General features: G+C 70.6%; 50 protein-coding genes, 1 tRNA gene and 1 pseudogene (2 of these 52 running past the window's edge). 34 read left to right on the top strand and 18 right to left on the bottom strand.

The window, feature by feature from the left end; all coding sequences use genetic code 11:
* Positions 1–1,379 carry the 3' portion of a malto-oligosyltrehalose synthase gene (gene treY / locus LN042_RS18345; protein ID WP_230052325.1) on the top strand. The gene continues 850 nt to the left of window position 1, outside the view, so only the last 1,379 of its 2,229 coding nucleotides appear in the window; its start codon lies beyond the left edge, outside the window; the stop codon is at positions 1,377–1,379.
* 2 nt (positions 1,380–1,381) lie between these two features.
* Positions 1,382–3,085, top strand: coding sequence for a malto-oligosyltrehalose trehalohydrolase (treZ, locus tag LN042_RS18340; RefSeq protein WP_230052324.1), 1,704 nt, complete (start codon positions 1,382–1,384; stop codon positions 3,083–3,085).
* Here treZ and LN042_RS18335 read toward each other — a convergent pair.
* Positions 3,069–3,962, bottom strand: coding sequence for a transketolase family protein (locus LN042_RS18335; protein WP_230052323.1), 894 nt, complete (start codon positions 3,960–3,962; stop codon positions 3,069–3,071). The genes treZ and LN042_RS18335 overlap by 17 nt on opposite strands.
* Positions 3,963–3,983: 21 nt before the next feature.
* Entirely contained in the window at positions 3,984–4,652 is a 669-nt protein-coding gene (locus LN042_RS18330) for a thiamine pyrophosphate-binding protein (RefSeq protein ID WP_230052322.1), read from the bottom strand.
* 55 nt (positions 4,653–4,707) lie between these two features.
* Between LN042_RS18330 and soxR the strand changes: the two genes are divergently transcribed.
* On the top strand, positions 4,708–5,172 hold the full coding sequence (gene soxR / locus LN042_RS18325; RefSeq protein WP_230052321.1) for a redox-sensitive transcriptional activator SoxR: 465 nt from the start codon (positions 4,708–4,710) through the stop codon (positions 5,170–5,172).
* On the opposite strand, the gene LN042_RS18320 is transcribed toward soxR, so the two are convergent.
* The gene (locus LN042_RS18320; RefSeq protein WP_230052320.1) at positions 5,165–5,587 is read right to left on the bottom strand and encodes an ATP-binding protein; all 423 of its coding nucleotides are present in this window, start codon (positions 5,585–5,587) and stop codon (positions 5,165–5,167) included. The genes soxR and LN042_RS18320 overlap by 8 nt on opposite strands.
* A gap of 62 nt (positions 5,588–5,649) precedes the next feature.
* Here LN042_RS18320 and LN042_RS18315 point away from each other — a divergent pair, with 62 nt between their 5' ends.
* From LN042_RS18315 to LN042_RS18255, 13 genes and pseudogenes are all read left to right on the top strand, one after another.
* Positions 5,650–6,690, top strand: coding sequence for a helix-turn-helix domain-containing protein (locus LN042_RS18315; protein WP_308191824.1), 1,041 nt, complete (start codon positions 5,650–5,652; stop codon positions 6,688–6,690).
* A gap of 29 nt (positions 6,691–6,719) precedes the next feature.
* Positions 6,720–6,923, top strand: coding sequence for a DUF397 domain-containing protein (locus tag LN042_RS18310; protein ID WP_230052318.1), 204 nt, complete (start codon positions 6,720–6,722; stop codon positions 6,921–6,923).
* A gap of 181 nt (positions 6,924–7,104) precedes the next feature.
* On the top strand, positions 7,105–8,160 hold the full coding sequence (locus tag LN042_RS18305; RefSeq protein WP_230052356.1) for a fatty acid desaturase family protein: 1,056 nt from the start codon (positions 7,105–7,107) through the stop codon (positions 8,158–8,160).
* Positions 8,161–8,218: 58 nt separating this feature from the next.
* On the top strand, positions 8,219–8,884 hold the full coding sequence (locus LN042_RS18300) for an MOSC domain-containing protein (protein WP_230052317.1): 666 nt from the start codon (positions 8,219–8,221) through the stop codon (positions 8,882–8,884).
* Between the two features lie 238 nt (positions 8,885–9,122).
* A complete protein-coding gene (locus LN042_RS18295) occupies positions 9,123–9,482 on the top strand; it encodes an SAV_915 family protein (protein ID WP_230052316.1) in 360 nt (119 codons plus the stop codon).
* Positions 9,479–9,769: a DUF6317 family protein gene (locus tag LN042_RS18290; RefSeq protein ID WP_230052315.1), complete on the top strand. Its 291-nt coding sequence runs from the start codon at positions 9,479–9,481 to the stop codon at positions 9,767–9,769. The genes LN042_RS18295 and LN042_RS18290 overlap by 4 nt, the downstream gene beginning before the upstream one ends.
* Positions 9,770–9,842: 73 nt before the next feature.
* Complete coding sequence (locus LN042_RS18285) at positions 9,843–11,138, top strand: WXG100 family type VII secretion target (RefSeq protein ID WP_230052314.1); 1,296 nt, start codon at positions 9,843–9,845, stop codon at positions 11,136–11,138.
* Positions 11,139–11,214: 76 nt separating this feature from the next.
* Complete coding sequence (locus LN042_RS18280) at positions 11,215–11,619, top strand: hypothetical protein (RefSeq protein WP_230052313.1); 405 nt, start codon at positions 11,215–11,217, stop codon at positions 11,617–11,619.
* Between the two features lie 451 nt (positions 11,620–12,070).
* Positions 12,071–13,726 (top strand): annotated as a pseudogene (locus tag LN042_RS18275) (alpha amylase C-terminal domain-containing protein); the annotation flags it as partial.
* A 220-nt stretch (positions 13,727–13,946) separates the two neighbouring features.
* A complete protein-coding gene (locus LN042_RS18270; protein ID WP_230052355.1) occupies positions 13,947–14,519 on the top strand; it encodes a maltokinase N-terminal cap-like domain-containing protein in 573 nt (190 codons plus the stop codon).
* A gap of 186 nt (positions 14,520–14,705) precedes the next feature.
* Positions 14,706–15,521, top strand: a complete 816-nt coding sequence (locus tag LN042_RS18265; RefSeq protein ID WP_230052354.1) for an SAM-dependent methyltransferase — start codon at positions 14,706–14,708, stop codon at positions 15,519–15,521.
* A gap of 59 nt (positions 15,522–15,580) precedes the next feature.
* Positions 15,581–15,811 carry a VOC family protein gene (locus LN042_RS18260; protein WP_230052312.1) on the top strand — a complete coding sequence of 77 codons (231 nt, stop codon included), beginning with the start codon at positions 15,581–15,583 and terminating at the stop codon, positions 15,809–15,811.
* A 57-nt stretch (positions 15,812–15,868) separates the two neighbouring features.
* A complete protein-coding gene (locus LN042_RS18255) occupies positions 15,869–16,249 on the top strand; it encodes a VOC family protein (RefSeq protein WP_230052311.1) in 381 nt (126 codons plus the stop codon).
* Here the strand turns inward: LN042_RS18255 and coaE are convergent.
* The gene (gene coaE / locus LN042_RS18250) at positions 16,234–16,836 is read right to left on the bottom strand and encodes a dephospho-CoA kinase (protein ID WP_230052353.1); all 603 of its coding nucleotides are present in this window, start codon (positions 16,834–16,836) and stop codon (positions 16,234–16,236) included. The two genes, LN042_RS18255 and coaE, sit on opposite strands and share 16 nt — an antisense overlap.
* 81 nt (positions 16,837–16,917) lie before the next feature.
* Here coaE and LN042_RS37320 point away from each other — a divergent pair, with 81 nt between their 5' ends.
* On the top strand, positions 16,918–17,364 hold the full coding sequence (locus LN042_RS37320; RefSeq protein ID WP_283843800.1) for a MarR family winged helix-turn-helix transcriptional regulator: 447 nt from the start codon (positions 16,918–16,920) through the stop codon (positions 17,362–17,364).
* 16 nt (positions 17,365–17,380) lie between these two features.
* Here the strand turns inward: LN042_RS37320 and LN042_RS18235 are convergent, their stop codons facing one another.
* Positions 17,381–19,660: an MMPL family transporter gene (locus tag LN042_RS18235; RefSeq protein ID WP_283843799.1), complete on the bottom strand. Its 2,280-nt coding sequence runs from the start codon at positions 19,658–19,660 to the stop codon at positions 17,381–17,383.
* A 318-nt stretch (positions 19,661–19,978) separates the two neighbouring features.
* Complete coding sequence (rpsA, locus tag LN042_RS18230) at positions 19,979–21,469, bottom strand: 30S ribosomal protein S1 (RefSeq protein WP_230052310.1); 1,491 nt, start codon at positions 21,467–21,469, stop codon at positions 19,979–19,981.
* 378 nt (positions 21,470–21,847) lie between these two features.
* On the opposite strand from rpsA, the gene LN042_RS18225 reads away from it, so the two are divergent.
* The 3 genes from LN042_RS18225 to LN042_RS18215 are packed head-to-tail and all read left to right on the top strand — an operon-like array spanning position 21,848 to position 25,858.
* Entirely contained in the window at positions 21,848–22,687 is an 840-nt protein-coding gene (locus LN042_RS18225) for a class I SAM-dependent methyltransferase (RefSeq protein WP_230052309.1), read from the top strand.
* A gap of 11 nt (positions 22,688–22,698) precedes the next feature.
* On the top strand, positions 22,699–25,260 hold the full coding sequence (hrpB, locus tag LN042_RS18220; protein ID WP_230052308.1) for an ATP-dependent helicase HrpB: 2,562 nt from the start codon (positions 22,699–22,701) through the stop codon (positions 25,258–25,260).
* Between the two features lie 52 nt (positions 25,261–25,312).
* Positions 25,313–25,858, top strand: coding sequence for a Uma2 family endonuclease (locus LN042_RS18215; protein ID WP_230052307.1), 546 nt, complete (start codon positions 25,313–25,315; stop codon positions 25,856–25,858).
* Positions 25,859–25,920: 62 nt separating this feature from the next.
* Here LN042_RS18215 and polA read toward each other — a convergent pair whose 3' ends face one another.
* Positions 25,921–28,602 (bottom strand): DNA polymerase I, encoded by a 2,682-nt coding sequence (polA, locus tag LN042_RS18210; RefSeq protein WP_230052352.1) that lies wholly within the window; start codon positions 28,600–28,602, stop codon positions 25,921–25,923.
* Between the two features lie 248 nt (positions 28,603–28,850).
* Between polA and LN042_RS18205 the strand changes: the two genes are divergently transcribed.
* From LN042_RS18205 to LN042_RS18180, 6 genes are all read left to right on the top strand, one after another.
* Positions 28,851–29,342 (top strand): PaaI family thioesterase, encoded by a 492-nt coding sequence (locus tag LN042_RS18205; protein ID WP_230052306.1) that lies wholly within the window; start codon positions 28,851–28,853, stop codon positions 29,340–29,342.
* Between the two features lie 549 nt (positions 29,343–29,891).
* Positions 29,892–31,124 carry a branched-chain amino acid ABC transporter substrate-binding protein gene (locus tag LN042_RS18200; protein WP_230052305.1) on the top strand — a complete coding sequence of 411 codons (1,233 nt, stop codon included), beginning with the start codon at positions 29,892–29,894 and terminating at the stop codon, positions 31,122–31,124.
* A 100-nt stretch (positions 31,125–31,224) separates the two neighbouring features.
* Positions 31,225–32,154: a branched-chain amino acid ABC transporter permease gene (locus LN042_RS18195; protein ID WP_230052351.1), complete on the top strand. Its 930-nt coding sequence runs from the start codon at positions 31,225–31,227 to the stop codon at positions 32,152–32,154.
* 19 nt (positions 32,155–32,173) lie between these two features.
* Positions 32,174–33,952 (top strand): branched-chain amino acid ABC transporter permease, encoded by a 1,779-nt coding sequence (locus LN042_RS18190; protein ID WP_230052304.1) that lies wholly within the window; start codon positions 32,174–32,176, stop codon positions 33,950–33,952.
* Positions 33,953–33,955: 3 nt separating this feature from the next.
* Positions 33,956–34,813, top strand: a complete 858-nt coding sequence (locus LN042_RS18185) for an ABC transporter ATP-binding protein (RefSeq protein ID WP_230052303.1) — start codon at positions 33,956–33,958, stop codon at positions 34,811–34,813.
* Positions 34,810–35,529 carry an ABC transporter ATP-binding protein gene (locus LN042_RS18180; protein WP_230052302.1) on the top strand — a complete coding sequence of 240 codons (720 nt, stop codon included), beginning with the start codon at positions 34,810–34,812 and terminating at the stop codon, positions 35,527–35,529. The genes LN042_RS18185 and LN042_RS18180 overlap by 4 nt, the downstream gene beginning before the upstream one ends.
* A 64-nt stretch (positions 35,530–35,593) precedes the next feature.
* Here LN042_RS18180 and LN042_RS18175 read toward each other — a convergent pair whose 3' ends face one another.
* Positions 35,594–36,244: an ANTAR domain-containing response regulator gene (locus LN042_RS18175; RefSeq protein ID WP_230052301.1), complete on the bottom strand. Its 651-nt coding sequence runs from the start codon at positions 36,242–36,244 to the stop codon at positions 35,594–35,596.
* 99 nt (positions 36,245–36,343) lie between these two features.
* On the opposite strand from LN042_RS18175, the gene LN042_RS18170 reads away from it, so the two are divergent.
* The 3 genes from LN042_RS18170 (at position 36,344) to LN042_RS37315 (ending at position 38,489) form a co-directional block, all read left to right on the top strand.
* Positions 36,344–36,416 (top strand) — tRNA-Leu (locus tag LN042_RS18170).
* A 108-nt stretch (positions 36,417–36,524) separates the two neighbouring features.
* Entirely contained in the window at positions 36,525–37,307 is a 783-nt protein-coding gene (locus LN042_RS18165) for a helix-turn-helix domain-containing protein (RefSeq protein ID WP_230052300.1), read from the top strand.
* Between the two features lie 174 nt (positions 37,308–37,481).
* Complete coding sequence (locus LN042_RS37315; RefSeq protein ID WP_283843798.1) at positions 37,482–38,489, top strand: glycosyltransferase family A protein; 1,008 nt, start codon at positions 37,482–37,484, stop codon at positions 38,487–38,489.
* Between the two features lie 86 nt (positions 38,490–38,575).
* On the opposite strand, the gene pyk is transcribed toward LN042_RS37315, so the two are convergent.
* Positions 38,576–40,003, bottom strand: coding sequence for a pyruvate kinase (pyk, locus tag LN042_RS18155; protein WP_230052299.1), 1,428 nt, complete (start codon positions 40,001–40,003; stop codon positions 38,576–38,578).
* 271 nt (positions 40,004–40,274) lie between these two features.
* On the opposite strand from pyk, the gene LN042_RS18150 reads away from it, so the two are divergent.
* From LN042_RS18150 to LN042_RS18135, 4 genes are all read left to right on the top strand, one after another.
* Positions 40,275–41,381 (top strand): type 2 periplasmic-binding domain-containing protein, encoded by a 1,107-nt coding sequence (locus tag LN042_RS18150; protein ID WP_230052298.1) that lies wholly within the window; start codon positions 40,275–40,277, stop codon positions 41,379–41,381.
* Between the two features lie 14 nt (positions 41,382–41,395).
* Positions 41,396–43,048: a VWA domain-containing protein gene (locus tag LN042_RS18145; protein WP_230052297.1), complete on the top strand. Its 1,653-nt coding sequence runs from the start codon at positions 41,396–41,398 to the stop codon at positions 43,046–43,048.
* On the top strand, positions 43,035–43,541 hold the full coding sequence (locus LN042_RS18140; RefSeq protein WP_230052296.1) for a hypothetical protein: 507 nt from the start codon (positions 43,035–43,037) through the stop codon (positions 43,539–43,541). Before LN042_RS18145 ends, LN042_RS18140 begins: the two co-directional genes overlap by 14 nt.
* 198 nt (positions 43,542–43,739) lie before the next feature.
* The gene (locus LN042_RS18135; protein WP_230052295.1) at positions 43,740–45,563 is read left to right on the top strand and encodes a bifunctional metallophosphatase/5'-nucleotidase; all 1,824 of its coding nucleotides are present in this window, start codon (positions 43,740–43,742) and stop codon (positions 45,561–45,563) included.
* 66 nt (positions 45,564–45,629) lie between these two features.
* On the opposite strand, the gene LN042_RS18130 is transcribed toward LN042_RS18135, so the two are convergent.
* The 6 genes from LN042_RS18130 to LN042_RS18105 all read right to left on the bottom strand — a co-directional run bounded on the left by LN042_RS18130 (position 45,630) and on the right by LN042_RS18105 (position 50,958).
* A complete protein-coding gene (locus LN042_RS18130) occupies positions 45,630–45,926 on the bottom strand; it encodes a hypothetical protein (RefSeq protein ID WP_230052294.1) in 297 nt (98 codons plus the stop codon).
* A gap of 115 nt (positions 45,927–46,041) precedes the next feature.
* Positions 46,042–47,499 carry an aldehyde dehydrogenase family protein gene (locus LN042_RS18125; RefSeq protein WP_230052293.1) on the bottom strand — a complete coding sequence of 486 codons (1,458 nt, stop codon included), beginning with the start codon at positions 47,497–47,499 and terminating at the stop codon, positions 46,042–46,044.
* Positions 47,500–47,556: 57 nt separating this feature from the next.
* Positions 47,557–48,435: a Sco1979 family transcriptional regulator gene (locus LN042_RS18120; protein WP_372495764.1), complete on the bottom strand. Its 879-nt coding sequence runs from the start codon at positions 48,433–48,435 to the stop codon at positions 47,557–47,559.
* A gap of 241 nt (positions 48,436–48,676) precedes the next feature.
* A complete protein-coding gene (locus LN042_RS18115) occupies positions 48,677–49,771 on the bottom strand; it encodes a radical SAM protein (RefSeq protein WP_230052291.1) in 1,095 nt (364 codons plus the stop codon).
* Positions 49,772–49,784: 13 nt separating this feature from the next.
* Positions 49,785–50,318, bottom strand: a complete 534-nt coding sequence (locus tag LN042_RS18110) for a class IV adenylate cyclase (RefSeq protein ID WP_230052290.1) — start codon at positions 50,316–50,318, stop codon at positions 49,785–49,787.
* 151 nt (positions 50,319–50,469) lie between these two features.
* Positions 50,470–50,958: an ATP-binding protein gene (locus LN042_RS18105; protein WP_230052289.1), complete on the bottom strand. Its 489-nt coding sequence runs from the start codon at positions 50,956–50,958 to the stop codon at positions 50,470–50,472.
* Between the two features lie 190 nt (positions 50,959–51,148).
* On the opposite strand from LN042_RS18105, the gene LN042_RS18100 reads away from it, so the two are divergent.
* Complete coding sequence (locus LN042_RS18100; protein WP_504871027.1) at positions 51,149–52,411, top strand: NsdA family TPR-like regulatory protein; 1,263 nt, start codon at positions 51,149–51,151, stop codon at positions 52,409–52,411.
* Here LN042_RS18100 and cutA read toward each other — a convergent pair.
* From cutA to gltB, 3 genes are all read right to left on the bottom strand, one after another.
* Entirely contained in the window at positions 52,404–52,727 is a 324-nt protein-coding gene (cutA, locus tag LN042_RS18095) for a divalent-cation tolerance protein CutA (protein WP_230052287.1), read from the bottom strand. The two genes, LN042_RS18100 and cutA, sit on opposite strands and share 8 nt — an antisense overlap.
* Positions 52,728–53,160: 433 nt before the next feature.
* Positions 53,161–54,621 (bottom strand): glutamate synthase subunit beta, encoded by a 1,461-nt coding sequence (locus LN042_RS18090; protein ID WP_230052286.1) that lies wholly within the window; start codon positions 54,619–54,621, stop codon positions 53,161–53,163.
* A protein-coding gene (gene gltB, locus LN042_RS18085) for a glutamate synthase large subunit (protein ID WP_230052350.1) crosses the window boundary here: on the bottom strand, positions 54,614–57,084 show its 3' portion. It continues 2,113 nt past the right edge of the window; only the last 2,471 of its 4,584 coding nucleotides appear in the window; its start codon lies beyond the right edge, outside the window; the stop codon is at positions 54,614–54,616. Before gltB ends, LN042_RS18090 begins: the two co-directional genes overlap by 8 nt.

Here is a 57,084-nt window from a genome sequence, read left to right as displayed (position 1 = left end):
CCACCGGCTATGACGCGCTGCGGCACATCGACGGGGTGCTGACCGACCGCGCGGGCGTCGCCCGGCTCGCCGAGCTCTACGCCCAGTACACCGACGTGCACACCAACGCCGCCGAGGCGGCCCGCTTGGGCCGGGCCGAAATGACGGTGCCGCACGGCGAGTTGGCCGCCGAGATCAACCGGCTGGTGCGGCTCGCCGAGCGGATCGGCGCCGAGGAACCGGAGTTGGCCGACCACATGCCGCTCGCGGTGCGCACCGCGCTGTGCGACCTGTTCACCCACTACACCGTCTACCGGCCCTACCCGTTCCCCGCCGAGCGGACCATAACGGTGCCGGAGACCAGCAAGCAGTTCGTCGAGCTGCTCACCCAGGGCCACCTGGGCTCCAGCCCGACCAAGGACGAGTTCCGCACCCGGTTCGCCCAGACCGCCTCGGCGGTGGCCGCCAAGGGCGTGGAGGACACCGCCTTCTACCGCTTCCACCCGCTGCTCAGTCTGAACGAGGTCGGCGGCGACCCGGCCCACCCCGGCCTGGAGCCGGCCGACTTCCACTGCTGGGCCAAGTGGATGGAGCAGCACTGGCCGCACACCATGACGGTGCTGTCCACCCATGACACCAAGCGCAGCGCCGACGCCCGCTACCGGCTCGCGGTGCTCTCCGAGATGCCCGACCACTGGGTGGCGCAGTGCACCGCCTGGTCCGAGCTGGCCGGCGGCCTCCCGGACCGCAACGCCGAATGGCTGCTCTGGCAGACCCTGGTGGCGGCCTGGCCGATCGAGCCGGACCGGCTGGTCGGCGTGCTGCTGAAGTCGCTGCGGGAGGCCAAGCAGGCCACCAACTGGCGCTCCCCGGACACCGACTACGAGGCGGCCGTCACCGACTACGCCCGCGCCGTCCTGGCCTCGCCCGAACTGTCGTTGCGGATCGGCGAGTTCGTCGAGTTCCTGGAGCCCTTCGCGCAGTCCAACTCGCTTTCGGCGGCGCTGCTGCACCTGACCATGCCGGGGGTGCCGGACCTCTACCAGGGCTCGGAGCTGCCGCTGTACACCCTGGTCGACCCGGACAACCGGGCGCCCGTGGTGTTCGACCGGCCGGAGTCGCAGCTGTCGGAGTTCGCCCGCCGCAAGCTGGCGCTGACCCGGACGGCGCTGCACCTCCCCAGGCCGCTCGGCCCCTACCGACCGCTGGAGGCCGACCCGCACCTGGTGGCGTACCAGCGCGGGTCCAACCTGACGATCGTCGCCCCGCGACTTCCGTACACCCTGGCCCAGCGCGCCACTGCGGTTACGCTCGATCTGCCGGGGCAGTGGCGCGATCTGTTGACGGGCCGTCAGTTCACCGGCGAGGTCACCGCCGCCGCCCTGCTCATCCAGGAGTAACCGTGGAATACCAGGTCTGGGCCCCGTCCGCGGGCCGCGTCGACGTCGAGGTCGACGGCACCGCCCACCCGATGACCCGCGGCGAGGGCGGCTGGTGGCGTGGCGAGGCCCCGGCCGGGCTCGACTACGGCTTCCGCCTCGACGGCGGCCGGGCGCTGCCCGATCCCCGCTCGGCCCGCCAGCCGTACGGCCCCGACGGTCTGAGCCGGCGGGTGGACCACACCGCCCACCGGTGGTCCACCTCCTCGGACTCCTGGCGCGGGCGGCCGCTGGCCGGTTCCGTGCTGTACGAGCTGCACGTGGGCACGTTCACCGAGGAGGGCACCTTCGCGGCGGCGGCGCAGCGGCTCCGGCACCTGGTCGAACTCGGGGTGGACTTCGTCGAGTTGCTGCCGGTCTGTCCGTTCCCGGGGCGTCACGGCTGGGGCTACGACGGGGTCGCGCCATGGGCCGTGCACGAGCCGTACGGCGGGCCCGACGGGCTGAAGCACTTCGTGGACGCGGCCCACGGGCTGGGCCTCGGGGTGGTCCTGGACGTGGTGCACAACCACCTGGGGCCTTCGGGGAACCACCTGCCCGCGTACGGTCCCTACTTCACCGAGCGGCACCAGACGCCCTGGGGATCGGCGGTCAACCTGGACGCGCCGGGCTCGGACGAGGTGCGCGCCTACCTGCGGGAGAGCGCGCTCACCTGGCTGCGCGACTACCGCATCGACGGGCTGCGGCTGGACGCGGTGCACGCGCTGGTGGACGACCGGGCGGTGCACTTCCTGGAGGAGCTTTCGACGGCCGTCGACGCCCTCGCGGCATCGGAGGGGCGGCCGCTCTTCCTGATCGGCGAGTCGGACCTCAACAACCCCCGGCACACCTCGCCCCGACAGGCCGGCGGCTACGGCCTCACCGCGCAGTGGAGCGATGACTTCCACCACGCACTGCATGCGGCGGCGACCGGTGAGTCGCAGGGTTACTACGCCGACTTCGGGCGGGCGCCGATGGCCGCGCTGGCCCGCGTCCTGACCCGCGGGTGGTTCCACGACGGCACGTGGTCGTCGTTCCGTGGCCGGCACCACGGGCGGCCGTTCCCGCAGGCGTACGGGCACCGGCTGCTCGGGTACGCGCAGACCCACGACCAGGTGGGGAACCGGGCGATCGGGGACCGGCTCACCGCGCGGCAGTTGGCGCTGACCGCGCCACTGGTGCTCACCGCTCCGTTCACACCGATGCTGTTCATGGGTGAGGAGTGGGGCGCGAGCACGCCGTGGCAGTACTTCACCGACCACACCGACCCGGGACTGGCGCAGGCCGTCCGGCAGGGGCGGCGGCGGGAGTTCGCCGCCTACGGGTGGACGGCGGAGGAGGTCCCGGATCCGCAGGACCCGGCCACCGTGCGGGCCTCGACCCTGGACTGGAGCGAGACCCGCACCGGGGTCCATGCGGAACTGCTGCAGTGGTACCGGGAGTTGATCCGACTGCGGAAGAGCTCGCCGGAGTTGACCGATCCGGACCTGAGCCGGGTGCGGGTCGACTTCGACGAGGAGGCCGGCCGGCTCACCGTGCACCGGGGGCGGTTCCGGATCGCGGTCAACTTCGGCGAGAAGCCGGCCGACCTGCCGGCGGGCGAGGTGGTGCTCAGCTGGGGCGAGGTGTCCAGGAACTGGTTGGGGCCGCGCTCCTGCGTCATCACTTCGGTCACAGCTTCTCGGTGAACCCGAGGATCCGCTCGCGGATCCCGGCGGTGTCCAGGCCGTAGGCGCGCAGGTGCTCGTCCATGCTGCCGTAGTGGCGGTGCTCGGCCTTCGGCACGCCCAGACCGAGCACCCGGTGCGGCAGGTCGGCAAGCGCCTGGTGGGCCTCGTGGTCGGAGGTGCCGGACAGGTAGGGCTCGACGATGACGACGTCGGTGTGTCCGGTGGCGCGCAGGGCCGGTGCGTCGAACGGGCGGACGGTGGTGGCGTAGAGCACGGTGACGTCCAGGTCGGCGGTCGCGGCGAGGACGGCGTCCAGCATCGGGCCGACGGCGATGACGGTGGCCTTCGCGCCCTCGCGCACGGTCAGGAAGCGGCCGGGGACGGCGTGGTGCGGGTCCTGGTTGCTGTGGTTCGACAGGCGCACGTAGACGTTGCGGTCGCCGTCGGCCACGGCGTGGCGCAGCAGGGCTTCGGCCTCGTCGGGGTGGCCGGGAACGTGGACCGTCCAGTCGGGGAGGGTGTCGAGGAGGGCGACGTCGCCGGGTGACATGTGGGTGCGGCCGCCGGCGGGCCAGTCGTAGGAGCCCAAGGCGCTGACCAGCACCGCGCCCACGCCCTGGTGGGTGAGGTCCAACTTGATCTGCTCGAAGGGCCGTTCGACCAGGAAGCTGGCGAAGGTGTGGGCGATCGGGCGCATTCCGGTGAGCGCCAGGCCGCCGGCCACCCCGATCAGCAGCTGCTCGCGGATGCCGACGTTGAGCACCCGGTCGGGGTGGGCGTCGGCGGCCCGCGTGAAGGAGGCGGCGCTGATGTCGGCCAGCACCAGGGCGGTGCGGGGGTCCTCGTCCAGCAGTTCGGTGGTGACGGAGATGAAGCGCTCGCGCATGGTGTCCATCGGGTTGCCTGCTCCTCTTGGCTAGTTCTTGGGCTCGACCTGGGCGATGACGGCGTGCGGCCGCCCTGCGTGCGGGGTGGTGTAAGCGGCGTGGAGCGCCTCGTGGTCATGGCCGTCGACGGTTGCCGTCGACCAGCCGTGCGCCGCGAACCGGGCCGCGATGCCGCCCGACCAGCCGTGGCTGGCCGAGGAGTTGTCGATGACGATGGTGTGCAACCGGTCCAGGCCGAGCGCACCGGCGTAGGCGAGCGCCTCGTGGTTGGAGCCCTCGTCGAACTCGGCGTCACCGATCAGCGTCCACACGGCGGCGTGGTTGCCCTGGGCCCGCAGGCCCAGCGCGGTGCCGACGGCGAGCGGCAGCCCGTGGCCGAGCGAGCCGGACCCGATCTCGGCGGCCGGGATCAGCACCCGGTCCGGGTGGTGGCCGAGCGGCGAGTCATAGCCGCCGAAGCCGTCGAGCCACTCCTCGGGCAGCAGTCCCTTGGCGGCGAGCACGGCGTAGTAGGCCATCGGGCCGTGGCCCTTGGAGAGGAGGAAGCGGTCGCGGCCGGGGTCACCGGGGGCGCCGCGCAGCACCCGGTCGTAGAGCACCCAGAGCGCGTCCAGGGTGGAGGTGGCCGCCGGGCCGTGCTTCTCGGCGCCGGTCATGCGCGCCATCAGGCGGGGCAGATCCGCGTAGGTCGTTGTCATGACTGCAACTCTGCTATCTCAAGTCGACTTGAGGTCAAGCAGTAGGATCACGCCCATGACCGTCCCGCCTCGCGACCGCCTCACCATCGGCGAGCTCGCCGCCCGCAGCGGCATCGCCCACTCCGCCCTGCGCTACTACGAGGAGCTCGGCCTGATCCACGCCGAACGCACGGCGGGTGGACGACGGCACTACGCCCGGCAGACACTCAGGCGGCTCGCCTTCATCAAGGCCGCCCAGACGGTGGGACTTTCGCTGGAGGAGGCCCGCGACGCCATGGCCGGCCTCCCGGTGGACCGCTCCCCCACCCTGGCCGAGTGGCGCCCGGTGGCGACCGCCTGGCAGGCCCGCATCGACGAGCAGATCGCCGACCTGCAGCAGCTCCGGAACCACCTCACGGGCTGCGTCGGCTGCGGCTGCCTGTCGCTGGGGCGGTGCGCGCTCTACAACCCGCACGACGTGCAGGGGAAGGAAGGGCCAGGCGCACGGCGGCTACTGCCGAAGCGGGACAGGGTCAGCTGACACAACCGACCTTCGCCCACACCCGCTTGCCGCCCGCCTTCCGCGACTCGAACCCCCACTCCACGGCCAGCACCTCCACCAGGAGCAACCCCCTCCCCGACTCCTGATCGCCATCCGCCTGACAGGGAACCGGCTTGGCCTCGCTCTCATCCTCGACGGCGACGTGGAGGAACTCCCGGTCCACCCTGAACACGTACCGGATCCGCTGCCCGGCCTGCGTGCCGTGCTCCAGCGCATTGGTCACCAACTCGCTCACCAGCAGCTCCCCGTCCTCGATGAACCGCCCACCCCCGTCCACCCGCCCCAGCAACTCCCGCAACGCCCGGCGCGCGAGCAACGGAGCACGCCCGCCGCACGGGAGCCACCCCTCCACGGCCGCCAGGTTGCCAGTGGACCGGTTCAGCGTTTCGGACATGGTGGTGCTCCCTAACGGTTGTGCAGGTGAAGGGATTTGAGCGCGAAGCGCGACTATTGGGTATGGGCAAAGGAATGCCCGACGCGACGGATCGCCGCCATTACGGAGACGATCCGACCGACTACCCTTTGCAGTCTGCTCCTGCATGGTGCAGTATGCAAGCGAAACGACTGCAACGATGCAACTTGCCTGCCCGCTCCGCCGCCGGACAACGGGCAGACTGGCCTTCAGCAAAGGAGGATCGTGTGCCGGAAGAATCAAGGCCCACAGTCCGAAGCCGCCGCCTCGGAGCGGAACTTCGGCGCATGCGCGAAGCGGTGAAGAAGTCAACCGATGACGCCGCTGACGCGCTCAAGTGTTCCCGTGCCAAGATCAGCCGGATCGAAACCGGGGCCTCCGGCATCCGCCGGCTGGATCTCGGCGTACTGCTCGACCTGTACGGGATCTCGAACCAGCAAACCCGTGACAGCCTCGAAGAATTGGCCCGCGAGAGCAAGAAGCGCGGGTGGTGGCACGACTACGGGGATACGATCCCGCCCATCTACGCGGACTACTTGGATCTCGAGCGGGACGCCCGGTACATCCGGACCTGGCAGCCAGTGGTCGTTCCAGGGCTGCTACAAACCGAGGACTACGCCCGTGCCCTACTCGAAGCCAACCCCGCCGCTGTACGGCCCGAGCGGATCGACCAACTCGTCAAGATCCGCATGGAACGGAAGGAGGTACTCCGGGCCGACAATCCGGCTCGCTTCTGGGCGATCATCTGGGAACCAGCCCTCCGCTGCCCAGTGGGCAGCAGCGAAGTGCTTCGAGCCCAGCTCGACCACCTTGTGCAGGCGGCGCAACAGCCGAGCGTCACACTGCAAGTCATGCCACTCAGCGGCGGCGCAACTGCTGGTGCGTGCGGTGGGTTCGTGATGATCGGCTTCACCGACTCGGCCCTGCCCGGCGCAGTCTTCGTGGAGAACCTGACCAGTAGTCACTACCTCGAGGAGCCAGCAGAGCTCGACGGCTACAGCCTTGTCTTCGACTACCTTCGTTCCTCGGCCCTCGATCCGGCGCAGTCGCTCGATATGATCGCCGCTATCGCGGCAGAAGTTTGAGAAGTCGAACAGACACGAGGTGTCCACGCATGACTGCTCCGGAGATCGACACTCGCGGCTGGTACAAGAGCAGCTACAGCGCCCAGGCCAACGAGTGCGTCGAGTCGAGACTCACCGCCTCCGGCGGCATGGCCATCCGAGACTCCAAGGACCCCCAAGGCCCCGCCCTCGTCTTCCCCGCCGGCTCCTGGCAGGCCTTCGTCTCCACCCTCCGGACTCCCGACGTCCTCTGACGGGGCGTGCCATACCGGCAGACCCCGCGCCTCCATCGTTGAGTGGTAGTGGGGCCACCCCAGTCGCGACGGGGGGTTAACCCCCTTCGGGAGTCGGGTGCTGCCCCCGTTCTCCGCTTGCGCCCGAACCAGCAGGCTCGTCGTCATGAGTACCGAGTCCATGAGCGCAGGATCCGCGACGATGCCGGACGCCACCGAACCGCGCTGGAACAATCCGCAACCGGCCTCCGGCGGCAGCGACTTCGCCCAGCTGAGCCGCCGGATGGCCGCCGAGGGGCTGCTCGATCGGCGGCCGGTCTACTACACCGTGCGCTGCGGCCTGGTGCTGGCCGCGTTCGGCGGCGGCTGGTGGGCGCTGTTCGCGCTCGGCGACACCTGGCTGCAACTGCTCGTCGCCGCGGGGATGGCCCTCGTCTTCGCCCAGATCGGCTTGCTGTCCCATGACTTGGCGCACCGGCAGGTGTTCGAACGGCACCGCCACAGCGAGATCGGCGGCCGCCTCGCCGCCAACCTGCTGATGGGGATGAGCTACGGCTGGTGGATGAGCAAGCACACCCGCCACCACGCCAATCCCAACCACGAGGAGCGCGACCCGGATGTCTCGCCCGACATCGTGGTCTGGTCCAGGCGGCAGGCGAGCCGGGCGAGCGGGCTCGCCAGGTTCGTGGGAAGGCGGCAGGCGTACCTCTTCTTCCCGTTGCTGCTGCTGGAGGGGCTCAACCTCAGCTACAACAGCTTCCGTGCCCTCCGCAGCCCTTCGATGAAGCGCCCGTACCTCGAAGGCACCCTGCTGGTTGCGCACTTCGCGGCCTACTTCGGGTTGGTCTTCGCCGCTCTCCCGCCGGGCAAGGCGCTCGCCTTCATCGGCGTCCACCAGGCGCTGCTGGGGCTGCACCTCGGCTGCGTCTTCGCTCCCAACCACAAGGGCATGCTGATGGTGACGCCGGAGATGAAGCTCGACTTCCTCCGCCGCCAGGTGCTGACCTCCCGCAACGTGCGCGGCGGCGCTCTCACCGGCGTCCTCGTCGACACCTTCATGGGCGGGCTCAACTACCAGATCGAGCACCACCTCTTCCCCAACATGCCGACCCCCGCGCTCCGCCGTGCGGCGCAGCTCACCAAGGATTTCTGCGCGGAGAAGGACATCCCCTACTACGAGACCGGCCTCGTCCGCTCCTACCGCGAGATCCTCACCCACCTGCACCGCACCGGTGAGCCGATCCGCGCCGCCGGCTGACGGCCGCCGGTGGGAAACGGGTCGCGGCAACGCGGAAGGTCCCTTACTGTCACCCCCCATGACGCTGCTCTCCGTCAACGTCGGCAGGCCCCGACCCAATCCGTGGAAGAGCTCCAGCACGACCGGCATCGACAAGCGGCCCGTGCAGGGCCCGGTCGCCGTCCGCGCACCCGGCCCCAAGGGCGCCGGGGAGGTCGGCCTCGCCGGGGACCGGGCGTACGACGTCAGGAACCACGGCGGCGCCGACCAGGCCGTCTACGCCTACGCCCGCGAAGAACTCGACTCCTGGGAGGCGGAGTTGGAAAGGCCGCTGCCGAACGGCGTTTTCGGTGAGAACCTGACCACCCTGGGCGTGGACGTCAACGGCGCCCTGATCGGGGAGCGTTGGCGGATCGGGCCGGACGTCGCCCTGGAGGTGTCCTGCCCACGGATCCCGTGCGCGACGTTCCAGGGCTGGCTCGGCCGGGACGGCTGGCTCAGGCGGTTCACCGAAGCCGCCCGCCCGGGGGCGTACTTGCGGGTGATCCACCCCGGCGAGATCCACGCCGCCGACCAGATCGAGATCGTCCACCGCCCCGGCCACGACGTGACGGTCGAACTCGTGTTCCGCGCCCTGACCCTGGAGCCGGAGCTGCTGCCGCGCCTCCTGGTCGCCGAGGCACTCCCGCTGGAGGCGAAGGAGTTGGCCGCCAGGCGCTCGGCCGACGGCGAAGCGCCCGCGTGACCGGGCCACCGCCGACGGCCGGCAGCCGCAGCACGGGACGCCCAACGGACGGCGGCCACCTGCACACCTTCTCCATCGGCGCCACCGGTGCATCGATTCCGCCGTCACCCACTGTGCCCGGCGGAGCGCCTGACCCACCGACGCTCCTCACCCATCCGTGTCCGTGTCAGTTCGCAGTGTTACCGTCATACCCGGTCGCCGGGGCCTGACGGCGACGCGAACCCCACGGGAGGAACAGGTGATCGAGCAAGCCATGACGGCAGCCGGTGCGATAGCCCCGGACACCCCGGTCTACGTCCCCGCCCATCCGCGCTACCCGGCCGACCCGCAGGTCGCACCGCAGATCGGCTTCGAGCTGCTGCAGAGCTCGCTCGGCGGGCCGGTGCCGGTCGCCTTCACCAGCACCGAGAAGCTGGTGGCGGCACTGGGCGAGGCGCAGCCGTGGATCGCGGTGCCCGCCCGCTCGTTCGTGCAGCTGATGCGCGGCGCCGGCTATGCACCGGTCTACCTGGACCCCGAGCTGCCGCCCGGCACCCGCACCTGGAGCCCGCAGGACCTCGACCAGTACGCCACGGCCGCCGGGGTGGTGGCGCGATGAGCGGTCAGTTCGAGCTGGTGCTGGGCGACCTGCAGTCGATGGCCACCACGTTCCACACCGAGGCCCAGACCTACGCCAACCTCAAGACGAGCGTCGCACCGCCGATCGCCGCCTCCGGCGACGGCGGCCTGGACAACGCGATCACCTCGATGATGGAGGCGATCGCCGGCCTGCACGCCAAGCTGGCCGGGGTGATCGAGGCCAACGGCGACAAGCTGAAGACCACCCACGACTCCTACCAGCGCAACGACGTCGATGTGCACGGCGTGTTCGAGGACTTGATGTGACAGCCACGGAGCGGCCGTACGGCGACGGACCGTGGGCGCCGACGGGGGAGGCACGGGCGATGGGGAGCAGGGCATGACGGACAGCTGGGTCGGCGGCGACATCGGTGGGCTGCTGAACATGGGCAGCACCTTGACGGGCGCCAAGAAGGACTTGGACGCGGTGGTCCAACCGCTGAACTCCAAGGTCGACTCGCTGGTGACGGACGCGGGCTGGAGTGGCAGCGCGGCCGACAACTTCCGCTCGTCCTGGAGCACTTCCTCGATGGCGGCGGGCGGCTTCGCGGAGCTGGTGGAGGCAGTCGGCAAGGTCCTCACCGACCTCGGGAACCGGCTGTCCGCCGCCAACACCGTGCTGCAGAACGCGGCCGACGTGGCCACCCGCAAGGGCGTACCCGTCGGCCCGAACGGTGTGCCGGGGCAGCTGGCCACCAACGACCCGCCCAGCGCGGCCGAGCAGACCGCGATCGGCAACCTGCACGACTACGCCACCTTCTACAACGAGTCGATGACCACTGCCCAACAGGCGCGGATCGACGCGCTGAAGGCACTGGACGACCTCTACGCGAGCATCGACCCGAGCAAGCCGATGGGCACCGGCGACAAGATCGTGGTCGCCGACTACCTGCGCGCGCTCTGGACCGCCAAAACCGATGAGGAGCGTTCGCTTGGCTTGGATGCCGCGAAGAAGCTCCCGGATGCGCAAGCCAAGCACGAAGCCGCACTCAACTCCCTGGCGGACGAAGAGGCGAAGCTGAAGACCGCCAAGCAGAACCTGCCCAAGCTCTTCCAGCTGCGCGGCGAGTGGCAGAAGGCCGCTGACGAGCTGACCGGCCTGGAGAGCGAGATATCCAAGGCGGAGAGCGGCAGCCCGTTCCTACCCTACGACAGGCAGCTCAACTACAAGCTGGCCGATGCCGCCAAGGGCGTTGAACTGGTCGACGGCGCACCGAAGTTCCTCAGGGAAATCCCGGTGGTGGACATCGCCGCCACGGTCGCCGGCGGGGCATTGGAGGCCAACACCGACCACCAGGAAGGCTGGTCTTGGGGCCACTCGCTGCTGGTGGACGTCGGCGGTGGACTGGTGGGGCTCGGTGCCGGGGCCGTCGCCGCCGGGGTCGCTGTCGCCGCGCTGCCAGTGGAGGGTGCGGTGTCAGTGGCCGCGATCGGCGGCATCGTCATCGTGGGTGTAGGAACCTTCACGGACAAGGTGTTCCACGAGCATTGGAGCGAGGACATCCACAATCACGGCGTGGCGGGAGGGATCTGGGACGGCACCGTCCACTCCGTTACTCAGACGGGCAAGGCAATCGGGGGCATGGTGTCGGGAGCGGCGAAGGGAGTCTGGCATGGGATCAGCAGCCTCTTCTGAGCCGGTCGAGGCCCTCCCCCTCCTCGGCCGCAGCTGGTACCGCAGGGGCGCCGGCTACTGGCTACGTCGGGTCTGCTTGGCACTGATCCAGCTCGCGGTGGTTGCCTATATGGCCGGTCTGGGCAGCTACCTGTTCGTCCATCTCAGCACGGGCTGGGGGCGATGGCGGCCGGTGGCCACAGTCATCCTGGTGGGTGCCACCGCGGCCGCTATCGGCCTCGGGGTGCGCGAGTTCCTCCGCCGGGCTGCCTCGCCGCCAACGCCGGAGGATCTACGCCACAAGAGGGCTCGAGGCCTTGGGCTCGCCAGAGCCGGGCAACTGCCGGTGATTCTGCTGGGCTTCGTCGTCCTTCCGGTCATGGCCGGCTACCTGCTGGGCGCCGCACTTCCGGACATCTTCACCGCCCGCACCGTCAACGAGCGCGGTGCCTGGTTGGACCACGAGCGCCGGCAGGCCGCCCAGGCTCGCCGCCGACGGTAGCCGTCGCCCTCGCCGCAGGCCCGCCGCACCCCCGTTGCGGCGGGCCCGGTGCCGTCCAGGCCGGTGCGGGCCCGCACTCGCGCCCCATGTAACTATTTGCAGCAACTTTCGGCAACCGGCTGCACTCCCCCTTGACGCCCACACCGGCACGCGAGAAGGTCTGCTGCGCGGCGGCTGCCCTCCCCAGCAGAGTGGCTCGCCGCACCGGCGAGGGAGCCGGGCGGTCCACGTGCCGTGCGGCTCCCGGTCGGTCGTCGGCGCCGGGTGGGACCTCGGCGCGGCGAACGGCCTGCCGGGCTCCGGGCGGTCCCCCAAACCTGCCCGGGGCACCACCCACCCCCAGGCTCCCCACGGCCTCCTGGCGTGTTCGCGCGACGCTGCGCCGACGCTTCGCGCTGCCCGGCAACCGGTTGCCCGTGGCCGGGGCCGCCAGCCCAGGAGAGACCCCCACATGAAGCGAGCCCGCCGGCGCGGTCGAGCCGCCCTGATGGTGGCCGGCGCCCTGCTCAGCGGCGCCGTACTGCCGCTCACCGCCCCGACCGCCGCCCATGCGACCAGCGCCCCCGACGGCGGCGACGTGATCGCCAACCTCTTCGAGTGGAACTGGCCCTCCGTGGCCAACGAGTGCACCACCGTCCTCGGCCCGAAGGGCTACGGCGCGGTCGAGGTCGCGCCACCCCAGGACTCGATCCGGCTCAACCAGAGCAGCCACCCGTGGTGGGAGGTGTACCAGCCGGTCGGCTACGACCTCAACAGCCGGATGGGCACCGCCACGCAGTTCGCGTCCATGGTGACGGCCTGCCACAACGCCGGCGTCAAGGTGTACGCGGACGCCGTGCTCAACCACATGGCCGGCAACAACAACACCAGCACCGACTCGTACGGCGGCGACACCTTCAACTCCGCCAACGAGAGTTACTCCCAGCCGGGTTACAGCTCCGCCGACTTCCACGCCTACCCGGCGAACTGCCCGAACGCGGACCTGTCGATCAACGACTGGAACAACGTCCAGCAGGTGCAGGAGTGCGACCTGTCCAACCTGGAGGACCTCTACACGGAGAGCAGCCACGTCCGCCAGACCGAGGCCGGCTACCTCAACAGCCTGGTGTCCGTGGGCGTCGACGGCTTCCGGATGGACGCGGCCAAGCACATCGCCCAGGCCGACATGGCGGCGATCCTGGCCCAGGTGCACAACACCACCTGGACCAACAGCCGGCCGTACGTCTACCAGGAGGTCATCCCGGGCAGTTCCGGCTCGCTCGCGCCCGGCGCGTTCGAGTCGAACGGCAGCGTCATCGAGTTCACCTACGCCGACGACCTGAAGGCACAGTTCACCGGCAACATCGCCAACCTGAAGAGCTTCGGCCAGAGTTGGGGCCTGGAGCCGCCCGGCAGCTCGACCTCGATGGTGACCAACCACGACACCGAGCGCAACGGCAGCACCCTCGACTACAAGAGCGGCGCCCCCTACATCCTGGCCAACCTCTTCGAGCTGGCCTGGGGCTACGACGTCCCGCAGGTGTACTCCAGCTTCACCTGGACCAACAGCGACGACTCCCCGCCGGCCGACGCCAACGGGTTCGTCACCAACACCGACTGCTCCAACGGCTGGTTCTGCACCCACCGCAACCAGGGCATCGCCAACATGGTCGGCTGGCACAACGCCACGGCCGGCCAGTCGGTCGGCAACTGGTACGACGACGGCAGCAACCTGATCGCCTTCAGCCGGGGCAACCGGGGCTGGATCGCGATCAACAACGAGAGCAGCGCCAAGACCGTCACCGTGGCGACCGGACTGCCCGCGGGCACGTACTGCGACATCATCCACGGCGACCTGACCCCGGCCACCGGCGCCTGCTCCGGCTCGACCGTCACCGTGGCCGCCAACGGCACCGCCACCGTCACCGTCCCGGCGATGGACGCCGTGGCGCTGTACAGCCCGAAGGCGGTCGCCGGCACGGTGGGCCAGACCTTCAACGTCAACGAGACCACCGCGTTCGGCCAGAACGTCTACCTGGTGGGCTCGATCCCGGCCCTCGGCAGCTGGAACACCAACCAGGCGATCCCGCTCTCCTCGGCCGGCTACCCGGTCTGGAGCGGCACCGTCACGCTGCCGGCCAACACCTACGTCGAGTACAAGTACGTCATCAAGAACCCGGACGGCTCGTGGTCTGGGAACCGGGCGGCAACAAGTACTTCACCACCGGCGGTTCGGGCAGCGCGACGAACAACGACAGCTGGTGACCAGGGCCTGAGCCGGCTCTGGGACAATCTCGACCACGGCCCGTCAAATGGCGGGTCGTGGTCCGTCTTCCCGAGGAACCCGCATGGCCGTCATCCACCAGACCACCATGCAGCCCACCAAGGTGGAGCTGCTCACCGACTGGCTGCCGAAGCAGAGTTGGTACCTCGGCGGCGCCGGCACGCCCGTGCTGGCCAAGGCGGGCGGGTTCCGGCTCGACGACCCGGCGGGCGAGGTCGGCATCGAGTTCGTGGTGGTCGTGGACACCTCGGCCGCCGAACCGGTCGCCTACCTGGTGCCGATGGGCTACCGCGGCGCGCCGCTGGACGGCGTTCCCGAGACGGCACTGGTCGGCACCTCCGAGCACGGCGTGCTCGGCACCCGCTGGCTCTACGACGGCGCGCACGACCCGGTGGTGCGGGAGCAGTTGCGCGCGCTGATGAACGGCGGGGCGGTGCCGCAGGACCAGGACGAGGACGACACACCGGACTTGACGGTCACCGTGCACGGCGCCGTCGGCGACGGGGAGTTCGACGTGCGGCTCAGCCGGGTGCTGCGGGCCGGTGCGGCGCAGGGCGACACCGCGCAGCTGGTCGCCGAGTGGACCTGGCCCGAGGGCAGCACGACCCGGGGCGTGTTCGCGACCGCCGTGCGCTGACCGCGCGGGACGGCCCGGTCGTGGGCGCCCGCGGGCCGTTCCGGCGCGAGGGCGCCCCGGAGGACGGTACCGGACCGGATTCCGATGCTGAGGTGCCGGGACCTCCCTGACGTCCCACCAGTATTCTGTCGCCACGCCGTCGTCAACCCGTGGGGGGAAGCCGTCATGACCGTGGATCAGCGCTGGATGTCCTGGGACGACGACGCCCCGCCGCCCGCCGAGCTCTACCCGGAGATCCCGCACCCGGCCCGGATGTACGACTACTACCTGGGCGGCAAGGACAACTTCCCGGCCGACCGGGAGGCCGCCGAGAAGGTGCTCGCCCTCGGGCCGATGGTGCGGATCAGTGCCCGCGCCAACCGGGCCTTCCTGCAGCGGGCGGTGCGGCAGCTGGCCGGTCTCGGGGTGCGGCGGTTCATCGACATCGGCACCGGGATCCCGACCGCGGGCAACACCCACGAGGTCGCCCAGCAGGTGCACCCGGACGCGCAGGTCGCCTACCTGGACAACGACCCGATCGTGCTGGTGCACAGCCGCGCCCTGCTCTCCTCCCGGGCACCGGGCAGCACCAACGTGGTCCAGGCCGACCTGCGCGACCCGGACGCCATCCTCGCCGACCCGACCGTGCGGCGACTGGTCTCGGACGGCGAGCCGGTCGCCCTGCTGCTCTTCGCGGTGCTGCACTTCATCGACGAGGCCGACGACCCGTACCGCATCGTCCGCACCCTGGTCGACGCCCTGCCACCGGGCAGCTACCTGGCCCTGTCGCACGGCACCGGCGACTTCATCCCCGCGTCCGACACCGGCTGCGGCCCCGCCATCTACCGCAACGCCACCGCCCAACTCACCCTGCGCACCAAGGCCCAGGTCACCCGCTTCTTCGACGGCCTGGAGCTGCTCGACCCGGGCGTGGTCACCGCACCCCTGTGGCACCCGGAGCAGCCGCCGAGCGAGACGGACGCCCAGGTGGGCATCTGGGCGGGCGTGGCCCGGAAGGGATGACCGGGGGGCGCCCGTCCGCGCGCGTGTCGGTGCCGGCCGCTACGGTCCCCGCATGAGCCATGTCGAGGACGCGACCACGCGGATCAGGCCGAAGCAGTTCCACACGACCGACGGACTCGAGGACTGGCGGGTGCTGGGCGAAGGGGCCTGTGCGTACTTCCGCACCGGCTCGTTCGCCGCCGGCAGCCGGCGGCCGCCTGGTGACCGACGCCCACGCGCCGTCCCACTGGGTGCTGGCCGACCCCGAGGGCAATGAAGCCTGCGTCGGCACCGCCGGCCGGCCGGCGTAGCCCGAGGGGCCGACACCCTCGCAGCCGGCTGACCGGGGCTGGGCTACGCTCACGCCCGTGATCGCTCTCACCTCACTCCTCGTCCGCGACTACGACGAGGCCATCGCCTTCTACGTCGACGCCCTCGGCTTCGAGCTGCGCGAGGACTCCCCGCGGGCGGACGGCGGCCGCTGGGTCGTCGTCGCACCCCCGGGAGCGGAGAGCGGGCTGCTGCTGGCGCGGCCGTCGAAGCCCGAGCAGCTGGCGCGGATCGGCGACCAGACCGGCGGCCGGGTCGGCTGGTTCCTGTACACGGACGACTTCACGGCTGCGTACGCCCGGATGCGCGGGGCGGGCGTGCGCTTCCTGGAGGAGCCGCGGCAGGAGGCGTACGGCACGGTGGCCGTGTTCGAGGACGTGTACGGGAACCGGTGGGACCTGCTTCAGCCAGTGGGCTGAGCGCCCGTCAGCTGCTCCCACACCGCCTTGACCCGCTGCTCCAGCTCCGCCAGGGTGCCGTTGTTCTCCACCACCAGGTCGGCGACGGCGAGGCGCTGGTCGCGGGTGGCCTGGGCGGCCATGCGGGAGCGGGCCTCGGCCTCGGACATGCCGCGCAGCCGGACCAGGCGGTCGAGGCGGACGTCGTCGTCGGCGTCGACCACGATGACCTGGTCGAAGAGGGACTGCAGGCCGCTCTCGGCGAGCAGCGGGATGTCGTGCACGACGATCGCGTCGTCGGCGGCGGCCGCCTCGAGTTCGGCGGAGCGGTCCCGGACCAGGGGGTGGACGATGGCGTTCAGGGCCTGGCGGCGCTGCGGGTCGGCGAAGACGACGGCGCCGAGGGCGGGGCGGTCCAGCGAGCCGTCCGCCGCCAGTACCTCGGGGCCGAACTCCTCGACCACGGCGGCGAGTCCGGGGGTGCCGGGGGCCACCACCTCGCGCGCGATCAGGTCGGAGTCCACCAGCACCGCGCCGTGGGAGACCAGTAGCTGGGAGACGGCGCTCTTGCCCGCTCCGATCCCGCCTGTCAGTCCGATCTTCCGCATGACGGCAGCGTACCCGCCCGTGGCAGCCGGTGGGTCCGCCAGGAGGTACCCGGCGGTGCCGCACAGCCTAGAGTGGCCCCCATGAGCAGCCAGACCGACCAGATCGACCCGCAGCAGCTCGCCTTCGACGTGCGCAGCACCATCGGTGAGCTGGCCCGCCGGCTGCGGGACGAGGAGTCCACGCTGCCGCAGCCGCAGGCCGCCGCGCTCGGCCTGCTGGTGCGCGAGGGGCCGCGCACCACCGCCGAGTTGGCCGGGCAGCAGCACGTGCGGCACCAGTCGATGGCACGCACGGTGACCCAGCTGCGCCAGGCCGGCCTGATCCGCCAGGAGCCGCACCCCACCGACGGCCGCAAGCTGGTGCTGCACGCCACCGAGGAGGGCATCGCCGTGCTGCAGGAGCAGCGGCGGCGGCGCGAGGACCGGATGGCTGCCGCGATCGAGAGCGAGATGTCGCGGGAGGAGCAGCTGGTGCTCCGTCAGGCGATGGCCCTGCTGCGCCGCATCTCCCGCCACCCGGGGCCGTGACCGGGCGCTCGGTCGGCTACCCGGTGACGGTGGCCCCGGCCACCGCCGCACGCGGCGCGGGCACCACGGCGCCCTGCGCCACCGGGACGCCCGGCTCCCCCGGAGCCGGCTCGCCCGCCACCGCCGCCCCCGCGACCGCCTCGCCCGCCTCCACGGGCGGCAGCGCCACGTGCTCGCTCATCCCGAACCGGCGGTGCAACCGCTTCAGCGGAGCCGGCGCCCACCAGTTGAACTCGCCGAAGAGGCTCATCGCGGCCGGCACCAGCAGGCACCGCACCAGCGTGGCGTCCACCGCCACGGCCACCGCGAGGGCGATGCCCATCTCCTTGACGATCAGCATCTGCCCGGCCGCGAACCCGGAGAAGACGATCACCATCAGCAGCGCGGCCGAGGTGATGATCCGACCGCTGCGTTGCAGACCCAGCTGCACCGCCCGCCGGCAGTCGTACCCCTGGTCCTTCAGCTCCTTGATCCGCGCGAGCAGGAAGACCTCGTAGTCCATCGACAGCCCGAAGGCGAAGGCGAAGACCAGCACCGGGATGAAGGTCTCCAGGCCCCCGGCCCGGGTGAAGCCGAGCGGGCCCGCGAACCAGCCGTGCTGGAACACCAAGGTCAGCGCGCCCAGCGAGCAGCCCAGTGAGAGCACGTTCATCAGCAGGGCCTTGATCGGCATCACCACCGAGCCGGTCATCAGGAAGAGCAGCACCAGGGTGCCGACCGCGACCAGCCCGAACGCCCACGGCCCGCGGCTGGTCAGCTCGTGCTGGAAGTCGACGACGCCGGCGGCATCCCCGGTGACATAGGTCTCCAGGCCGCCCCGGTGCTCCCGCAGCTCGTTGACCACCTGCTTGGCCTGCGAACCCTGCGGGTCTGCGTGCACCAGCACCTCGACGGTGCTGAGCTGCGGGCCGACCGGCTGCACCGCGCGCACCCCGGCCACGCCCGGCAGCTTGGCCACCACCTGGTCCGCGTACTGCGCCGCGGCCTGCTCGCTGCCCCGGACCACCACGGTCACCGGCGCGGGCGCCGCCTGCGGGTACTCCGCCTTGACGGTCTCGGCCACCTGGCGCCCCACCGAGCCGCTGGGCAGCGCGTCGACACCGGTGCTGCGCATGTGGGCCCCCAGGAACGGCGCACCGGCGGCCATCAGCACCGTGACGCACACCAGCGCCACCGGCACCGCCCGGCGCTGCACCCTGCGCACGGTGCGCGCGAAGAATCCCTCGTCCGGCTCCTTGTGCTTGGGCGGCTTGATCCGGTGCCCGGCGAAGCCGAGCAGCGCCGGCACCAGGGTGATCGCGGCCAGCACGGCGATCACGACGACGCTGACTCCGGCGGCGGCCACGGCCGAGAAGACCGGGCTGGTGAAGACGAACAGCCCGCTCAGGGCGACCGCGACGGTCAGGCCGGAGAACGCCACGGTGCGGCCGGCGGTGGCGGCGGTGCGGTCGATCGCGGCGGCCATCGAGCAACCCTGGCCGCGTTCCTCGCGGAACCGGTTGACCATCAGCAGTGCGTAGTCGATGGACAGGCCGAGGCCCAGCACGGTGGCGATCGGCAGCACCGAGGTGTCCAGGTCCATCAGGTGGCTGAAGCCGAACATCGCCAGCAGCGCGCCGCCGACCGAGGCGACGGCCCCGATCACCGGCAGGCCGGCGGCCGCCAGACCACCGAAGACCAGCACCATCACCACCAGGGTCAGCGGCAGGGTGACGAGCTCGCCGAAGGTGGTGTCGGACTGGGTCTGGGTCTTGACCTCCTGCTGCACCACCAGGTCACCGCCGACCTTGACCTGGGTGCCGGGGGCCTGGATCCGCGCCAGCCGCTGGCTGACCGCCTGCTGCTGCGCGCTGGTGGCGCTGTCGGTCATCCGCACGTCCACCAGGCTGCCGTTGCCGTCCGCGGCGGTCAGCGCGCTCTGCCGGCCGTCCTGGTAGGCGTCGGCGACCGAGAGCACGCCGGGCAGCCCGGTGATGTCCCGGGCGGCGCCGGTGACGGCCGTGCGCACCGCCTGGTCGTCCACCGGCCGGCCGCTCACCACGGCGGTGATGGAACCCGCCGACGGATCCGCGGCGGCGACGATCGCGCTCCCACGGGCGGACTCGGCCCCGCCTGCGGCCGTCTGGGTGACGGAGCCTTCGAAGACCCGGCCACCGATCAGCACGCCGAGTGCGAGCACCGCCACCCAGAACGCCAGCACCCACCGCCGGTGCCGGTGGCAGAAACGGCCGAGGGCGGCGAGGCGGCCGGGGGCCGCGGTGGCGGGGTCGTGCTCGGTGGTGGCATTGCGGCGCATCAAGCGGATCTGCCTCAGCATTTCGGGGCGGGAAACCCGTTGGCAACTCCTCTCAAGCTAGGGGGTCGGCATTAAAAGGCCCATAAAAATGCAATGAGCCCCTGATCACAGCACGATCCGCAGTTGAACAGAGACGATCCGCACACGAACACGATCATGAAAGGTGCGGGAAAGAGGCCAATGGGACCGGAAAAGAGGGCTCAGAATGATCACAAGAATGATCATCGAAATGCCGGGGCGATCACCGGGAAACGCGAAGTGGGCCCCACCCGGAATCCCGGGTGGGGCCCACTGGGCTAGAGCAGGCTAGCTACGCGTTCAGCTCTGGCCGCCGGCCAGCTTCTCGCGCAGGGCAGCCAGCGCCTCGTCCGAGGCGAGGGCGCCAGCGCCCTCGTCGCTGGAGGAGGAGTAGTTGCCACCGGCAGCGGCGGCAACCGCGTCGCCACCCTCGGCAGCGGCCTCGGCGTCGGCCTCGCGGCTCTTGATGACCTGGGCCTGGTGCTGCTCGAAGCGGGCCTGCGCCTCGGCGTACTGGCGCTCCCACTCCTCACGCTGCTTCTCGAAGCCGGGCAGCCAGTCGTTCGCCTCGGGGTCGAAGCCCTCGGGGTAGATGTAGTTGCCCTGGTCGTCGTAGGACGCGGCCATGCCGTACAGGGTCGGGTCGAACTCGACCGACGCCGGGTCGGCACCGAGCGACTCGTTGGCCTGCTTCAGCGAGAGGCTGATGCGACGACGCTCGAGGTCGATGTCGATGACCTTGACGAAGATCTCGTCGCCGACCTGGACGACCTGCTCCGGGATCTCCACGTGGCGCTCGGCCAGCTCGGAGATGTGGACCAGGCCCTCGATGCCCTCGTCCACGCGGACGAACGCACCGAACGGAACCAGCTTGGTGACCTTACCCGGAACGACCTGGCCGATCTGGTGGGTACGGGCGAACTGCTGCCACGGGTCCTCCTGGGTCGCCTTCAGCGACAGGGAGACGCGCTCGCGGTCCATGTCAACGTCGAGGACCTCGACGGTGACCTCCTGGCCGACCTCGACGACCTCGGACGGGTGGTCGATGTGCTTCCAGGACAGCTCGGAGACGTGCACCAGGCCGTCGACGCCACCCAGGTCCACGAAGGCACCGAAGTTGACGATCGAGGAGACGACACCGGAGCGCACCTGGCCCTTCTGCAGGGTGGTGAGGAAGGTCTGGCGGACCTCGCTCTGGGTCTGCTCCAGCCAGGCACGGCGGGACAGGACCACGTTGTTGCGGTTCTTGTCCAGCTCGATGATCTTGGCCTCGAGCTCCTTGCCCACGTAGGGCTGCAGGTCGCGCACGCGGCGCATCTCGACCAGGGAGGCGGGGAGGAAGCCGCGCAGGCCGATGTCGAGGATGAGACCACCCTTGACGACCTCGATGACGGTACCGGTGACGATGCCGTCCTCTTCCTTGATCTTCTCGATCGTGCCCCAGGCGCGCTCGTACTGGGCGCGCTTCTTGGACAGGATCAGACGACCCTCCTTGTCCTCCTTCTGGAGGACCAGGGCCTCGATCTCGTCACCGACGGAGACGACCTCGTGCGGGTCGACGTCGTGCTTGATCGACAGCTCGCGGGACGGAATGACGCCCTCGGTCTTGTAACCGATGTCGAGGAGCACCTCGTCACGGTCGACCTTCACGATGATGCCCTCGACGATGTCGCCATCGTTGAAGTACTTGATGGTCTCGTCGATCGCCGCGAGGAACGCGTCCGCGTCGCCGATGTCGTTGACCGCAACCTGCGGGGTGGTGCTGACAGAGGTGTCGGTGGGGCTCGTCATTAGGAAAAGGGCTCCGGTACGGACATGAAAGTCGTAGGTAATGCCACGCGGGGGCCCGTATTCGCTCCCACCGAAAAGCCCGGGGGGTCTTCGACAGATGCGAGCGCGACCTGCTCCGTCCGAGGCGCGCAGGCCCGCAGCGCAACTTGTAGCATACGGGGACAGGCAAGCACGGTCAACGTCGAAGCCCGCGAGACCGTCACAGGCCGGTATCGATCAGGCCATATCCTCCAACTACGCCCGCATCCGACCGGCAGGTCGTGGTGCGCGGGGCAGTTCTCGGGGCCCAGTCACCCCGGATGCCACCGCCGGCCCGGCCCCGAGGGGCAGTGCCGTGAAGCGGCGCTTTCCGCACACCTAGCCTACGCGAGGCCGACCATGACCCTTGACACCACCCCCGGCGACGAGCTCGACGACGACCTCGCCGTGCGCCGCCCCGCCGCGGCCGGCGAGAGCAGCCGGGCCAGCCGCCAGTGGTGGGACCGCAACGCCGACGAGTACCAGGACGAGCACGGCGCCTTCCTCGGCGACGACCGGTTCACCTGGTGCCCGGAGGGGCTGGACGAGGCCGACGCCCAGCTGCTCGGCCCGACCGCCGCGCTGCGCGGACTGGCGGTGCTGGAGCTCGGCGCGGGCGCCGCGCAGTGCTCCCGCTGGCTGGCCGCCCAGGGCGCCAGGCCGGTGGCGCTGGACATCTCGCACCGCCAGCTGCAGCACTCCCGGCGGATCGACGAGCAGCGCGGCACCGCCCGGATACCGGTGGTGCAGGCGGACGCGGCGGTGCTGCCGTTCGCCGACGCCTCCTTCGACCTGGCCTGCTCCGCCTACGGCGCGGTGCCGTTCAGCGCCGACACCGCGGAGCTGATGCGCGAGGTGCACCGGGTGCTGCGGCCGGGCGGGCGGTGGGTGTTCTCGGTGACCCATCCGATCCGCTGGGCCTTCCCCGACGAACCCGGCATCGAAGGGCTGACCGCGAGCGCCTCCTACTTCGACCGCACGCCCTACGTCGAACAGGACGCGACCGGCCGGGCCAGCTACGTCGAGCACCACCGCACCCTGGGCGACCGGGTGCGCGAGCTGGTCGGCGCCGGCTTCGCGCTGCTCGACCTGGTGGAGCCGGAGTGGCCCGACCAGCTGACCGGCACCTGGGGCGGCTGGAGCCCGCTGCGGGGGCGGCACATCCCGGGCACCGCGATCTTCGTGGCGCAGCGGGGCTGAATACTGGTCGAGTGACTCCCGTCGCCCGGAAGAACCTCGACCTCCCCGTCCGCACCGCGCTGCCGGCGCTGGCCGCCGCCCTCGACGAGCGGGGTGCGGCCGTGCTCGCCGCCCCGCCCGGGACCGGCAAGACCACGCTGGTGCCGCTGGCGCTGGCGGGGCTGCTGGACGACGGCGCACCGCCCGCCCGGCTGCTGGTGGCCGAGCCGCGCCGGCTGGCGGTGCGGGCGGCGGCCCGCCGGATGGCCTGGCTGCTCGGCGAGAAGGCGGGTGACCGGGTCGGCTACACGGTGCGCGGCGACCGGGTGGTGGGGGCGCGCACAGTGGTCGAGGTGGTGACGACCGGGGTGCTGCTGCAGCGGCTGCAGCGGGACCCGGAGCTGCCCGGGGTCGACGCGGTGCTGCTGGACGAGTGCCACGAACGGCACCTGGACGCGGACACCGCGCTCGCCTTCCTGCTCGACGTCCGGGCGGCCCTGCGCCCCGAGCTGCGGCTGCTGGTCGCCTCGGCCACCTCGGACACCGCGGCCTGGGCCGAACTGCTGGGCGGCGCACCGGTGGTGACCGCCGAGGCGGTGACCCACCCGGTCGAGGTGGTGTGGGCGCCGCCGCCGCGCCCGGTGCGGCCGCCGCAGGGCACCCGCACCGACCCCGCACTGCTGGAGCACGTCGCGGCGACGGTGCGGCGGGCGCTCGACGAGCACCTCGGGGATCTGCTCTGCTTCCTGCCGGGAGTCGGCGAGATCGCCCGGGTGGCCGGGCTGCTGGACGGCACGGTGCCGGCCGAGGTGCTGCAGCTGCACGGGCAGGCGCCGGCGGCCGTGCAGGACGCGGCGCTGACCGCCGGTGAGCGGCGCCGGGTGATCCTCGCCACCTCGGTGGCGGAGTCCTCACTGACCGTGCCCGGCGTGCGGATCGTGGTCGACGCCGGGCTGGCCCGGGAGCCGCGCACCGACCACGCGCGCGGGCTGAGCGCACTGGTGACGGTACGGGCCTCGCTGGCGGCCGGGCGGCAGCGGGCGGGCCGCGCGGGGCGCGAGGGCCCCGGGGTGGTGTACCGCTGCTGGCCGGAGGCCGCCGACGCGCTCGCCGCCCGGTTCCCGACCCCGGAGATCGCGCTCGCCGACCTGACCTCGTTCGCCCTCCAGGCCGCTTGCTGGGGCTCCCCGGACGCGGGCGACCTCGCGCTGCTCGACCCGCCGCCGACGGGTGCCCTGACGGCGGCCCGGCGGACACTGACGGCGCTCGGCGCGGTGGACGCGACCGGGCGCGCCACCGAGCGCGGGCGCCTGCTGGCTCGCACCGGCCTGCACCCGCGCCTGGCGCGGGCGTTGCACGACGGCGCACCCCTGGTGGGCGCGCGGCGCGCGGCGGAGCTGGTGGCGCTGCTCTCCGAGGAGCCTCCCCGCGCACTCGGCGACGACCTGGCGGGCATCTGGCGCTCGGTGCGGGCCGGCGACGGCGGTGAGCCGGCGGGCTACCGGGCCCGCTGGCGCGACGAGACCCGCCGGTTGCGCGCCCAGCTGGACGGCGTCCCGGACGGCGCGACGGGTGCTGACGACGCCTCGGCCGCCGGCCTGGTGGTGGCACTCGCCCATCCGGAGCGGGTGGCCCGGGCGCGCTCACCGCGCCCCGAACCCGGCGAGCGGACCGGCTACTTGATGGCCTCCGGCACGGCGGGCGAGACCGCGCCGGGGTCGGCGCTGGGCGGCGCGCCGTGGCTGGCGGTGGCGGTGGCCGACCGACCGGCGGGTGCGCCGTGCGCCCGGATCCAGCGCGCGGCGGTGATCGACGAGGCGACCGCCCGCACCGCCGCGGCCCACCTGCTGACCAGCCGCGAGGAGGTGCACTGGGCTGCTCCGCCGGGCAGTCGGCGCGGCGATCTGACGGCCCGCCGGGTGACGGCGCTCGGTGCGCTGGAGCTGGATGCGACCGAGCTGGCGAAGCCCGATCCGTCGCTGGTGCGGGCCGCGCTGCTGGAGGGCCTGGCCCGGGAGGGCGTCGGCGAGCTGCTGCGCTGGACGGAGACCGGCCGCTCGCTGCGCCTGCGGCTGGCCTTCCTGCGTCGCGAACTCGGCGACCCGTGGCCCGCGGTGGACGATGCCGCGCTACTGGCCGCGGCGGACCAGTGGCTGGAGCCCGAGCTCTCCCGGGCCCGCGGCCGCGCCGACCTGGAGCGGATCGACACCGCCGCCGCCCTGAACCGCCTGCTGCCCTGGGCCACCGGCGAGGCCGGCCGGCTGGACGAGCTGGCCCCGGAACGGATCACCGTGCCCAGCGGCTCACGGGTGCGGGTCGACTACTCCGGCGACCAGCCGGTTCTCGCGGTCAAACTCCAGGAGCTCTTCGGCTGGCAGGCCGCCCCGGCCCTGGCCGGCGGCCGGGCCCCGCTCACCGTCCACCTGCTCTCCCCCGCCGGCCGCCCCGCCGCCGTCACCGGCGACCTCGCCTCCTTCTGGCAGCACGGCTACCGCGCCGTCCGCGCCGACCTGCGCGGCCGCTACCCCCGCCACCCCTGGCCGGAGGACCCGACGACCGCCGAGCCGACCCGCCGGGCCAACCCGCGCAGGTGAGAGGACCCTCGCTGCCGCCGTTACGCTGAAGCCGGACGCCTCTGGAGGAGAGATGCTCGCTCACCACCTTGAACTGATCGAGGAAGCCCGCCGGATCGCACCGAAGAACATCAAAGTCGAGTTCTCCGGTGATGTGATCGTCATGCAAGCCTCCCCATCGGGAATTCACCAGCGCAATCTTGCCCTGATCCAGCGTCAGTTCGAGGCTCACGCGCCAGAGGACTACCTGCTATCCGGAAACTCAGATCTGGACTCCCCGGCAGTCGGCATACTCCGCAACCCGGACCTCACCTATCTGCCCGAGGCCGCCATGGCGACGACCAGCAGTCGGATTCCCGCCGAGCTCGCTCTGATCGCCGTCGAGATCGTCTCCCCCTCCAATCCCGAGAACGACTGGCACGGCAAGGTCCGCGACTACCCGCTGATGGGCATCCCGCTGTACCTGATCGTCGACCCGAACCAGAAGACCGTCACCCTGTTCGGCGAACCCGAGAACGGACGCTACCGGGCCCGGGAAGACGCGAACTTCGGGGAGACCGTCCACATCCCGGCCCCGTTCGACTTCACCCTCGACACCAGCGCCCTGCTCCCCTACTGACGCTACTGACACGCCGAACGGGCCGGGCTCCAAGCAGAACCCGGCCCGTGGTCAACGCGCCGTCAGTGCGCCGCCGCCTCCCAGTCGGGGCCCACGCCGACCGAGACGTCCAGCGGGGCGCGCAGGTCGTAGGCGCCGGCCATCTGCTCGCGGACGAGGGACTCGACCTGCTCGCGCTCGCCGGGCGCCAGCTCCAGGACGATTTCGTCGTGCACCTGGAGCAGCATCCGGGACTTCAGCCTGGCCTTGGTCAGGGCCTCGTCGACGTGCAGCATGGCGATCTTGACGATGTCCGCGGCCGAGCCCTGGACCGGGGCGTTGAGGGCCATCCGCTCGGCCATCTCCCGGCGCTGCCGGTTGTCACTGGTCAGGTCGGGCAGGTAGCGGCGGCGGCCGAGCAGGGTCTCGGTGTAGCCGGTGGCGCGGGCCTCCTCGACCACCCGGTGCAGGTAGTCACGCACGCCGCCGAACCGCTCGAAGTAAGTGTCCATCAGACCCTGCGCCTCGTTCGGCTTGATGCCGAGCTGCTGCGAGAGGCCGTAGGCGGAGAGCCCGTAGGCCAGGCCGTAGGACATCGCCTTGATCTTGCGGCGCATCTCTGCGTCGACCTGGGCCGGGGCGACCTGGAAGACCGAGGAGGCCACCGTGGTGTGCAGGTCCTCGCCACTGGCGAAGGCCTCGATCAGCGCCTCGTCCTCGGAGAGGTGGGCCATGATCCGCAGCTCGATCTGCGAGTAGTCGGCGGTGAGCAGCGACTCGTAGCCCTCGCCGACCACGAAGGCGCGGCGGATCAGCCGGCCCTCCTCGGTGCGCACCGGGATGTTCTGCAGGTTCGGGTCCTGCGAGGAGAGCCGGCCGGTGGCGGCGACCATCTGGTTGAAGGTGGTGTGGATCCGACCCTGCGGGGAGACGGTCTTGAGCAGGCCCTCGACCGTGGTGCGCAGCTTGGCCTGGTCGCGGTGGCGCAACAGGATGACCGGCAGCTCGTTGTCGGTCTGGGTGGCCAGCCAGGTGAGCGCGTCGGCGTCGGTGGTGTAACCGGTCTTGATCTTCTTGGTCTTGGGCAGGTTGAGCTCGCCGAACAGGATCTCCTGCAGCTGCTTGGGCGAGCCCAGGTTGAAGGGGTGGCCGGCGGCGGCGTGCGCCTCCTCGACCACGCGCTGGATCTCGGTGGCGAACTGCTGCTCCAGCGAGTGCAGCCACTTGCGGTCGGCGGCGATGCCGGTGCGCTCCATCCGGGCCAGCAGGGCCGCGATCGGGAGCTCCATCTCGTGCATCAGCTCGACGGCCCCGACCTCGGCGAGGCGGGTGTCGAAGAGCGCGGCGAGGTCGAGCACGGTGCGGGCCTGCACCATCAGCGCCTGGGCACCGGCGGCAGGGTCCTCCTCCGGTGCGTCGAAGGCGAGTTGGCCGCTCTCGGCGGCGGCGGCCGGGGCGAGCGAGCGGCCCAGGTACTCCTCGGCGAGCACCTCCAGGGTGAAGGTGCGCCGGCCGGGCTTCTCCAGGTAGGCGGCGAGGGCGGTGTCGGCGGCGACCCCGCTGACCGTCCAGCCGCGCTCCGCGAAGGCGCGCATCACCTGCTTGGCGATGTGCAGGGCCTTGGGCCGCTCGGGGTCGGCGAGGAAGGCGGCGAAGGCCTGCTCGTCCTCCGCGGCGAGCTGGGCGGGGTCGAACCAGGCGGCGGCCTCGGCGGTGGCCAGGGCCACCTCGCGCACCTCGCCGCTGCCCAGCGCCCAGTCGTAGACGGAGGCCAGGGCCACCCGCTCGCCCGCCGCGACGCGCTCGGTGAGCCAGGCGGCGAGCGCGCCCTGCTCGGTGAGCAGGTCGCCCTCGACCTCGACGCCGGGGACGGCGACCGCGGCGGCCGGCTCGGCGGCACCCGGGTCGAGGTTGAAGAGGCGCTCGCGGAAGTTGGGGTTGCGGAACTCCAGCGCCTCCATCAGCCGGCCGACCGCCTCCCGGTCGAACGGCTCACGGGACAAGTCATCGACACCGAGCGGCAGTTCGACGTCCCGGATCAGCTCGGTGAGCACCCGGTTGCGCTTGACCGACTCCAGGTTGTCCCGCAGCTTCTCACCGATCTTGCCCTTCACCTCGTCGGCCCGGGCGACCAGTTCGTCGAAGGAGCCGAACTGGTTGACCCACTTGGCGGCGGTCTTCTCGCCGACGCCGGGGATGCCGGGCAGGTTGTCCGACGGGTCGCCGCGCAGTGCGGCCAGGTCCGGGTACTGACGGGGCGTCACACCGTACTTCTCGGTGACCCTCTCGGGGGTGTAGCGGGTGAGCTCGGAGACGCCCTTGGTGGGGTAGAGCACCGTGGTGTGGTCGGTGACCAGCTGCAGCGAATCCCGGTCACCGGTGACGATCAGCACCTCGAAGCCGGCCGCCTCGGCGGCGGTGGCCAGGGTGGCGATGACGTCGTCGGCCTCGAAGCCCTCGATCGCCAGCCGCCGCACCTTCATCGCGTCGAGCAGTTCGCCGATCAGACCGACCTGGCTGCGGAACTCGTCCGGCGTGGTGGCCCGGTTGGCCTTGTAGTCGGGGAACTGCTCGGAGCGGAAGGTCTTGCGGGAGACGTCGAAGGCGACCGCGAGGTGCGTGGGCGCCTCGTCCCGCACGGTGTTGGCGACCATGGAGGCGAAGCCGTAGACGGCGTTGGTCGGCTGGCCGGTCGAGGTGTTGAAGTTCTCCACCGGCAGCGCGTAGAACGCCCGGTAGGCGAGCGAATGCCCGTCGAGCAGCATCAGCCTGGGCCGGGCCGCCCTTCCAGCACTGCCCGCGCCCTGCACCGCACTCTGCGTAGCCACGTCAACGTCCGTTCCTGCCGACTCCAACTGCCGCCACCGATCCTAGGCGGCCGGACTGACAACGCCGACCAGCCACGACCCACCCGGCCGGGCTCGCGGGCCGCCCCGCCCCTACGATCACGAAGTTACGATCACGAAAGGCCGTGCCCCCGCGGCCGGATCCTCGACCCCCGGGAGTGACCCCCATGACCGAGCTGCCCGACACCCCGAGCTCCCCCGCGCCCGACGGCCGCGCTCCGCTGAAGCTGGACGTGCCGCAGGACGTGCTGGACCACTTCGCGAGGCTCGGCGTCGACCCCGGCACGTTCAGCGGCGGCACCCTGGGCGACAAGATGGACATCCGGATCGTGGAGGCCTCGGCGGACCGGGTGGCCGGCACCATGCCGGTGGAGGGCAACCAGCAGCCGTACGGCCTGCTGCACGGCGGCGCCTCCGCGGCGCTGGCCGAGACCCTCGGTTCGATAGGGGCGATGCTGCACGCCGGCCCCGGCCGCTACGCGGTGGGCGTGGACCTCAACGTCACCCACCACCGCTCGGCCACCTCCGGCCTGGTGACCGGGGTGGCGACCGCCGTCTTCAAGGGCCGCACCGCCGCGACCTACGAGATCGCGATCACCGACGACACCGGCCGCCGGATCACCAGCTGCCGCCTGACCTGCGCGCTGCGCGACCTGTAACACCGCCACCGCACGTCACGCGAAGCCCCCGCGCCCCTTCGTTTGGCCGCCGCCCGCACTGGGCAGGTCTGGCCCGACGAGGGGGCGCGTCGCATGTCCGGGCACCGCCCGGCGGGCCCCGGGACGGGCGGCGGGCGCCGCGGCCGTTCCGCGACGGCCGGTGGCCATGCCCTCAATTGTAACGCTGCGTAATGTCCGGGCAAGGTGCCTCCGACCCGTCGAACGCCCCACCGCCTGCTCGGCGGCACCCCCGACGCAGTGCCACGTCCGCATTGCGGACCTCGGCGTCCGGTCGACTCACGACGGACGTGATCGTCCGGGGATCGGACGGATCGTCTACTGCCTCTGTTTTTCGGCGACTTGAGTGATCTTGTGGCAGTCCGCATGGTTCATCCAGGGTGGAGCCGAAGCTGATCGGCCATCATCCGAGACGCCAGGCATGTGGCGCTCATAACAGAAGAATCACAGCAGTCGCACAGTACTGCCCCCGTCGGCCGGGGAGCTCTAGAGTCACGGCCAGTCACCGCCAGACCTTGAAGGGGACCACTCGTGCGCCATCGTTCACTGCTCGTCCTCAGCATCGCCCTGACCGGGGCCCTCACCGTCACCGCCTGCGGTTCGCGCGGCGGCAGCAAGAGCGGCGGCGACACCTCGGCCAACGGCATCACCGTCACCATCGGGGTCGACGCCCCGCTGTCCGGTCAGAACTCCGCCACCGGCCTGGGCATCAAGTACGGCGTGCAGATCGCCGCCGACGACGCCAACAAGAACCACACCGTCCCCGGCGTGACCTTCAAGGTGGACGCCAAGGACGACCAGGCGCAGCCCACCATCGGTCAGCAGAACGCCACCGCGCTGGTCGGCGAGAGCGACGTCATCGGCGTCGTCGGCCCGCTCAACTCCGGTGTGGCGCAGTCGATGCAGCAGGTCTTCGCGACCGCGAACATGGTGGAGATCTCGCCCTCGAACACCAACCCGGCGCTCACCCAGGGCCCCAACTGGGCCAAGGGCGACAAGAAGCGCCAGTTCCCGACCTACTTCCGCACGGCCACCACCGACGCCCTGCAGGGCGCCTTCGCCGCGCAGTACGCCAGCGGTCCCGCGGGCAAGAAGAAGGCCTTCGTGGTGGACGACAAGCAGACCTACGGCGCCGGCCTGGCCGGGATCTTCCAGGACTCCTTCACCAAGGACGGCGGCCAGGTGGTCGGCACCGACCACGTCAACACCGGCGACAAGGACTTCTCCGCCCTGGTCACCAAGATCAAGTCGTCCGGCGCCGACCTGCTCTACTACGGCGGCCAGTACGACGAGTCCGAGCTGATCACCAAGCAGCTCAAGGCGGCCGGCGACAACATCCCGCTGATGGGCGGCGACGGCATGTACTCCCAGACCTACATCACCACCGCCGGTGCCGCCGCCGAGGGCGACCTGGTCACCTCGGTGGGCGTGCCGATGTCCAGCCTGGACACCGCCAAGAACTTCATCTCCGAGTACAAGGCCGCCGGCTACGCCGGTGACTACGACACCTACGGCGGCTACTCCTACGACGCCGCCACGGCCATCATCAAGGCGGTCGGCCAGGTGGTCGGCAAGAACAACGGCAAGCTGCCCAGCGACGCCCGCGCCCAGGTCGTCCAGGGCGTGCAGAGCGCCGACTTCGACGGCATCGCCGGCCACATCTCCTTCGACCAGTACGGCGACACCACCAACAAGCAGCTGACCGTCTACCAGGTCAAGAGCGGCCAGTGGGCGGCGGTCAAGACCGGCACCTACACCGGCTGACCCGAACTCCCGGCACCGGGGCCGCCCACGCCCGACCCGCGCGGGCGGCCCCGCGTCCCTCCAACCACCGAGACGCCAGCACAGCGACATGGAGGCCGCGGTGCACACCCTGCCGCAACAACTCGCCAACGGCCTTTTCCTTGGCGCGACTTACGGGCTCATAGCCATTGGCTACACAATGGTCTACGGCATCGTGCAGCTCATCAACTTCGCCCACGGCGAGATCTTCATGACCGGTGGCTTCGGCGCCCTCACCGTCTATCTCGCACTGCCCCACGGCACCAGCCTCTGGCTCGCCCTGCCGCTGATGCTGATCGGCGGCGCCATCACCGCGGTGCTGATCGCGCTGGGCGCCGAACGGTTCGCCTACCGCCCGCTGCGCACCGCGCCCCGGCTGGCCCCGCTGATCGCCGCCATCGGCCTGTCACTCGGCCTCCAGCAGGCCGTGCACAACCTCTACCCCAAGGCCACCAGCCCCCGGGCCTTCCCGCAGATGCAGGCCGGACCATGGAACGTGGGCAGCATCCACATCCAGTCCGGTGACCTGTTCACCATCGTCGCCGCCCCGATCTGCATGATCATCCTCGCCGTCTTCGTGCAGAAGTCCCGCACCGGGCGCGCCATGCAGGCCACTGCCCAGGATCCGGACACCGCCCAGCTGATGGGCATCGACACCAACCGGATCATCGCCGCGGCGTTCGCCATCGGCGCCCTGTTCGCCGCCGTCGCCGCCGTCTGCTACGGCCTGCGCTACGGCGAAGTCGACTACAGCATGGGCTTCCAGGCCGGCCTCAAGGCCTTCACCGCGGCGGTGCTTGGCGGCATCGGCAACATCTACGGCGCGATGCTCGGCGGCCTGGTGCTCGGCCTGGCCGAGGCCATGGCCACCGCCTACATCTCCGACATCCCCGGCATGCACCAGCTGGGCGGCGGCAGTTGGGCCTCGGTCTGGGCCTTCGTGCTGCTCATCCTGGTCCTGCTGCTGCGGCCGCAGGGGCTGCTCGGCGAACGCGTCGCGGACCGGGCCTGAGGCCGAAGGAGAAGCAGAGATGACCACCAAGACCGCATACGGCAACCGCCTGTCCGACCTCCCGCGCACCACCGTCGGCGCGATCGCCGACCTGCTGGCCCGCCTCGAAGGCACCGTCCCCGCGCCGGTGGCCCGCGCCCTGGTGGCCGGCGGAGCCGTGCTCACCGCCGCCTCGGCCTTCCTCGGCTGGACCTGGACCGCCCGGTTCCCCGGCGACCTCACCGTCAGCGGCTACCCGGGCGGGCTGCAGTGGCTCACCGTCGCCACCGCGGTCCTGCTGCTGCTCCAGGCCCTCGCCGCCTACCAGGTGCCCGGCCTCAAGGTGCTGGCGCCCACCGGCCACACCGGCCCGCTGCGCGGCCTCGCCCTGACCGCCTTCGCCACCACCTGGTTCACCCTGATCGCCATCTGCTACGAACTGGGCGGCCTGGTCAACCTCACCACCGGCGGTGTGATCGCCGGACTCGCCGTGCTCCCGGCCCTGTTCGGCGCCCTCGCCCTGCCCACCGACCGCCGGCCCGCACCGCCCGTGGCGACCGCCAACCCCTGGGTGGAACGCGCCGGAATCGTCGCCGTCGCCGCCATCGGCCTGGGCGTCTTCACCTATGCGATCGACACCGACTACGGCGAGCTCTTCGTCGGCTTCCTGGTCGCCGCCGGCTTCGCGGCGGGCAGCTACGCCCGCTCCGGAGCCACCCAGCGGCTCGCCCAACTCCTGAGCCGCCAGCGGCCGTTCGCCTCGGCAGCCGCCTTCGTCGCGGCCGCGCTGTTCCCGCTCACCCAGACCAACGACCACAACGCCAACGTCGGCGTCAACATCCTGATCTTCGCCACCGTGGCGCTCGGCCTGAACATCGTGGTCGGCCTCACCGGCCTGCTCGACCTCGGCTACGTCGCCTTCCTCGGCGTCGGCGCCTACACCGCCGCCCTGGTGTCCGGATCGCAGTTCTCCACCATCCACACCCAGTTCCCCTTCTGGGCGGCGGCGTTGCTCGGCGGCGCGGTCTCCCTGGTGTTCGGCGTGCTGATCGGCGCGCCCACCCTGCGACTGCGCGGCGACTACCTGGCCATCGTCACCATCGGCTTCGGTGAGATCTTCCACATCACCGTGCAGAACCTCGACGGGTCGTCCGGCCCCAAGCTGACCAACGGCCCCAACGGCATCCCGCAGATCCCCGACATCAACCTCTTCGGCCTCAACCTCGGCAGCGTCCACCACCTCGGTGACACCTCGATCACCATCGGCCGGTTCGCCAACTACTTCTACCTGATGCTGATCGTCACCCTGATCGTGGTGGCCGTCTTCAGCCGGGCCGGCAACTCCCGGATCGGGCGCGCCTGGATCGCCATCCGCGAGGACGAGACCGCCGCCGAGGCCATGGGCATCAACGGGTTCCGCACCAAGCTCATCGCCTTCGCCCTCGGCGCCACCCTCGCCGGGCTGGCCGGCACCGTCAGCGCCCACGTCACCTACAACGTGGTCCCCGACCCGTACGTCTTCGCCGGCTCCGCCCCGCCCAACTCCGCCTTCCTGCTGGCCGCCGTGGTCCTCGGCGGCATGGGCACCGTCACCGGCCCGCTGCTCGGCGCCGCGCTGCTCTACCTGATCCCGGACAAACTCGTCTTCCTGCAGAACTACCAACTGCTCGCGTTCGGCGTGGCCCTGGTCCTGCTGATGCGCTTCCGCCCCGAGGGCATCATCGCCAACCGCCGCCGGCAGGCCGAGTTCCACGACACCGACCTGCCCGCCCAGGGCACCGCCACCGACACCGTCGGCCTCAGCAAGGCAGGGGCGTGACCCATGAGCACCGGCAGCACCCCGCTCCTCGACGCCCGCGGCGTCACCATGCGCTTCGGCGGCCTCACCGCCGTCAACGACGTCGACCTGACCGTCCGCGAAGGCGAGATCATCGGCCTGATCGGCCCCAACGGCGCCGGCAAGACCACCTTCTTCAACTGCCTCACCGGGCTCTACGTCCCGACCGAGGGCACCGTCAGCTACCGCGACCGGGTGCTGCCGCCCAAGCCGCACCTGGTCACCCAGGCCGGCATCGCCCGCACCTTCCAGAACATCCGGCTGTTCGCCAACATGACCGTGCTGGAGAACGTCCTGGTCGGCCGCCACACCCGCACCAGGGAAGGCCTGCTCTCGGCCCTGATCCGCGGCCCCGGCTACCGCCGCGCCGAGGCCGACAGCCGCGAAAAGGCCATGGCGCTCCTGGAGTTCACCGGACTCGCCGACAAGGCCGACCACCTGGCCCGCAACCTGCCCTACGGCGAGCAGCGCAAGCTGGAGATCGCCCGTGCCATGGCCAGCGAGCCCGGACTGCTGCTGCTGGACGAACCCACCGCCGGCATGAACCCCCAGGAGACCAGGGCGGCCGAGGAGTTGGTCTTCGCCATCCGCGACCGCGGGATCGCCGTCCTGGTCATCGAGCACGACATGCGGTTCATCTTCAACCTCTGCGACCGCACCGCCGTACTGGTGCAGGGCCGCAAGATCGTCGAGGGCGACCGGGAGACCGTGCAGAACGACGAGCGGGTCATCACCGCCTACCTCGGCGAGCCCCTCGAACAGCCGAGCACCGACCGCCCCGCGGCAGAACAGCCCGCCGACGCACACACCACGGACGCCCAGCCCACGGAGCCCTCCGAATGACCACCGCACTCCTCGAAGTCGAGGACCTCCGCGTCGCCTACGGCAAGATCGAAGCCGTCAAGGGCATCAGCTTCACCGTCGCCGAGGGCTCGGTCACCACCCTGATCGGCACCAACGGCGCCGGCAAGACCACCACCCTGCGCACCCTCTCCGGCCTGCTCCGCCCCGTCGGCGGCAGCATCCGGTTCGACGGACGCACCCTCGGCAGCGTGCCCGCCCACCGGATCGTCTCGCTGGGCCTGGCCCACTCCCCCGAGGGCCGGCACATCTTCCCGCGCATGACCATCGAGGAGAACCTGCTGCTCGGCGCGTTCCTGCGCAAGGACCAGCCCGGCATCACCGAGGACATCGAACGCGCCTACACGCTCTTCCCGATCCTGGGTGAACGCCGCAAGCAGGCCGCCGGCACCCTCTCCGGCGGTGAGCAGCAGATGCTCGCCATGGGCAGGGCCCTGATGTCCCGCCCCAAGCTGCTGATGCTCGACGAACCCTCCATGGGCCTGTCGCCGCTCATGATGCAGAAGATCATGGCGACCATCGTGGAGCTCAAGGCCGCCGGCACCACCGTCCTGCTGGTCGAACAGAACGCCCAGGCCGCGCTCTCGCTCTCCGACCAGGGCTATGTGATGCAGACCGGCCGGATCGTGCTCAGCGGCACCGGCGCGGCGCTGCTGCGGGACGAGTCGGTGCGCAGGTCCTACCTCGGGGAGGACTGAACACCGCGACGGCGTCGCCCGGTCGGCCGCTGCGGCGCCGGCCGGCCGACAACTCCCGCCGCTCCTACTGCTGTTCCTCGGTCTTCTTGCGGTCCTGGGCTTCGCCCTCCTCGATCACGGCCTCGGCCACCGCGGCCATCGTCATCCGCCGGTCCATCGAGGTCTTCTGGATCCACCGGAACGCCGCCGGCTCGGTCAGCCCGAACTTGGTCTGCAGCACGCTCTTCGCCCGGTCCACCAGCTTGCGGGTCTCCAGCCGCTTGGTCAGGTCCGCGACCTCACCCTCCAGCGCCCGCATCTCGGTGTAGCGCGAGACCGCCATCTCGATCGCCGGCACCAGGTCGCTCTTGGAGAACGGCTTGACGATGTACGCCATCGCCCCGGCGTCCCGCGCCCGCTCCACCAGCTCCCGCTGCGAGAACGCGGTCAGCATCAGCACCGGGGCCAGGTGCGCCTCATGGATCCGCTCGGCCGCCGAGAGCCCGTCCAGGACCGGCATCTTCACGTCGAAGATCGCCAGGTCCGGCTTCAGCTCCTCGACCAGCCGCACCGCCGTCTCCCCGTCGCCGGCCTCGCCGACCACGGTGTAGCCCTCCTCCTCCAGCATCTCCTTGAGGTCGAGCCGGATCAGCGCCTCGTCCTCCGCGATCACAATCCGGGTGATCTGGGACGAATCGGTCTCCAGCGCCTGGGGCTGCTCGTCGGCGGTGCTCACGTGACTCCTCGTTCCGGGCCGGGGGTGCATGCACGAGGGTACTAAGACGCGGTATGTTGGTGGCTCGCAGGGTCGAAGGCCACCTTCGATTCCGAGGATGCCCCGGTAGTCCAGCGGAAGAGACACGGTGCTCAAACCACCGACAGCGTGGGTTCGAATCCCACCCGGGGTACTTTCCTTTAGTTGAGATTTTCTTCCCCAATCGGGCGACGTTCACTGCCATGGGTTATTTCTGATCATTTTCAGAACTCATGAACCGGCGATACTCCAAGCTCGCCCCATGACCAACCGCTCGATCCGCGACGAAGCCGTTCTCCTCCTGCGCAGTGGCGTCAGCAACGCCGAGGTGGCTCGTCGGCTCGCCGTACCGTACGGCACGATCGGTTCTTGGAAGCACGGCGACCGTGCGAAACGCGGCGAGCTCCCGGGACGGAAGCGCTCCACCTGCCCGAACTGCCACGGAGACCGACTCGACGAGCCCGCCTACTCGTACCTGCTCGGCCTCTACCTCGGTGACGGCCACATAATCCGCCCCAAGCAGCGCCGCACGTACACGCTCGTGATCACCTGCGACGACAAGTGGCCCGGCGTCATGGACTCAGTCGAGCAGGCCGTGCGCAATGTCCTCCCACACAACGTGCCCTGCCGAGTCCGCCGGACCGGCTGCCATGACGTCAAGGTCTACTCCCAGCACCTCCCCTGCCTCTTCCCCCAGCACGGCCCCGGCCTCAAGCACGAGCGCGACGTCTCCCTCGTGCCGTGGCAACAGGCCATCGTGAACACCCATCCGTGGGGCCTGCTGCGCGGCCTGATCCACGCCGATGGCTGCCGGATCGTCAACTGGGCGACCCGCACCACCAACGGCGTCACCCGACGCCACGAGTACCCGCGGTACTTCTTCACCAACAAGTCCCCCGACATCCTGCGTCTCTTCACCGCGACGCTCGATGCGGTCGGCATCCGCTGGAAGTCCACCCACCGCCCGTCAGGCGCTATGAACATCTCCATCGCCCGCCGCGACTGCGTCGCCCTGCTGGACCAGCACATCGGCCCCAAGTACTGACGCGCACTCGGCCGCCCCGCACGCCCCCTCCCCAGCAATCCCCCAGCCTGTGCGGACACCCCGCCCACCAAGTGAGGATGTCGTGTGCAGGGCAGGCACTTCGTCACCATTCGCCCGGTTTGGCCCCCCCGCACCGCTTGCCACCGCCAAAGGGGCGACCTACCTTCTGGCGTCATGCCGCTGCCGCTCCTCTCCGTCGTCGTTCCCGCCTATGACCAGCAAGGACAGCTGGCCGAGTGCCTGGATTCGATCCTCGACCAGTCCTTCGGGGGGTTCGAGGTGATCGTGGTGGCGGACACGTCGGCGCAGTCGCCGGCCACGGTCGCGCAGACGGCGGACGATCGGGTGTCGGTGCTGCGGTTGAACGCGGCGGTCGGGGTGGGCCGGGCGCGGAACGCGGGGGCGGCGCGGGCGCGCGGGCGCTACCTGCTCTTCCTGGACGCCGACCACCTGGTGATGCCGGGGGCGTTCCTGACCCTGGCCGACCGGCTGCGCGCGGAGCCGGACGCCGAGGTGGTGCTGTTCGGGCACACCCGGCTGCACCGGGACCGGGTCTGGCCGGGTGCGGCGGAGGCGGTGCTCGACGGGCTCGGGACGGCGGCCTTCACGCCGGCCGAGCGGCCGGAGGTGTTCGGGGTGCCCGCGCAGGCCTGGGACCGGCTGATCGGCCGCGAGCTGTGGATGGAGGCCCAGCTGGCGTTCCCGGACGGTCGGTACGAGGAGATAGCGGTGGTGCACCAGGCGCTGCTGCGGGCCCGGCGGGCGGTGGCGCTGACCGGTGAGCTGGTGCAGCTGAGGCGCCGCCAGACGGTGCACCCGGCCGCCTCGCCGGGGGCCAGCGAGTTCGACCTCTTCGACCAGTACGAGCGCAGCTTCGACCTGCTGGACGGGCTGTCGCTGACCGCGGCGGAACTGGTGCGTCCGTTCCTGTTCCGGCGGATGGTCCAGCACTACCTGTTCGTGCTGGACCTGGCCGGCTGTGTCAGCCGGGCGGAGCGGCCGCAGTTCTTCCACCGGGCGGCCGAGCACTACCGCCGGCTGCTGCCCGACGGGTTCCGCCGCCCGGGCGGCCGGGAGGGCGTCAAGTTCTCGCTGCTCGCCGGTGGTTCGTACAGCGCGTTCGAGGTGGCGAAGCTGACCCAGATCGCCCGCACCGCGGTGGCCGGCCGCTCCTCCTCCTAACCGCACGGCCCCGCAGCTCTCGCACCACCGGCCTCGGGTGTTGGGGCGGTGCGCGGCGCACTGCCCCAACACCGCTGTTCAGCTGGTCAGTTGTCCCACTCGCCCACGTGGTGCACCCGCACCAGGTTGGTGGAGCCGGCGACTCCGGGCGGTGAACCGGCGGTGATGATCACGATGTCGCCGCGCTCGCAGCGCCCCAGGCTGAGCAGTTGGGCGTCGACCTGGGCGACCATCTCGTCGGTGGTGGGCACGAACGGGCCGAGGAAGGTCTCCACGCCCCAGGTGAGGGCCAACTGGCTGCGCACCGCCTGCTCGTAGGTGAAGGCGAGCACCGGGATCGGGCTGCGGTAGCGGGTGAGGCGGCGCGCGGTGTCGCCGGACTGGGTGAAGGCGATCAGGTACTTGGCGTGCAGGAAGTCGCCGATCTCGGCCGCCGCCCGGGCCACCGCGCCGCCCTGGGTGCGCGGCTTGCTGCCGGCGGTCAGCGGCGGCAGGCCGGCGGCCAGCACGTCCTCCTCGGCCGCCTGGATGATCCGGCCCATGGTCTTGACCGTCTCGATCGGGTACTTGCCGATCGAGGTCTCACCGGAGAGCATCACGGCGTCGGTGCCGTCGAGCACGGCGTTGGCCACGTCGGAGGCCTCGGCGCGGGTGGGCCGGGAGGCGTTGATCATCGAGTCGAGCATCTGGGTGGCGACGATGACCGGCTTGGCGTTGCGCCGGGCGAGCTTGATGGCGCGCTTCTGGACCAGTGGGACCTGTTCCAGCGGCATCTCCACGCCCAGGTCGCCGCGGGCCACCATGATGCCGTCGAAGGCGGCCACGATGCCGTCCAGGGCGTCCACCGCCTGCGGCTTCTCCACCTTGGCGATGACCGGGAGGAACCGCCCCTCCTCGGCCATCACGCTGTGCACGTCCTCGATGTCCTTGCCGCTGCGGACGAACGAGAGGGCGATCAGGTCGACGCCGGTCCGCAGGGCCCAGCGCAGGTCGGCGACGTCCTTGTCGCTGAGTGCGGGCACCGAGACGGCGACTCCGGGCAGGTTGAGGCCCTTGTGGTCGGAGACCAGGCCTCCTTCGATGACGATGCAGCGGACCCTCGGCCCGTCCACATGGGTGACCTCCAGGCTGACCCGGCCGTCGTCGACCAGGATCCGCTCGCCGCGGCCGACGTCGGCGGCGAGGCCCTTGTAGGTGGTGCCGCAGCCGAAGCGGTCACCTGGGACGTCCTCCACCGTGATGGTGAACTCGTCGCCGCGTTCGAGGAGTACCGGCCCGTCGGCGAAGGTGTCGAGTCGGATCTTCGGGCCTTGAAGATCGACCAGGATGCCGACGCTGCGGCCGGTCTCGTCGGCGGCCTTGCGGACCCGGCGGTACCGTTCCTCGTGCTCGGCGTGGGAGCCGTGGCTCAGATTGAGTCGGGCGATGTCCATCCCGGCGTCGACCAGGGCCTTGATCTGGTCGTACGAATCCGTGGCGGGCCCGAGTGTGCAGACGATTTTTGCTCGGCGCATGGTTCCGAGAGTATGCACTACCCGCGCGTAACAACGACGTTCCGACGGTCGGTCACATGTCCGGTCCTGAAAGCTTCGTTGAACTTTCTGACGGACGATGAGTTCCGGTTCAGCCAAGTCGACTTGACCCTTGCCGGACGTGTCGTCCGATGCGGATCCGTGAAGGGCTGTTCACCTCCGGTTCACCGCCGGTACGTGCTCCGCTGGGTGCCCGGGGGGACGCTCCAGGTCCGACAACCGGCCCTGGGCCGACCGACCTTGGGGGGCGCCGATGCGGCGGCAGCAGTTGGTGGGGATCCTGGTGGCGCTCGCCCTGGTGGCCGCCGTGGCCGCCATCGTGATCACCAAGTCCTGCTGCGGGCCGTCCCCGGCGCCTGCGGCGCGGACCGCCGTCACCGGGCTGATCGGCTCCGAGAAGGCGGACTTCTTCGCCAGCCCCCAGGTGCGGCGGGCCTTCGGCAAGCTCGGCCTCGAGGTCAGCGTCCAGCACGCCGGATCCTGGCAGATGAAGGACCAACTCAAGGGCAGCGATTACGATTTCGCGATCCCGGCCAGCTCGGTGGCGGCCGACTCGATCCCCACCCCGATCACCACCACCAAGGTGCGGCCGTTCTACTCCCCGCTGGTCGTGCTGACCACTCCGGAGGTGGCCGAGTTCATGCGGCAGAACGGGCTGGCCGCCAAGAAGGACGACAACGTGTGGGTGATGGACATGCAGGCCTACTGGGCCGCCGCCTCCGCCGGCACGGCCTGGACGGCTCTGCCGCACCAGGAGGACCGGCCGGCCGGCTTGTCCGGCCAGATCTACATCGCCACCACCGATCCGCGCACCTCCTCCTCGGCCTCGCTCTACCTGGCGCTGATGTCCTACCTGGGCAACGGCCAGAAGGTGGTGGCCAGTCAGAACGACATCGACCGGATCGGACCGGTCCTGCAGAGGCTGATGAGCGCCCAAGGCGCCATGCTGTCCAGCAGTGACCAGTTGTTCCGCGACTTCGTGGCCGGCACCGAACGCCCGCTCAGCTGGACGTACGAGTCCGAAGTCGCCGAGCAGGCGCTGGCCGGCACGCTGCCCGCCGGCACCGCCGTCATCTACCCGGACTACGACATCCAGAGTGACCACACCGTCGTGGAGTTGACGCCCAAGGCGGCCAGGGTGTCCGCCGCACTGGCGAACGACCCGGACCTGGTCAAGCTGGAGGCGCAGTTCGGCTTCCGCCCGGAGAACGACCCCGGCCTGCTCGCCACGGACCTGCGGCAGAAGGGCAACCAGCAGTTCCCGGCCGACCTGAGGTCGCTGGGCACCTCCCAACCTCCGCCGCCCACCAGCGATCTGCTGCAGCAGCTGGTCAACCGCGCCGTTCCCGCGGACCAGTGATGAGGAGCCGACCGATGACCCGCCACCTGCCGCGCCGCGCCGCCCTCGGCGCCCTGGCGGTGCTGCTGACCGCCGTCACCGCCTGCAGCGGCCACTCCGCGCCCGAGCCGGCCCCGAGCGGCAGCGCCGCCCCCGCACCGAGCGGGGCGCCGTACACCCTGCGCGTGCTGGGCGGCAGCGAACTGCAGGACATGCAGCCGATCCTGGACGACGCCCGAAAGGCCACCGGGGTCACCGTCGAGCTCACCTCCACCGGCACCCTGGACGGCGCGAACACGGTCAGCAGCGGCCGGGCGGACGGGGCGTACGACGCGCTCTGGTTCCCGTCCAACCGCTACCTGCGGCTCGACCAGGCGGCGGCCGGCAAGCTGCTCTCCGAGACGCCGGTGATGGTCTCCCCGGTGGCGTTCGGGGTGCGCTCGTCGGTCCTCTCCGGCCTCGGCTGGGATCCGGCCAAGGTCAGCTGGTCGCAGATCGGCGACGCCGTCAGCCAGGGCAAGCTGACCTTCGGGATGACCGACCCCGCCCAGTCCAACTCCGGGCTGTCCGCGCTGATCGGGCTGGCTTCGGCGTTCTCCGGCGCCCAGGCCGCGCTCACCGACGCCGACGTGGCCAAGGCCTCCCCCGCGCTGCGCGCCTTCTTCTCGGGGCAGAAGCTCACCTCGGGCTCCTCCGGCTGGCTGGCCCAGGCCTACCAGCGCACCGCGACGGGCGGCACCGGCGCCCAGGTGGGCGCGCTGGTCAACTACGAGTCGGTGCTGCTGGAGCTCAACCGTTCGCTGCCGAGCGACGCCCAGCTGACGGTGATCCGCCCGACCGACGGCGTGGTCTCCGCGGACTACCCGCTCACGCTGCTGAGTTCGGCCTCGCCGCGGGCCAAGGACGCGTTCGGCCGGCTGACCGCCTACCTGCTGCGCCAGGACACCCAACGCAAGATCACCGACACCACCGAGCGCCGCCCGGTGGTCGCCGGTGTGCAGCCGGGCACCGGGCTGGGCACCGACCGGCGGCCCGAACTCCCCTTCCCCGGCAGCCGTCCGGTGGCGGACGGGCTGCTGTCGGCCTACCAGAACCAGCTGCGCCGGCCTTCCCGCACGCTCTACGTGCTGGACACCTCGGGCTCGATGGCGGGCGACCGCCTGACGAACCTGAAGAAGGCGCTGGGCCTGCTCACCGGCGCGGACGGCAGCCACAGCGTGGACGGGTTCCGCGACCGCGAGGAGGTCACCCTGGTCTCCTTCGCCGACGCGGTGAAGTGGGAGAAGGTCCACCAGGTCCCGGCCGACGACCCGCAGCCCGAGCTGGCCGCGATCGACTCCGACGTGCAGAGCCTGTCGGCCGGCGGCGGCACGGCCATCTACGACACCCTGGAGGCCGCCTACCGCGAACTCGCCGCCCAGCAGGCGCAGGCCGGTGACGACCGGTTCACCTCGATCGTGCTGATGACCGACGGCGAGAGCAACGAGGGCGCCACGGCGAGCGACTTCACCGCGTTCTACCGGGCGCTGCCGCAGGGCCAGCAGGCGATCCCGGTCTTCCCGATCCTGTTCGGCGAGGGCGCCAAGGACCAGTTGCAGGGCATCGCGGACCTCACCGGCGGGCGGCTGTTCGACGCCCTGACGAGTTCGCTGGACGGTGTCTTCGAGGAGATCCGTGGCTACCAGTAGACCTGGTGGCGGGCGGTTCGCCTGCTGGTTCGGCAGCCGCGCGCACTACCTGGGCAGCGGGGGCGCGGCGGTCGGTGTGGCGAGCGGGCTGGCCACCGGGGCGGGGGTCTGGACGGCGGCGATGGCGGTGGGACTGTACGGCGCGGGGGCGGTGCTCGGCTGGAGCTTCGGCGGCCCGCCGCCGCCTCCGCCGCCGCGTGCCGTCGAGCTGCTGCGGGCCGAGGTCGCCGAGCGCTCGGCCGAGCCGGCGCCCGCCGGGTGGCCGGCCGAGGCCGTGGGGGCCGCCCGGCAGCTGTTGGCCGTGTGCGGCATCCGCCTGGCCGCACCGGCGGCAGGGGAGGTCGCGGACACCGTCCCGCGGCAGCTGGCCCGCACCCTCGACTGGTACGAAAGGGCCCTGCTGTGGCAGCGCGTCGAGCCCCGGGCCATCGACCCGACGGACGAGTTCCTCGCCCGGGTTGAGCACGCGCTCGCCGTATTGACGCCCCGTTAGCGGACCGGCCGGGCCGAGGGACCGTCACGGCGACTGCTGAAGGATCGTCACGGCCGCTGCACCCGGATGTGGCGAACTCGTCACCTGCGGTCCATGTTTGGGGGCTGTTCGCGGCGGGTGCTTTCAGGGCACACTTCTACGCGCGTATCTCTACGCGCGTCATACGTCACCACCCGTTCGACCCCACTGGAGTGACCCATGCCTTTGAACCGCCGCGACTTCGTCACCCGGAGCGCCGCCACCGCGGCCGGTGCCGCCCTGGTGTCGGGGGTGTCGGTGGCCGCCGCCGAGCCCGCGGCGGCCGACCAGGCCGAGCCGCAGCACCGCCGGCCCGGGCCGCACAAGGCGAAGTTCACCGTGATGGGCACCACCGACGTGCACGGCCACGCCGTCAACTGGGACTACTTCACCGACGCCGTCTACACCGACGCACAGCACAACGCGGTCGGCCTGGCCAAGATCTCCACCCTGGTCAACCAGGTGCGCGACGAGGTGGGTTGGGACCGCACCCTGCTGATCGACGCCGGCGACATCATCCAGGGCACCCAGCTCAGCTACTACTTCGCCCGGGTCGAGCCGATCACCGGCGAGAACGCCCCCGAGCACCCGATGGCCACCGCGATGAACGTCATCGGCTACGACGCGGCGGCACTGGGCAACCACGAGTTCAACTACGGCATCCCCACCGTCAAGGCCTTCGAGGAGCAGCTGGACTTCCCGCTGCTCGGCGCCAACGCGCTGCACGCCAAGGACGAGAAGCCCGCCTTCCCGCCCTACGTGATCCGGACCCTGCACCTGGGCGGCGGCCGGCCGCTGAAGGTGGGCATCCTGGGTCTGACCAACCCGGGTATCGCGATCTGGGACAAGGCCAACGTGCAGGGCCAGATGACCTTCAACGGGATCGTCGAGGCGGCCAAGATCTACGTGCCGAAGCTGAAGGCCGCGGGCGCCGACATCGTGATCGTGTCCGCGCACTCCGGGATCGACGAGCCCTCCTCCTACGGCACCCAGATCCCGTTCCCCGAGGACGCCTCCGGCGAGATGGCCGCCGAGGTGCCCGGGATCGACGCGGTGCTGGTCGGCCACACCCACAAGGAGGTGCCGCAGCGCCTGGTCGTCAACAAGCAGACCGGCAAGACCGTGGTGCTCTCCGAGCCGCTCTGCTGGGGCCAGCGGCTGAGCCGGTTCGACTTCGAGGTGCAGTTCGACAAGGGCGTCTGGACGGTCGCCTCGCTGAGCTCCCAGGTGCTCAACTCCAACACCGTGGACGAGGACCAGGAGATCGTGATGCTGCTGAAGGAGCAGCACGACAAGGTGGTCGCCTACGTCAACCAGGTGATCGGCACCAGCAAGGTGGACCTGTCGATCGCCCAGGCGCGGTTCAAGGACACCCCGATCATCGACCTGATCGGCAAGGTGCAGCAGGACACCGTCAAGGCGGCGCTGGCGGGCACCGGTTACGCCGACCTGCCGGTGGTGGCGCAGGCCGCGCCGTTCAACCGGACCGCCGACATCCCGGCCGGCACGGTGAAGCTGCGCGACGTGGCGGGCCTGTACATCTACGAGAACACCCTGGAGGCCCGTCTCATGACGGGCGGTCAGCTCAAGGACTACCTCGAGTTCTCGATGACCTACTTCGCCCAGCTGGCTCCGGGCGCGCCGGTGAACCCGGACACCCTGACCAACCAGAACGGCATCCCGGACTACAACTTCGACTCGCTCTACGGCTTGAGCTACGACATCGACATCTCGCAGCCGGTCGGTTCGCGGATCACCAACCTGTCGTACGCGGGCAAGCCGGTCGACCCGGCCGGGCAGTTCGTGCTCGCGGTGAACAACTACCGGGCCAACGGCGGCGGCAACTTCCCGCACGTCGCCACCGCCAAGCAGGTGTGGACCAACTCGGACGAGATCCGCAACACGATGATCGCCTGGGTGAAGGCCAAGGGCGTGATCGACCCGGCCGACTTCGCGGCGGTCTCCTGGCGGCTGGTGCGGGCCGGCGCGCCGGTCTTCCCGTAGTCGCACGCACGCCCCGGCCCCCGCAGCCCTTCCGGGCGGGCTGCGGGGGCCGGGGCGTGCGCGGGCTCAGTGCGCGGAGTGCCGCTCGGCGCCGCGGTGCCGGTGGCCCTTGAGCTCGGCGTGCCCGGGCCGGCTCCCGGTGTGCGCGCGCTCCTCGGGCACCCGGCGGCCGCCCTGGCCGGCCAGGGCGGCGTAGCTGCCGTACGCGGCGGTCTTGCTCTGGGCCGCGGACAGCTGGGTGTGCAGCTCCGGGCCGATCGGGCGTGGCTTGCCGCCGGGGGCGGCGGCCATCATGCCGCGCCGCTCCAGCAGGGCCTGGGTGCCTTGGCGCAGCCTGCTGCCGGGCTTCGGTCGCTTGGTCATGGCGGGGCCTCCCATCCATACCTCTTCTGTGATGGTAGGCCCGGCCACGGCCCGGCTCAGAACGGTCCCCCACGTTGCGAAGGGGACGGGGGGATCCAGAACGGAAGGGGGGCCTCTAGAACGGGAAGGGGGACCGCCCGTGCTGGATGGAGATCCACTTCTGGGTGGTGAAGGCCTCCACGGTGGACTCGCCGTTGAGCCGGCCCACGCCCGAGTTCTTCTCACCACCGAACGGCACGATCGCCTCGTCGGCGATGGTCCCGTCATTGACGTGGACCATGCCGCTGTCGATCTGCTGCGCCACCCGGACACCGCGCTCCACCGAGCCGCTGTGCACCGCGCCGCTCAACCCGAACGGGGTGTCGTTGGCGATCGCGATCGCCTCCTCCTCGCCGTCGAACGGGATCAGCATCACCACCGGACCGAACAACTCGCGCTGCAGCACCGGCGATCCGGCCGGGATGTCGGTGAGCACCACCGGCGACACCAGGGTGCCGACGGAGCTGCCGCGGTGCAGCACGGTGGCGCCCTCGGCCACCACGCGGTCGACTTCGGCGTTGATCGCGTCGGCCTGGGTGGAGTTGATCAGTGGGCCGATCTGGGTGCCGGGGTCCTTGGGGTCACCGACCGTGAGCGAGGCGACCTTGGCCACGAACTTCTCGGTGAACTCGGCCAGCACCGAGCGGTCCACCAGCACCCGGTTGGCGGCCATGCAGACCTGCCCCTGGTGCGCGAACCGGCTGAACACGGCCGCGTCCACCGCGTAGTCGACGTCGGCGTCGTCCAGCACGATCAGCGCACTGTTGCCGCCCAGCTCCAGCACCGAGCGCTTGAAGTGCGAGGCGGCGACGGTGGCGACGTGCCGACCGACCCGGTCGGAGCCGGTGAAGGCGATGGCCTTGGGCACCGGGTGCTCCAACAGCGCGTCGCCGATCTCGGCGATGTCGGTGACCACCACGTTGAACAGGCCGGCGGGCAGTCCAGCGTCCTCGAAGAGCTTGGCGATCAGGGTGCCGCCGGTGATCGGGGCGTCCTGGTGCGGCTTGAGCACCACGCCGTTGCCCAGCGCCAGCGCCGGGGCGACCGCCTTCATGGAGAGGAAGAGCGGGAAGTTGAACGGGCTGATCACGCCGACCACGCCGACCGGCAGCCGGTAGACCCGGTTCTCCTTGCCGTCCACCGGCGAGGGCAGGATCCTGCCCTCGGGGCGCAGCGACAGCTGCATGCACTCGCGCAGCATGTCCTTGGTGAGCGAGAGTTCGAAGCCGGCCTTGAGGTAGGTGCCGCCGAGCTCGGCGATGATGGTCTCGGTGATCTCCTGCTCGCGTTCCTCGAGCAGTCGCAGCGCCCGCTCGAAGACCAGTCGGCGGGCGTAGGGGTTCTGCTTCGCCCACTCCTTCTGCGCCCGCTCGGCCGCGCGGTAGGCCTGGTCGACCTCGCCGACGGTGGCCACCGTGATGCTGGCGAGCTTCTCGCCGTCGAACGGGTTGATGTCGACGATCTCCCAGGAGCCGCTGCCCTGGCGCCACTGTCCGTCGATGTACTGCAGGGCGAGTTCCGTGAAGTGCGACACCTGAGACCCCTTGCGAAGAGTTGGCGCGGACTGACAGGCGGTCATCCTACTGATTGCTCAGTGCTCCTGGAGCAACATCGACAGAAGCTCACGGCTCGATCCCGGGCTCAGGCTGTCCTCCCGCAACCGCCCCAACGTGTCGCGGTACTCGGCGACTTCGCGCGGCCGGTCCAGGTAGAGCGCGGTGGTGAACTGCTCCAGGTAGACCACGTCGGCGAGGTCCGGCTCGCGGAAGCCGAGCAGTGAGAAGGTGCCGCTCTCGGCGCGCAGTCCGGCAGTGCCCAACGGCATCACCTGCAGCTCGATGCCGGGGCGCTCGGCCAGCTCCAGCAGGTGCAGCAGTTGGCCGCGCATCACCTCGGGGCCGCCGCACGGCCGGCGCAGCGCTGCCTCGTCGATCACCATGGCCAGCCGCGGCGCCTGTTCGCCGGTGAGCAGTTGCTGTCGGCGCATCCGCACCTCGACCCGCCGCTCGATCTCGCTCTCCGGGGCGTGCTGGCTGCCGAGCCGGATCACGGCGCGGGCGTACTCCTCGGTCTGCAGCAGGCCGGGGACGAACTGCACCTCGTAGGAGGCGATGCAGCCGGCCGCCTCCTCGAACCCGAGGTAGCTCTGGAACCAGGCGGGCACCACGTCGGCGTAGTCGTGCCACCAGGGCACGGCGTTGGCGATCCGGACCATGCCGAGCAGTTCGCCGCGCTGCCCGGGGTCGCTCACGCCGTAGAGGGTGAGCAGGTCGGCCACGTCGCGCTCCTTGAAGCTGACCCGGCCCAGCTCCATCCGCCCGATCTTCGACTCCGAGGCGCGGATCTCGTAGCCGGCGTCCTCCCGACTCACCCCCTGCGCCTCGCGCAGCCGGCGCAGCTGGGACCCCAGCAGCAGCCGACGGACCGTCACTCCGCTGCCGCTGCCCACCGTGCTGTTCATCCGCCCCATCCTCCTCGGAACCGCCCGCTACGCGCGGCAGTCTGCCATGAGGGTGCGTCATGAGCATTAAGTGATTGCTGTGAGTTCCCTGGCCCGGCTGAGCGGATGATCGATGAAGCCGTCACCACAGGGCGGGACGGACACCGGCTCTCGTATCTGCTAAGGCTATGGCAAGCCCCAGGAGCCTTGCCATGGCGCGTGGGGCTAGTGATCAACGGGTGCCAGCGATGTCGTCGTCGTGCTTCCAAGCTCAGGCAACGGCATCGTACTGACGTGTCAGCCGCCGGATTTCGGCGTCCTTGAACGCCCGCACCTCCTCCACGATCCCGCTCCTCGACAGCTCCGTCACGGGCACGCACAAGTCCATGCGCTGGATACAGACACCAGCCATGTACTCCCCCTGTTCGGTGAGGTACAGCCGGATGCCGTAGTAGCCCTCCTGGCAGTCCGTGTCGTTGTTGAACCGGCACGACGCGCAGGTGTCCGGGAGTCGTACCGGCAGGAGCCGCTTGACGTAGACCGCCCGGCCGCCGAGCCCCCGGTAGAGAGTGCGTTCGTCGGAGGTGCCTGCGGTGAAGGTCCGGAGCACCGGTTCCGCACCGACCCGGGCCAGCACCTCGGAGATCGCCGCGATCGACTCCGGCCCGTCCTGGATGCTGGTAAGCATGCGCACATCCGCGAACTGGCCGTACGACTCAATCAGGTTGACGACCCGATCCACGTGGGCCATGCCGGGAACCACGATGTTCACGGAGGCCTTCACACCGTTGGACACGGCGGCGCGGATGGTCTGTTCCGCCGCACGGATCTTCGCGTCGGCCAGACCGCCCGACCCGAAGCGCTCGGCCTGGACGGATTGGAGTTGTGCGGCAGTCGTACCGAAAACCGAGACGTTGACCCGGTTGAGGCCAGCCGCCGAGCACTCCGGCATCACCTGTCGACCGCGCTCCCCGTTGCTGGTCATCCCGACGCTCAGCCCCATTCCGGTGAGTGCCGCGACCAGTGAAGACACCTCCGTGTGGAGAGTGGGCTCCCCTCCGGTGAGGTGGATCTCCTCGGCGTCGAAGGCCCTCACCACGGTCCGAATGGCCCGTCGGAAGGACATGTCCGGGTTCATCTTCGCCGAGAGGAAGTTGACGCCGTTCGTCTCGGCGAAGATCGACACGCGCCCAGTCCTGCCCGGCCCCGACGCGAAGGGCAGCAGGGTACGGCCCTGGTTGTCGGCGGTAACCGGCGTTCCCTCGTTGTGGCAGAACGTGCAGGCCAACCCGCAGTCGTCGATCACCTTGATGCGGATGGTCCTGTCCCGGACGATTCGGACCGCCGGCCCCTGAGTTGCGGACAAGGCTTGTCTCCTGTCAATCGAAGGTGAGCCGGGGAATCGCTTCGATGTCGATCCCGTACCGGCGGTAGACCTTGGTGGTGTTCTCGCTCGTCAGCTCGTTCAGCGGAAGCCCGAGCGCGAGCGCGGTGGAGTGGACGTGTTCGGCGCTGCCCCCCTCGATCTCCAAGTACGGGGGGATGAGGGGCCAGTGGTCGATCTCGATGGCCGCACCGCCCAGCGTCCAGGAGGACCGACGGTTCTCCTGGTACGCCCTCGGTTGGTAACCGAGCTTGGCAAGGAGCGCGTTGGCGGTGTCGAAGTCGCCGACGGTCGTTTCCGTCTCGGTCGCTCCGTCGATAGTGTCGGAGTGGATCTCCTTGACGCACAGTGTGACCTCGACACCGGTGTCGCGCAGCCGAACCCACGCACCGGGCCGACCGGGGATGTCGTAGACGTAGCGCCGCTGGAATCGGTCGCCCAGGTACGTGGCGGCGGCCTCGGTCAGCAGGGTACGGATCTTCTCGGGGTGGATGTTGAGAAGCTTTGCTTCGAACTCAGTTACGCTCATGATGAGTTGTCCTTCTCCCAGGTTGGCTATCGGGATTCGGGGGGACGCTATCCGCTTCCAGGCGACTCCAGCCGCGGGGGAAGGTGGCGGTGCTGCCTGTCCGCCTGGCCGCGACTTCCTCCAGTGCGACCAAGCGAAGACTGTTAGGCGATCAGATGTTAGGCGCGATGACCCTTGTCCGACCCTGGACCGCATCAAAAGGCACAGCCAACCGCGCATCTCCGGTCGCGAGTTGGTCAGCTGCGCACTCGAACCACACGACCTTGCCGACCTCGGTCGGGTACCAGCCCCACGACTGGGCGAGCCCTTCAACTAGGACCAGCCCACGCCCACCGGTAACCGTGTCCTCGGCCGCGTCCGGGTCGGGGGCCAGCGGACTCGAATCCGCGATCTCCACCCGCAGCCGAAGACCATTCCAACGCACGGTCACCTTGCACCGAGCCTTCGTGTGCTCCATGGCATTCGCCAACAACTCGCCCGTGCACAACTCGACATCGCGCAATGCGTCGTCCGACAGCGGTACCCGCCAGAACCGCGCGACATCGACCACCAGGCGCCGAGCAGGCGGAACGGCCGCCGCGTCCGGCTCGACATCCCACTCCTGCGGCACCGGAAACGACGCCATTTCGAGCGGACTCATCCGTGCACCTCGTTCCTGCCAGACGTCCCGGTGTCGGTCCGCGCCGCCCGAGCTGGCCCGACGGCACTACCAAGTCAACGGCCTGGGTGGGTCACTCGAAGGGGCCACGATTCGGTGCATTCTGTAGCAGGGGGCCAGTTTGGGGGGCCAGGATGGATGTCCAGTTCACAAACCGCCTCGGGGGCGCCTCATGATGAGCTCTAGGGAGATCGGACCCATCCTGCGCGGCATCCGGACTCAGGCCGGCCGGACTCGACCAGAGCAAGCCCAGGTGATCGAGGCGCACCAGGACGGCCGGTACTTCGATCCGGAGCGGATCAAGCGCTGGGAAACGGGTGAACGGATTCCCACCAAACCGGACTTCGATCTGATCGCCCGCTCTTACGGGCTGCCGGTGGAAATGGTCCGAGACGCAGTCACGTTGAGCCGTCGGGCACGCAGGCTCGCCAGGTTGGCGCCGCTGATCAAGCAAGAGGAGGAAGAGGTGGACAGAAGAGGATTCCTCAGTGTGGCCGTCGCGGCGGGCGTCGCCTCGGAACCCTGGGGACGGTTGGCAACCGCCCTCTCAGGCGGTCGTGTGGACGCGGAGGCAGTGGCCCAACTGGAACGATCAACGGCCTCGATGTTCTCGGCCGAGGAGCACACGCCGGCCCGCCTCCTTGCCGCCCAGCTGTCGGCCCACCTGGACGCCATCACGTCCGTTCTGCCTGGGGCGGGCGCTCATCAAAGAGCACTGACGATCGCCGCCGGCGAGGCGGCGGCACTGGCAGGTTGGATCCACTGGGACCTCGGCGACTTTGCGACGGCCCGCCAGTACTACTCAACAGCCTCTTTGGCCGGGAAGCACGCCGGACATGGCGCGGTCAACGCGCTGACGCTCGGCTACGCGTCGTACGGCGTGGACCCGGCCAAAGCCAGGGAGATGCTTTCGGCGGCGCAGGAACAGGTCCGGGGCCCCGGCTATGCGACGGCGCGAGCGTGGCTGTGCGCACGAGAGGCCGAGGAAGCCGCGAAGCAAGGCGACCGCGAAGGAGCGATCCGGGCGCTGGAACGGGCCACCACAGCGTTCGACTACGCCGACCCGGACGGTGAGCAGGCATGGATGAGCTTCTTCCGCCGCGCACGGCTAGGCTCCATGGCTGTCGCCACGTACGCGATGCTGGAGCACCCCGCGCTCGGAGCTGCTGCTGATGAGACGCTGACCGCACTGGGCAGCGACGACACCAAAGTTCGGGTCGCCATCCTTGGTGACGTGGCGACCGGCTATCTGACGGCGGGCCATGTCGAACAGGCGGTGGAGATCGGGCGGCGGGCTCTGGCAGCCACGGTCGAGACCGAGACGACCATGGGTAAGGTCCGGCTTCACGCCCTTGCCGAGAAACTGTCCGAGCAGAACAGCGTGGCCCGGAGCTTCGGTGAAGAGATCCGAGCCACGTTGGGCGCCGCTAGCTGACGGTCTCGGAGTTCACCCATTCCAGGTACGCCGTGCTGCCAGTGACCACGGGAAGGCCGACGATCTCCGGGGTGTCGTAGCTGTGCTGTTCGCCGATGAAGGCGGCCAGGCGGTCGCCCAGGTCCGCACGGGTCTTGAAGTCGATGCGCCACTCCGGCTCGGTCTGCACCTCTCCGTCCCACCAGTAGACCGAGTTGATCGAGTAAACCTGGGCGCAGGCGGCAAGGCGCTCACGGACCACAGCCGCAGCCAGCGCGCGAGCCTTGTCCTCGGCGTCGTGCGTGGTGGTCACCACGATAAAGTCACGATTCGTCATGAGCCGAGCGTAGAGGGATCCACAGCGTTGGGGACCCGTTGGTCCGAGACTGGGCCACAAAGAGGCGATTTCCTCGCTCCGCTCTCACCTGGCCTTCTACCGTAGACGCGGTGTTCCAGTGGTCCTACGCCGAGCGTTGACCCCGATCTCACTGGTCGGGGCACCGCGGAAACGCCCGCAGCCCCGCTGATCCCCATGGATTGTGCCGCCGAACGAAGGCCACGGGGACCGCAGACCGTGGCAGGGCGACTGCCCTGTTGGCGCTCGCCGTTCGGCGCGGCGCCGGGCCCCGGCATGCCGACGGCGCCTGCGCCCGGTTCTTGGTCGGGGTCGGGCGCAGGCGCCGTCGTTTCGAGCTCCGCTGGTGGACCGGCAGCGCTGGCGGGTCAGCAGGGCGCGGCCCGCCAACGGCGGCGGGCGTGTGCGGGAGGGTTCAGACCGCCAGGGGACGGTCCGTGGGGTGGATCGGTGCGGGCAGCGGGGTCTTGCCACCCAGGTAGGCGTCGACCGCGGCGGCAGCGGAGCGGCCCTCGGCGATCGCCCAGACGATCAGCGACTGGCCGCGGCCGGCATCGCCGCAGACGTAGACGCCATCGACGTTGGTGGCGAACTTGCCGTCGCGGGCAATGTTACCCCGGGCGTCGAGCTCGACGCCCAGCTGCTCCACCAGGCCGTTCCTGACGTCGGTGCCGGTGAAGCCCATGGCCAGGGTGACCAGCTGGGCCGGGATCGAGCGCTCGGTGCCGGGCACCGGCTCGAAGCGCCCGTCCTTGGACTCGACGTCGACCAGGTGGAGCTCCTGGACGTTGCCGTCCTCGTCGCCGGTGAAGTGGGTGGTGCTGACCGAGTACACCCGGTCGCCGCCCTCCTCGTGCGCGGAGGTGACCTTGTAGACCATCGGCATGGTCGGCCACGGCTGGTGGGCCGGGCGGTCGTCGCCGGGGCGGGGCATGATCTCCAGCTGGGTGACCGAGGCGGCGCCCTGGCGCAGCGCGGTGCCCAGGCAGTCGGCGCCGGTGTCGCCGCCGCCGATCACGATGACGTGCTTGCCCTTGGCGCTGATCGGGGAGTCGACGTAGTCGCCCTCCTGCACCTTGTTGGCCAGCGGCAGGTACTCCATCGCCTGGTGGATGCCGCCCAGTTCGCGCCCGGGCACCGGCAGGTCGCGGGCCGTGGTGGCACCGGCGGCGACCACCACCGCGTCGAAGCGCTCGCGCAGCTGCTGCCCGGTGATGTCCTCGCCCACGTGCACGCCGGTGCGGAACCGGGTGCCCTCCGCGCGCATCTGCTCGATGCGGCGGTTGATGTGGCGCTTCTCCATCTTGAACTCGGGGATGCCGTAGCGCAGCAGGCCGCCGATCCGGTCGGCCCGCTCGTACACCACCACGGTGTGGCCGGCCCGGGTGAGCTGCTGGGCGGCGGCCAGACCGGCCGGGCCGGAGCCGACCACGGCGACGGTCTTGCCGGACAACCGCTCCGGCACCTGGGGGCGGACGCCGCCGTTGTCCCAGGCCTTGTCGATGATGGTGACCTCGACGTTCTTGATGGTCACCGGGTCCTGGTTGATGCCGAGCACGCAGGCCGACTCGCAGGGGGCCGGGCAGAGCCGGCCGGTGAACTCCGGGAAGTTGTTGGTGGCGTGCAGCCGCTCGATGGCGCCGGCCCAGTCGTCCCGGTAGGCCAGGTCGTTCCACTCGGGGATGAGGTTCCCGAGCGGGCAGCCGTTGTGGCAGAACGGGATGCCGCAGTCCATGCAGCGCCCGGCCTGCTTGCTGATGATCGGCAGCAGGCTGCGCTCGACGTAGACCTCGTTCCAGTCGCGCAGCCGCACGTCCACCGGCCGGCGCTCGGCCAGCTGCTTGGGGGTGGTCAGGAAGCCCTTGGGGTCAGCCATGTGCCGCCTCCATCATCTTGCGAGTGGTCTCGGCCTCACAGAGGCCATCGCGCTCAGCGGCGTCCTTGGCGGCGAGCACTGCCTTGTAGTCGGTGGGCATGATCTTGGAGAACCGGGAGACCCCGGTGCCCCAGTCGGCGAGCAGCTCGGCGGCGACCGTGGAGCCGGTCTCCTCGTAGTGCTGCTGGACGGTCTCGCGCAGCCACTCGCGGTCCTTGGCGTCGGGGGCCTCGATGCCCACCATGCCGCCGTTGACGCTGGCCGGGCGCAGGTCGAGGACGTAGCCGATGCCGCCGGACATGCCCGCGGCCAGGTTGCGGCCGGTCTCGCCGAGGATCACCACCCGGCCGCCGGTCATGTACTCCAGGCCGTGGTCGCCGACTCCCTCGACCACCAGGACGGCGCCGGAGTTGCGCACCGCGAACCGCTCACCGGCCTTGCCGCGCAGGTGGATCCGGCCCGAGGTGGCGCCGTAGCCGATGGTGTTGCCGGCGATCACGTGCTGCTGGGCGTCGGCGCCGATCGCGGCGGCGTCGCGGGCCGGGCGGACCACCAGCACGCCGCCGGACAGGCCCTTGCCGACGTAGTCGTTGGCGTCGCCCTCCAGCCGCAGGGTGATGCCCTTGGGCAGGAAGGCCCCGAAGGACTGGCCGGCCGAGCCGGTGAAGGTCACGTCGATGGTGCCCTCGGGCAGTCCGGCGCCCTTGTAGCGCTTGGTCACTTCGTGACCGAGCATGGTGCCGACGGTGCGGTTGACGTTGCGGATCGGCAGCTGGATGCGGACCGCCTCGCCGTGCTCCAGGGCCTCGGCGGCCAGCTCGATCAGCTGGTTGTCGAGCGCCTTGTCCAGCCCGTGGTCCTGCTCGACGGTGCGGTGCCGGGCCGCACCGACCGGGAGTTCGGGCACGTGGAAGAGCGGGGCGAGGTCGAGCCCGGCCGCCTTCCAGTGGTCGATCGCGGCGGTGGCGTCGATGTGCTCGGCGTGGCCGACGGCCTCCTCGATCGAGCGGAAGCCCAGCTCGGCGAGGAGCTCGCGGACCTCCTCGGCGATGAACTCGAAGAAGTTGACCACGAATTCGGGCTTGCCGGAGAACCGTTCGCGCAGCACCGGGTTCTGGGTGGCGACGCCGACCGGGCAGGTGTCCAGGTGGCAGACCCGCATCATGACGCAGCCGGAGACCACCAGCGGCGCGGTGGCGAAGCCGAACTCCTCGGCGCCGAGCAGTGCGGCGATCACCACGTCGCGGCCGGTCTTCAGCTGGCCGTCGGTCTGCACCACGATGCGGTCGCGCAGCCCGTTGAGCAGCAGGGTCTGCTGGGTCTCGGCGAGGCCGAGCTCCCAGGGGCCGCCCGCGTGCTTCAGCGAGGTCAGCGGGGAGGCGCCGGTGCCGCCGTCGTGGCCGGAGACCAGCACCACGTCGGCGTGCGCCTTGGAGACGCCGGCGGCGACGGTGCCGACGCCGACCTCGGAGACCAGCTTGACGTGGATCCGGGCCGCGGGGTTGGCGTTCTTCAGGTCGTGGATCAGCTGGGCCAGATCCTCGATCGAGTAGATGTCGTGGTGCGGCGGCGGCGAGATCAGGCCGACGCCGGGGGTGGAGTGCCGGGTGCGGGCGACCCACGGGTAGACCTTGTGGCCGGGCAGCTGGCCGCCCTCACCGGGCTTGGCGCCCTGGGCCATCTTGATCTGGATGTCGTCGGCGTTGACCAGGTACTCGGAGGTGACGCCGAACCGGCCGGAGGCGACCTGCTTGATCGCCGAGCGGCGGGCCGGGTCGTGGAGGCGCTCCGGGTCCTCGCCGCCCTCACCGGTGTTGGACTTGCCGCCGAGGCGGTTCATGGCGATCGCCAGCGTCTCGTGCGCCTCCATCGAGATGGAGCCGTAGGACATGGCGCCGGTGGAGAACCGCTTGACGATCTCGCTGACCGGCTCGACCTCGTCGATCGGCACCGGGGTGCGGCCGCCCGCGTCCAGCTGGAACAGGCCGCGCAGCGTCATCAGCCGCTGGGACTGCTCGTTCACCCGCTGCGTGTACTGCTTGAAGATGTCGTAGCGGCGGCTGCGGGTGGCGTGCTGGAGGCGGAAGACGGTGTCGGGGTCGAACAGGTGCGGTTCGCCCTCGCGGCGCCACTGGTACTCGCCGCCGATCTCCAGCGCGCGGTGCGCGGCCGGGATGCCGGAGGCCGGGTAGGCCTTGGCGTGCCGGGCGGCGACCTCGCGGGCGATCTCGTCCAGCCCGATGCCGCCCAACTTGCTGGTGGTGCCGGCGAAGTAGGCGTCGACGGTCTCCTGTGAGAGGCCGATGACCTCGAAGACCTGGGCGCCGCGGTAGGAGGCGACGGTGGAGATGCCCATCTTGGACATCACCTTGAGCACGCCCTTGCCGAGCGCCTTGATCAGGTTGCGGATCGCCTTCTCCGGGTCGATGCCGGTGAGGAAGGTGCCCTGGGCCACCAGGTCCT

Origin of the sequence: Kitasatospora humi, assembly GCF_020907985.1 — a bacterium.
Lineage (GTDB): Bacteria > Actinomycetota > Actinomycetes > Streptomycetales > Streptomycetaceae > Kitasatospora > Kitasatospora humi.
This window is presented reverse-complemented; position numbering and strand designations above follow the sequence as displayed.

Bases quoted from the DNA above. Each gene is read 5' to 3' on its own strand.
- LN042_RS18105 (WP_230052289.1), bottom strand. From the start codon at position 50,958: ATGAGTCCGCTCGAAATGGCGTCGTTTCCGGTGCCGCAGGAGTGGGAT.
- coaE (WP_230052353.1), bottom strand. From the start codon at position 16,836: ATGCGGAAGATCGGACTGACAGGCGGGATCGGAGCGGGCAAGAGCGCC.
- LN042_RS18235 (WP_283843799.1), bottom strand. From the start codon at position 19,660: ATGCGCCGCAATGCCACCACCGAGCACGACCCCGCCACCGCGGCCCCC.
- LN042_RS18335 (WP_230052323.1), bottom strand. From the start codon at position 3,962: ATGGACACCATGCGCGAGCGCTTCATCTCCGTCACCACCGAACTGCTG.
- LN042_RS18205 (WP_230052306.1), top strand. From the start codon at position 28,851: ATGACCGAGCTGCCCGACACCCCGAGCTCCCCCGCGCCCGACGGCCGC.
- LN042_RS18190 (WP_230052304.1), top strand. From the start codon at position 32,174: ATGACCACCAAGACCGCATACGGCAACCGCCTGTCCGACCTCCCGCGC.
- LN042_RS18180 (WP_230052302.1), top strand. From the start codon at position 34,810: ATGACCACCGCACTCCTCGAAGTCGAGGACCTCCGCGTCGCCTACGGC.
- LN042_RS18135 (WP_230052295.1), top strand. From the start codon at position 43,740: ATGCCTTTGAACCGCCGCGACTTCGTCACCCGGAGCGCCGCCACCGCG.
- LN042_RS18120 (WP_372495764.1), bottom strand. From the start codon at position 48,435: ATGGGGCGGATGAACAGCACGGTGGGCAGCGGCAGCGGAGTGACGGTC.
- LN042_RS18265 (WP_230052354.1), top strand. From the start codon at position 14,706: ATGTCCTGGGACGACGACGCCCCGCCGCCCGCCGAGCTCTACCCGGAG.
- LN042_RS18330 (WP_230052322.1), bottom strand. From the start codon at position 4,652: ATGACAACGACCTACGCGGATCTGCCCCGCCTGATGGCGCGCATGACC.
- LN042_RS18310 (WP_230052318.1), top strand. From the start codon at position 6,720: ATGACTGCTCCGGAGATCGACACTCGCGGCTGGTACAAGAGCAGCTAC.
- LN042_RS18090 (WP_230052286.1), bottom strand. From the start codon at position 54,621: ATGGCTGACCCCAAGGGCTTCCTGACCACCCCCAAGCAGCTGGCCGAG.
- LN042_RS37320 (WP_283843800.1), top strand. From the start codon at position 16,918: ATGAGCAGCCAGACCGACCAGATCGACCCGCAGCAGCTCGCCTTCGAC.
- LN042_RS18110 (WP_230052290.1), bottom strand. From the start codon at position 50,318: ATGAGCGTAACTGAGTTCGAAGCAAAGCTTCTCAACATCCACCCCGAG.
- cutA (WP_230052287.1), bottom strand. From the start codon at position 52,727: ATGACGAATCGTGACTTTATCGTGGTGACCACCACGCACGACGCCGAG.
- LN042_RS18225 (WP_230052309.1), top strand. From the start codon at position 21,848: ATGACCCTTGACACCACCCCCGGCGACGAGCTCGACGACGACCTCGCC.
- LN042_RS18290 (WP_230052315.1), top strand. From the start codon at position 9,479: ATGAGCGGTCAGTTCGAGCTGGTGCTGGGCGACCTGCAGTCGATGGCC.
- LN042_RS18150 (WP_230052298.1), top strand. From the start codon at position 40,275: ATGCGGCGGCAGCAGTTGGTGGGGATCCTGGTGGCGCTCGCCCTGGTG.
- LN042_RS18260 (WP_230052312.1), top strand. From the start codon at position 15,581: ATGTCGAGGACGCGACCACGCGGATCAGGCCGAAGCAGTTCCACACGA.
- LN042_RS18320 (WP_230052320.1), bottom strand. From the start codon at position 5,587: ATGTCCGAAACGCTGAACCGGTCCACTGGCAACCTGGCGGCCGTGGAG.
- LN042_RS18100 (WP_504871027.1), top strand. From the start codon at position 51,149: ATGATGAGCTCTAGGGAGATCGGACCCATCCTGCGCGGCATCCGGACT.
- LN042_RS18185 (WP_230052303.1), top strand. From the start codon at position 33,956: ATGAGCACCGGCAGCACCCCGCTCCTCGACGCCCGCGGCGTCACCATG.
- LN042_RS37315 (WP_283843798.1), top strand. From the start codon at position 37,482: ATGCCGCTGCCGCTCCTCTCCGTCGTCGTTCCCGCCTATGACCAGCAA.
- LN042_RS18270 (WP_230052355.1), top strand. From the start codon at position 13,947: ATGGCCGTCATCCACCAGACCACCATGCAGCCCACCAAGGTGGAGCTG.
- polA (WP_230052352.1), bottom strand. From the start codon at position 28,602: ATGCTGCTCGACGGGCATTCGCTCGCCTACCGGGCGTTCTACGCGCTG.
- soxR (WP_230052321.1), top strand. From the start codon at position 4,708: ATGACCGTCCCGCCTCGCGACCGCCTCACCATCGGCGAGCTCGCCGCC.
- pyk (WP_230052299.1), bottom strand. From the start codon at position 40,003: ATGCGCCGAGCAAAAATCGTCTGCACACTCGGGCCCGCCACGGATTCG.
- LN042_RS18305 (WP_230052356.1), top strand. From the start codon at position 7,105: ATGCCGGACGCCACCGAACCGCGCTGGAACAATCCGCAACCGGCCTCC.
- LN042_RS18215 (WP_230052307.1), top strand. From the start codon at position 25,313: ATGCTCGCTCACCACCTTGAACTGATCGAGGAAGCCCGCCGGATCGCA.
- LN042_RS18300 (WP_230052317.1), top strand. From the start codon at position 8,219: ATGACGCTGCTCTCCGTCAACGTCGGCAGGCCCCGACCCAATCCGTGG.
- LN042_RS18165 (WP_230052300.1), top strand. From the start codon at position 36,525: ATGACCAACCGCTCGATCCGCGACGAAGCCGTTCTCCTCCTGCGCAGT.
- rpsA (WP_230052310.1), bottom strand. From the start codon at position 21,469: ATGACGAGCCCCACCGACACCTCTGTCAGCACCACCCCGCAGGTTGCG.
- LN042_RS18285 (WP_230052314.1), top strand. From the start codon at position 9,843: ATGACGGACAGCTGGGTCGGCGGCGACATCGGTGGGCTGCTGAACATG.
- LN042_RS18130 (WP_230052294.1), bottom strand. From the start codon at position 45,926: ATGACCAAGCGACCGAAGCCCGGCAGCAGGCTGCGCCAAGGCACCCAG.
- LN042_RS18145 (WP_230052297.1), top strand. From the start codon at position 41,396: ATGACCCGCCACCTGCCGCGCCGCGCCGCCCTCGGCGCCCTGGCGGTG.
- LN042_RS18315 (WP_308191824.1), top strand. From the start codon at position 5,650: ATGGGCAAAGGAATGCCCGACGCGACGGATCGCCGCCATTACGGAGAC.